50 protein-coding genes (1 of these 50 only partly in view) are annotated in these 56,079 nt (G+C 71.8%); 20 read left to right on the top strand and 30 right to left on the bottom strand.

Annotated features, from left to right (window positions below; genetic code table 11):
• Positions 1-361, bottom strand: the 5' portion of a protein-coding gene (locus tag ACIQMV_RS36235) for a zinc-dependent alcohol dehydrogenase family protein (RefSeq protein WP_402597343.1). It extends 710 nt beyond the left edge of the window; only the first 361 of its 1,071 coding nucleotides appear in the window; its start codon is at positions 359-361; its stop codon lies beyond the left edge, outside the window.
• A gap of 296 nt (positions 362-657) precedes the next feature.
• Between ACIQMV_RS36235 and ACIQMV_RS36230 the strand changes: the two genes are divergently transcribed.
• From ACIQMV_RS36230 to ppk2, 4 genes are all read left to right on the top strand, one after another.
• On the top strand, positions 658-1,059 hold the full coding sequence (locus ACIQMV_RS36230) for an STAS domain-containing protein (protein WP_402597342.1): 402 nt from the start codon (positions 658-660) through the stop codon (positions 1,057-1,059).
• Positions 1,060-1,192: 133 nt separating this feature from the next.
• Positions 1,193-1,780, top strand: a complete 588-nt coding sequence (locus ACIQMV_RS36225) for a hypothetical protein (protein ID WP_402597341.1) — start codon at positions 1,193-1,195, stop codon at positions 1,778-1,780.
• A gap of 114 nt (positions 1,781-1,894) precedes the next feature.
• Positions 1,895-3,241 (top strand): phosphoribosyltransferase, encoded by a 1,347-nt coding sequence (locus tag ACIQMV_RS36220; RefSeq protein WP_402597340.1) that lies wholly within the window; start codon positions 1,895-1,897, stop codon positions 3,239-3,241.
• Between the two features lie 70 nt (positions 3,242-3,311).
• Positions 3,312-4,115: a polyphosphate kinase 2 gene (gene ppk2 / locus ACIQMV_RS36215; RefSeq protein WP_141364285.1), complete on the top strand. Its 804-nt coding sequence runs from the start codon at positions 3,312-3,314 to the stop codon at positions 4,113-4,115.
• A 2-nt stretch (positions 4,116-4,117) separates the two neighbouring features.
• On the opposite strand, the gene ACIQMV_RS36210 is transcribed toward ppk2, so the two are convergent.
• Genes ACIQMV_RS36210 through ACIQMV_RS36200 form a run of 3 tightly spaced genes read right to left on the bottom strand, consistent with a single transcriptional unit; the run spans position 4,118 to position 6,977 of the window.
• Complete coding sequence (locus tag ACIQMV_RS36210; RefSeq protein WP_402597339.1) at positions 4,118-4,984, bottom strand: universal stress protein; 867 nt, start codon at positions 4,982-4,984, stop codon at positions 4,118-4,120.
• Between the two features lie 5 nt (positions 4,985-4,989).
• Positions 4,990-6,012 (bottom strand): alcohol dehydrogenase AdhP, encoded by a 1,023-nt coding sequence (gene adhP, locus ACIQMV_RS36205; protein ID WP_402597338.1) that lies wholly within the window; start codon positions 6,010-6,012, stop codon positions 4,990-4,992.
• 59 nt (positions 6,013-6,071) lie between these two features.
• On the bottom strand, positions 6,072-6,977 hold the full coding sequence (locus ACIQMV_RS36200) for a universal stress protein (RefSeq protein WP_402597337.1): 906 nt from the start codon (positions 6,975-6,977) through the stop codon (positions 6,072-6,074).
• A 254-nt stretch (positions 6,978-7,231) separates the two neighbouring features.
• Between ACIQMV_RS36200 and ACIQMV_RS36195 the strand changes: the two genes are divergently transcribed.
• Entirely contained in the window at positions 7,232-7,684 is a 453-nt protein-coding gene (locus tag ACIQMV_RS36195) for a universal stress protein (protein ID WP_402597336.1), read from the top strand.
• A gap of 337 nt (positions 7,685-8,021) precedes the next feature.
• Here ACIQMV_RS36195 and ACIQMV_RS36190 read toward each other — a convergent pair whose 3' ends face one another.
• A complete protein-coding gene (locus tag ACIQMV_RS36190) occupies positions 8,022-9,743 on the bottom strand; it encodes a GAF domain-containing protein (protein WP_402597335.1) in 1,722 nt (573 codons plus the stop codon).
• A gap of 196 nt (positions 9,744-9,939) precedes the next feature.
• Between ACIQMV_RS36190 and ACIQMV_RS36185 the strand changes: the two genes are divergently transcribed.
• Positions 9,940-10,803 carry a universal stress protein gene (locus tag ACIQMV_RS36185; protein ID WP_402597334.1) on the top strand — a complete coding sequence of 288 codons (864 nt, stop codon included), beginning with the start codon at positions 9,940-9,942 and terminating at the stop codon, positions 10,801-10,803.
• A 19-nt stretch (positions 10,804-10,822) separates the two neighbouring features.
• On the opposite strand, the gene ACIQMV_RS36180 is transcribed toward ACIQMV_RS36185, so the two are convergent.
• Together ACIQMV_RS36180 and ACIQMV_RS36175 are read right to left on the bottom strand one after the other, a co-directional pair.
• The gene (locus tag ACIQMV_RS36180; protein WP_141364271.1) at positions 10,823-11,851 is read right to left on the bottom strand and encodes a 6-phosphofructokinase; all 1,029 of its coding nucleotides are present in this window, start codon (positions 11,849-11,851) and stop codon (positions 10,823-10,825) included.
• Positions 11,852-12,007: 156 nt separating this feature from the next.
• A complete protein-coding gene (locus ACIQMV_RS36175; RefSeq protein ID WP_402597333.1) occupies positions 12,008-12,541 on the bottom strand; it encodes a GNAT family N-acetyltransferase in 534 nt (177 codons plus the stop codon).
• A 241-nt stretch (positions 12,542-12,782) separates the two neighbouring features.
• On the opposite strand from ACIQMV_RS36175, the gene ACIQMV_RS36170 reads away from it, so the two are divergent.
• Positions 12,783-13,925 carry a PP2C family protein-serine/threonine phosphatase gene (locus tag ACIQMV_RS36170; protein ID WP_402597332.1) on the top strand — a complete coding sequence of 381 codons (1,143 nt, stop codon included), beginning with the start codon at positions 12,783-12,785 and terminating at the stop codon, positions 13,923-13,925.
• Between the two features lie 5 nt (positions 13,926-13,930).
• On the opposite strand, the gene ACIQMV_RS36165 is transcribed toward ACIQMV_RS36170, so the two are convergent.
• The gene (locus ACIQMV_RS36165) at positions 13,931-14,287 is read right to left on the bottom strand and encodes a DUF6343 family protein (protein ID WP_402597331.1); all 357 of its coding nucleotides are present in this window, start codon (positions 14,285-14,287) and stop codon (positions 13,931-13,933) included.
• Between the two features lie 236 nt (positions 14,288-14,523).
• On the opposite strand from ACIQMV_RS36165, the gene ACIQMV_RS36160 reads away from it, so the two are divergent.
• Positions 14,524-14,877 carry a sortase-dependent protein gene (locus tag ACIQMV_RS36160; protein ID WP_402597330.1) on the top strand — a complete coding sequence of 118 codons (354 nt, stop codon included), beginning with the start codon at positions 14,524-14,526 and terminating at the stop codon, positions 14,875-14,877.
• A complete protein-coding gene (locus ACIQMV_RS36155) occupies positions 14,874-15,488 on the top strand; it encodes a sortase domain-bontaining protein (RefSeq protein WP_402597329.1) in 615 nt (204 codons plus the stop codon). Before ACIQMV_RS36160 ends, ACIQMV_RS36155 begins: the two co-directional genes overlap by 4 nt.
• An 88-nt stretch (positions 15,489-15,576) precedes the next feature.
• On the opposite strand, the gene ACIQMV_RS36150 is transcribed toward ACIQMV_RS36155, so the two are convergent.
• From ACIQMV_RS36150 to ACIQMV_RS36125, 6 genes are all read right to left on the bottom strand, one after another.
• The gene (locus ACIQMV_RS36150; RefSeq protein ID WP_402597328.1) at positions 15,577-16,932 is read right to left on the bottom strand and encodes a beta-1,3-glucanase family protein; all 1,356 of its coding nucleotides are present in this window, start codon (positions 16,930-16,932) and stop codon (positions 15,577-15,579) included.
• 240 nt (positions 16,933-17,172) lie between these two features.
• The gene (locus tag ACIQMV_RS36145) at positions 17,173-17,898 is read right to left on the bottom strand and encodes a LuxR C-terminal-related transcriptional regulator (protein WP_402597327.1); all 726 of its coding nucleotides are present in this window, start codon (positions 17,896-17,898) and stop codon (positions 17,173-17,175) included.
• A 567-nt stretch (positions 17,899-18,465) separates the two neighbouring features.
• Positions 18,466-21,255 (bottom strand): ATP-binding protein, encoded by a 2,790-nt coding sequence (locus ACIQMV_RS36140; protein WP_402597326.1) that lies wholly within the window; start codon positions 21,253-21,255, stop codon positions 18,466-18,468.
• A 5-nt stretch (positions 21,256-21,260) separates the two neighbouring features.
• Entirely contained in the window at positions 21,261-24,047 is a 2,787-nt protein-coding gene (locus ACIQMV_RS36135; RefSeq protein ID WP_402597325.1) for an AAA family ATPase, read from the bottom strand.
• Between the two features lie 70 nt (positions 24,048-24,117).
• Positions 24,118-26,964: an AAA family ATPase gene (locus ACIQMV_RS36130; RefSeq protein ID WP_402597324.1), complete on the bottom strand. Its 2,847-nt coding sequence runs from the start codon at positions 26,962-26,964 to the stop codon at positions 24,118-24,120.
• Positions 26,961-27,407, bottom strand: a complete 447-nt coding sequence (locus ACIQMV_RS36125; protein WP_401774481.1) for a MarR family winged helix-turn-helix transcriptional regulator — start codon at positions 27,405-27,407, stop codon at positions 26,961-26,963. The genes ACIQMV_RS36130 and ACIQMV_RS36125 overlap by 4 nt, the downstream gene beginning before the upstream one ends.
• 851 nt (positions 27,408-28,258) lie before the next feature.
• Here ACIQMV_RS36125 and ACIQMV_RS36120 point away from each other — a divergent pair.
• Together ACIQMV_RS36120 and ACIQMV_RS36115 are read left to right on the top strand one after the other, a co-directional pair.
• The gene (locus ACIQMV_RS36120; RefSeq protein ID WP_402597323.1) at positions 28,259-30,448 is read left to right on the top strand and encodes a chorismate-binding protein; all 2,190 of its coding nucleotides are present in this window, start codon (positions 28,259-28,261) and stop codon (positions 30,446-30,448) included.
• 223 nt (positions 30,449-30,671) lie between these two features.
• A complete protein-coding gene (locus tag ACIQMV_RS36115) occupies positions 30,672-32,048 on the top strand; it encodes a glycosyltransferase (RefSeq protein ID WP_402597322.1) in 1,377 nt (458 codons plus the stop codon).
• Between the two features lie 648 nt (positions 32,049-32,696).
• Here the strand turns inward: ACIQMV_RS36115 and ACIQMV_RS36110 are convergent.
• On the bottom strand, positions 32,697-33,545 hold the full coding sequence (locus ACIQMV_RS36110; protein WP_402597321.1) for a DUF2249 domain-containing protein: 849 nt from the start codon (positions 33,543-33,545) through the stop codon (positions 32,697-32,699).
• Positions 33,546-34,005: 460 nt separating this feature from the next.
• Here ACIQMV_RS36110 and ACIQMV_RS36105 point away from each other — a divergent pair, with 460 nt between their 5' ends.
• Entirely contained in the window at positions 34,006-34,476 is a 471-nt protein-coding gene (locus ACIQMV_RS36105; protein ID WP_402597320.1) for a hypothetical protein, read from the top strand.
• Positions 34,476-34,619 carry a hypothetical protein gene (locus tag ACIQMV_RS36100; protein ID WP_402597319.1) on the top strand — a complete coding sequence of 48 codons (144 nt, stop codon included), beginning with the start codon at positions 34,476-34,478 and terminating at the stop codon, positions 34,617-34,619. The genes ACIQMV_RS36105 and ACIQMV_RS36100 overlap by 1 nt, the downstream gene beginning before the upstream one ends.
• A gap of 135 nt (positions 34,620-34,754) precedes the next feature.
• On the opposite strand, the gene ACIQMV_RS36095 is transcribed toward ACIQMV_RS36100, so the two are convergent.
• Complete coding sequence (locus ACIQMV_RS36095; protein ID WP_141364247.1) at positions 34,755-35,207, bottom strand: DUF5707 domain-containing protein; 453 nt, start codon at positions 35,205-35,207, stop codon at positions 34,755-34,757.
• Positions 35,208-35,822: 615 nt separating this feature from the next.
• The gene (locus ACIQMV_RS36090; RefSeq protein ID WP_402597318.1) at positions 35,823-36,182 is read right to left on the bottom strand and encodes an ArsR/SmtB family transcription factor; all 360 of its coding nucleotides are present in this window, start codon (positions 36,180-36,182) and stop codon (positions 35,823-35,825) included.
• On the opposite strand from ACIQMV_RS36090, the gene ACIQMV_RS36085 reads away from it, so the two are divergent.
• Positions 36,079-36,474, top strand: a complete 396-nt coding sequence (locus ACIQMV_RS36085; RefSeq protein WP_402597317.1) for an HAD hydrolase family protein — start codon at positions 36,079-36,081, stop codon at positions 36,472-36,474. The genes ACIQMV_RS36090 and ACIQMV_RS36085 overlap by 104 nt on opposite strands.
• Before the next feature lie 396 nt (positions 36,475-36,870).
• Here ACIQMV_RS36085 and ACIQMV_RS36080 read toward each other — a convergent pair whose 3' ends face one another.
• The 10 genes from ACIQMV_RS36080 to ACIQMV_RS36035 form a co-directional block, all read right to left on the bottom strand.
• Positions 36,871-37,752: an alpha/beta fold hydrolase gene (locus tag ACIQMV_RS36080; RefSeq protein ID WP_402597316.1), complete on the bottom strand. Its 882-nt coding sequence runs from the start codon at positions 37,750-37,752 to the stop codon at positions 36,871-36,873.
• An 18-nt stretch (positions 37,753-37,770) separates the two neighbouring features.
• Entirely contained in the window at positions 37,771-38,604 is an 834-nt protein-coding gene (locus tag ACIQMV_RS36075; RefSeq protein WP_402597315.1) for an MBL fold metallo-hydrolase, read from the bottom strand.
• On the bottom strand, positions 38,601-39,770 hold the full coding sequence (locus tag ACIQMV_RS36070) for an aryl-sulfate sulfotransferase (protein ID WP_402597314.1): 1,170 nt from the start codon (positions 39,768-39,770) through the stop codon (positions 38,601-38,603). Before ACIQMV_RS36070 ends, ACIQMV_RS36075 begins: the two co-directional genes overlap by 4 nt.
• Positions 39,767-40,252 (bottom strand): MarR family winged helix-turn-helix transcriptional regulator, encoded by a 486-nt coding sequence (locus tag ACIQMV_RS36065; protein WP_141364236.1) that lies wholly within the window; start codon positions 40,250-40,252, stop codon positions 39,767-39,769. The genes ACIQMV_RS36070 and ACIQMV_RS36065 overlap by 4 nt, the downstream gene beginning before the upstream one ends.
• Entirely contained in the window at positions 40,249-41,112 is an 864-nt protein-coding gene (locus tag ACIQMV_RS36060) for an ABC transporter ATP-binding protein (RefSeq protein ID WP_141364234.1), read from the bottom strand. The genes ACIQMV_RS36065 and ACIQMV_RS36060 overlap by 4 nt, the downstream gene beginning before the upstream one ends.
• A gap of 29 nt (positions 41,113-41,141) precedes the next feature.
• Positions 41,142-41,909, bottom strand: a complete 768-nt coding sequence (locus ACIQMV_RS36055) for an ABC transporter permease (protein ID WP_401774513.1) — start codon at positions 41,907-41,909, stop codon at positions 41,142-41,144.
• The gene (locus ACIQMV_RS36050) at positions 41,906-42,685 is read right to left on the bottom strand and encodes an ABC transporter permease (protein ID WP_402597313.1); all 780 of its coding nucleotides are present in this window, start codon (positions 42,683-42,685) and stop codon (positions 41,906-41,908) included. Before ACIQMV_RS36050 ends, ACIQMV_RS36055 begins: the two co-directional genes overlap by 4 nt.
• Before the next feature lies 1 nt (position 42,686).
• Positions 42,687-43,676, bottom strand: coding sequence for an ABC transporter substrate-binding protein (locus ACIQMV_RS36045; RefSeq protein ID WP_141364228.1), 990 nt, complete (start codon positions 43,674-43,676; stop codon positions 42,687-42,689).
• A 470-nt stretch (positions 43,677-44,146) separates the two neighbouring features.
• Positions 44,147-45,073, bottom strand: coding sequence for an aminoglycoside phosphotransferase family protein (locus ACIQMV_RS36040; RefSeq protein WP_402597312.1), 927 nt, complete (start codon positions 45,071-45,073; stop codon positions 44,147-44,149).
• A gap of 481 nt (positions 45,074-45,554) precedes the next feature.
• Entirely contained in the window at positions 45,555-46,187 is a 633-nt protein-coding gene (locus ACIQMV_RS36035) for a TetR/AcrR family transcriptional regulator (protein WP_402597311.1), read from the bottom strand.
• 46 nt (positions 46,188-46,233) lie between these two features.
• Here ACIQMV_RS36035 and ACIQMV_RS36030 point away from each other — a divergent pair, with 46 nt between their 5' ends.
• Positions 46,234-47,853: an ABC transporter ATP-binding protein/permease gene (locus ACIQMV_RS36030; protein ID WP_402597310.1), complete on the top strand. Its 1,620-nt coding sequence runs from the start codon at positions 46,234-46,236 to the stop codon at positions 47,851-47,853.
• 88 nt (positions 47,854-47,941) lie between these two features.
• Here the strand turns inward: ACIQMV_RS36030 and ACIQMV_RS36025 are convergent, their stop codons facing one another.
• The 3 genes from ACIQMV_RS36025 to ACIQMV_RS36015 form a co-directional block, all read right to left on the bottom strand.
• Positions 47,942-48,193, bottom strand: coding sequence for a hypothetical protein (locus ACIQMV_RS36025; RefSeq protein ID WP_402597309.1), 252 nt, complete (start codon positions 48,191-48,193; stop codon positions 47,942-47,944).
• 347 nt (positions 48,194-48,540) lie between these two features.
• Complete coding sequence (locus tag ACIQMV_RS36020; RefSeq protein ID WP_402597308.1) at positions 48,541-49,332, bottom strand: SAM-dependent methyltransferase; 792 nt, start codon at positions 49,330-49,332, stop codon at positions 48,541-48,543.
• 238 nt (positions 49,333-49,570) lie between these two features.
• The gene (locus ACIQMV_RS36015) at positions 49,571-51,229 is read right to left on the bottom strand and encodes a penicillin-binding transpeptidase domain-containing protein (RefSeq protein ID WP_402597307.1); all 1,659 of its coding nucleotides are present in this window, start codon (positions 51,227-51,229) and stop codon (positions 49,571-49,573) included.
• A 308-nt stretch (positions 51,230-51,537) separates the two neighbouring features.
• Here ACIQMV_RS36015 and ACIQMV_RS36010 point away from each other — a divergent pair, with 308 nt between their 5' ends.
• From ACIQMV_RS36010 to ACIQMV_RS35990, 5 genes are all read left to right on the top strand, one after another.
• Complete coding sequence (locus ACIQMV_RS36010; protein WP_402597306.1) at positions 51,538-52,239, top strand: haloacid dehalogenase type II; 702 nt, start codon at positions 51,538-51,540, stop codon at positions 52,237-52,239.
• 355 nt (positions 52,240-52,594) lie between these two features.
• The gene (locus tag ACIQMV_RS36005) at positions 52,595-53,074 is read left to right on the top strand and encodes an HPP family protein (protein WP_401774542.1); all 480 of its coding nucleotides are present in this window, start codon (positions 52,595-52,597) and stop codon (positions 53,072-53,074) included.
• Between the two features lie 4 nt (positions 53,075-53,078).
• A complete protein-coding gene (locus tag ACIQMV_RS36000) occupies positions 53,079-53,246 on the top strand; it encodes a hypothetical protein (protein ID WP_402597305.1) in 168 nt (55 codons plus the stop codon).
• Positions 53,247-53,360: 114 nt separating this feature from the next.
• On the top strand, positions 53,361-54,485 hold the full coding sequence (locus ACIQMV_RS35995) for a zinc-binding alcohol dehydrogenase family protein (protein ID WP_402597304.1): 1,125 nt from the start codon (positions 53,361-53,363) through the stop codon (positions 54,483-54,485).
• A gap of 119 nt (positions 54,486-54,604) precedes the next feature.
• Positions 54,605-55,990 (top strand): mercuric reductase, encoded by a 1,386-nt coding sequence (locus ACIQMV_RS35990; RefSeq protein ID WP_402597303.1) that lies wholly within the window; start codon positions 54,605-54,607, stop codon positions 55,988-55,990.
• The last annotated feature ends 89 nt before the right edge of the window (positions 55,991-56,079 follow it).

Here is a 56,079-nt window from a genome sequence, read left to right as displayed (position 1 = left end):
CCTGGGTGCCGTCGATCAGGTGGCCGAGGATCCAGCCCCCGCCGCCGCGGCACTGGCCGTACATGGCCTCGCGGCAGAAGCGGCACCGGCCGCAGGCGGTGACGCAGGAGACGAGGACCCGGTCGCCGGGCCGTACGGTGCGCACCTCGGCGCCGACCTCGACGATCTCGCCGACGGCCTCGTGCCCCAGCACCGTGCCGGGGCGGACCTCGGGCACGTCGCCCTTGAGGATGTGCAGGTCGGTCCCGCAGATGGTCACGGCGTCGACGCGCACGACGGCGTCGGTGGCCTCCTCGAGGTCCGGGTCGGGGACCTCCTCCCAGGCGGACTGCCCGGGGCCGTGGAAGACGTAGCCTTTCATGCCGAAACTCACCCTCTTCGCTCCGGGTGGCCTTCGCTGACGGACGGCCTTCATGGCCGGCCGGGTTCCGGCGGTCCGCGGCCGGCGGGCGCGGCCCGCGCTCCGGCGCGACACCGGGACCGCCCACGCCTTCAGCTTCTCCGACGGTCCGGGGTTCCGCATGGGCCGGTCGGCCCCATCGGCCGCCCGCGGGAGCGGGTGCCCGATGGGGCGGTCCGACCGCGGGCTCTTCGGCCGCCGCGAAGGGGACCGAACGGCCCTTCCCCGCGCCGCGCCGGACCGGCTTGGCTGACGGCATGTCCGAACGTCCCACCGGGCCCGCCGTGAACCACGCGGAACGCATGGTCGGCACCACGACCGTCGTGACGCTGAGCGGCGACGTCGACCTCGTCACGAGGCTGTCCCTCGCCGCGCGCCTCGACGCACTGACCGACAAGCCGCGGCCGGACCTGGTGCTCGACCTGCGGCCCGTGCCCTTCATCGACTGCGCCGGGCTGGGTCTGCTGTGCCGGGTCCGCAACCGCGTCGCGGACCGCGGTGGCCGGCTGCGGCTGGTCAGCGGCAGTTCGTCCTTCCGGCGGATCCTGCGCCACACCGGCCTGACCGGTGTCTTCCAGGTGCTGCCGGAGTACGGGGAGGAGACCCCGGCCGCCGGGCCGGTTCCCCGGCAGGGGGTGGTCGCCACTGGCCAGGGATGAACGGCGGACGAACGGCCACCACGGTGGGACGAAAGGTGGGGCCGCGCACGGAAGGACGTTCGACGCACGGGCTGCACGGACTGGTGAGCGGGCTGGTGAGTGGGAGAAGACGGGAGAAAGGGAGGCGCGACCGGTGAGCGGCAGGACGGGCCACGGGCGCACGCGGCGCAGGCTGTGGCGGTGGCGCCGCAATCCGCTGCGCCGCCACGAGGACATCGTCGAGGCCTGGGCGATCCTGGTGATGTGGCTGGTGATCGTGGTCGGCGGCGCGGTCGCCGGAACGGTGGCGGCACGCGCCGCGGGCCAGGAACTCGCCTGGCAGCGCGCCGACCGGCACCCGGTCCGAGCCGTGCTGCTCACGGCCGCCCCGGCGACCACGCCCACGGAGAACGCGAGCTACCGGGCACCGGCGAAGGTCCGCTGGACCGGCCCCGACGGCACCACCCGTACCGGGCAGACCCTGGTGAGCACGGGCCTGCCGGCCGGTGCGGCGGTCACCGTCTGGCAGGACGGCCGGGGCCATCCGGCCGCCGAACCGCCCGGCCCGGCGGAGGCGACCGCGCAGGCCGCCCTGTTCGGCACCTCGGCGGCGCTCGTCCTCGGCGGCCTGGTCCTCGGATCGACGGCCCTGTTCCGCCGGCGGCTGGACCGGCGCCGCTACGCCCTGTGGGGCGCGGAGTGGGATCTCGTCGGACCGCGCTGGGACCAGAAGACGAGCTGACCCGCCCCGCCGGCCCGGACGTCCCGGAGGCGTTCGGATCCCGGAAGCGTTCGAATGGAGTCGAGGCGGTCTGCCGCCGCGCCGCCGGGACCACGTACGAGGAGGTGGCGGCGCATGCGCTACGAGAACCGCGCGGACGCCGGACGGCGCCTGGCCCGATGCCTGGAATTCCTGCGCGACGAGGACGCGGTGGTGCTCGGGGTGCCCCGGGGCGGCGTCCCGGTGGCCTTCGAGGTGGCCCGGCACCTGGGCGCTCCGCTCGACCTGGCCGTGGTGCGCAAACTGCCCGTGCCCTGGCAGCCGGAACTCGGTTTCGGCGCCCTCGGTGAGCACGGGGTACGCGTCATCGACCGGGCCGTCCTGGCGGAGAGCGGGCTGGATCCCGCCGAGCGGGAGACCGTCGAACGCGCCGAGCGGGCCGAACTGGAGCGGCGCCTGGGCCACTTGCGCGAGAGCCGCCCGCCGCTGCCCGTGGCCGGGCGGACCGCGCTCGTCGTCGACGACTCGCTGTCGACCGGCGCCGCCGCGGAGGCCGCCTGCCGGGTGGCGCGGACCCGCGGCGCCGCGCGTGTGGTCCTCGCGGTCCCGGTCGGGCCGGAGGCGGCGCTGCCGCACCTGCGCACAGTGGCCGACCGGGTCGTCTGTCTCCAGCCGCTGCGCCACCTCGGTTCGGTCGGGGGCTGGTACGCGGAGTTCGGGGAGGTCACCGACGCGGAGGTCGCCACCCTGCTGGCCGAGGCCCAGCGGGCCACCGCGACCGCCACCGCGACCGCCACCGGACCGCTCCCCGCATTCCCCTCGGAATCGCCCTCCCCGGACCGGGAGGTGGAGGTGCCGGCCGGTCCGGTGCGCCTGTCCGCACGGCTCGCCCTGCCGCCCACGCCACCGGCGGCGGTGGCCTACGCGCTCGGCAGCGGCCGGAGCTGCCCGGCCCACCAGCGCGTGGCCGCCGCCCTGCGCCAGGCGGGCCTGGGCACGCTGCTGATCGACCTGCTCACCGAGGACGAGGAGCGCACCCCGCACAACGTCTTCGACATCGTGCTGCTGGCCCGGCGCCTGCGGGCCGCCACCGACTGGCTGCGCCGGGAGACCGGCCTGCCCGTGAGCCACTGCGGGGCGGGTACGGGCGCGGGCGCCGCGCTGGAGGCCGCGGCGGAGGACGACATCCGCGCCGTGGTCTGTCTCGGCGGCCGCCCCGATCTGGCCCCGCCCGCGGCGCTGGCCCGGGTGCGCGCCCCCTGCCTGTTCGTCGTCGGTGCCCGGGACACACGTCTCCTCGGCCTCAACCGCCTGGCGGCGGACTGGATGCGCTGCGACCACCGTGTCGTCCCCGTGCCCGGCGCCACCGACCTGTTCACCGAGCCGGGCACGGTGGAGGCGGTGGCGGACCTGGCCCGGGACTGGTTCACCACCCATCTCGCCCGGCCGGAGGGGGCGTCGAGGCCGCTGACGTCGGCGTGAGCGGAGTCCGCCGCCGCCCTCGCGTCCGCCCGGGTGCGCGGACGCCCGTCGGAACGTACGGTGTCCTGCTGTGAGGGCCGACGACGGGGCGGCGCTGCCGCGCAAGACCTACGAGAGCGAACTGCTGCGCCTTCAGACGGAGTTGGTGAGGCTCCAGGAGTGGGTGCGGGTCACCGGGGCCCGGCTGGTCGTGGTGTTCGAGGGCCGGGACGCGGCCGGCAAGGGCGGCACCATCAAGCGGGTGACCGAGCACCTCAACCCCCGCATCGCCCGGATCGTGGCGCTGCCCGCGCCGACCGAGCGCCAGCGCACCCAGTGGTACTTCCAGCGGTACGTCGAGCAACTTCCGGCCGCCGGTGAGATCGTGCTGTTCGACCGGTCCTGGTACAACCGGGCCGGGGTCGAGCACGTGATGGGCTTCTGCACCAAGGAGGAGCACCAGCGGTTCCTGCGCCAGTGCCCCATCTTCGAGCGGATGCTCGTGGAGGACGGGGTTCTGCTGCGCAAGTACTGGTTCTCGGTGAGCGACGCCGTGCAGCAGGAACGCTTCCGGCGCCGTCTGGACGACCCGCTGCGACGCTGGAAGCTGTCGCCGATGGACCTGGAGTCCATCACCCACTGGGAGGCGTACTCGCGGGCCAAGGACGAGATGATGGTGCACACGGACATCTCCGAGGCGCCGTGGTACGTGGTGGAGAGCGACGACAAGCGCCGCGCCCGGCTGAACATGATCGCCCATCTGCTCGGCACCGTGCCGTACCACGAGGTCTCACCGACGGTGCTGCGGTTGCCGGAGCGGCCGCCGCCGACCGGCTACGAGAGGCCGCCGCGCGATCTGCAGACCTACGTCCCCGATCACACGGCGGGCCTGTGATCTCACGCCCGTTCGGGCACCACGGCCACCGGGCAGGCCGAGTGGTGCAGTGCGGTGTGGGCGACCCGGCCGAGCTGGAGCCCGAACCGCCCCGCCCGGCGCCGGACTCCGACCACGAGCAGGTCGGCGCCCGGCGCGGCGGCCAGCAGCACCCGGCGGGCCGGCCCCTCCACGGTGCGCCGGCGCACCTTCACCTCCGGCGGCAGCTCGCGCAGCGCGGCCTCCAGGGCGTCGGCGGCCCGCTCCTCGTACACCCGCTGAGGCTCCCCGCCGATCAGCGGATGGTCGAGGGTCTCGTGCGCGGGGCACCGCCAGGCCCGTACGGCCTCCAGTTCGGCCCCGCGGCGCAGGGCCTCCTCGGCGGCGAAGCGCACCGCGGCCGCGGAACTGTCCCCGACACCGAGGACGATGCGGCCGTGCACCGGGATCCGGGCCTGGTTGTCGTGGCTGCCGCGGACCACGATCACGGGGCAGTCGGCGTGCGCGGCCACGAACAGGCTGACCGAACCGAGCAGCAGGTCGACGACCGCGCTGCGGCCGCGGGCGCCCACGACCAGGGCGGAGGCGTTCTTGCCCTCCCGCACCAGCGCGTACTCGGGCGCCTCGGGCAGCGCGGCCCTGCTGATCGGCAGGTCGGGGTGGCGGGCGCGGGCGCGCCGGGCGGCGGCCGCGACGACCTCCTCGGCCTCCACCTGGTCGTCCGGCTTGCCGAGTTCGCGCGCGAGCGCGGCGCCCTCGTAGCGCGCCCAGAGCGAGGCGTACACCACCCGCAGCGGCACCGCGCGCAGAGCGGCCTCGTCGGCGGCCCAGTCGGCGGCCCGCAGGCTGGATTCGGAACCGTCGACTCCGACGACCAGCGGCAGATCCATGGTCCTCATCCTCCCTCTCCGAGGTCGAACACGATGCGGGCCTTGACCTGACCGCGCAGTACCTCGTCGATGGACTCGTTGACGGCGCTGAGCGGACGGCTCTCCCGGATGACCCGGGTGCGGCCCTCCGCGTGCAGTTGGAAGACCTCGGCGAGGTCCTGCCGGGTGCCGACGATCGAGCCGATCACCGAGGTTCCGCCGAGCACGGTGTCGAAGATCGGGACCCGGACCGTGCCCTGCGCGGGCAGGGCGACCATGACGAGCCTGCCGCCGCGCCGCAGCCCGGAGGCGACCGCCTCGAAGGCGGCCTCGTTCACCGCGAGGGCGATCGCCGCGTGCGCGCCGCCGTGCCGTTTGAGTTCCCGGCCGACGTCCTGGGTACGGGCGTCGATCAGGATGTCCGCGCCGAGTTCGGCGGCGAGTTCGAGCTTGTCGTCGGTGACGTCGATCGCGGCGACCCTGGCCCCGGCGATCTTCGCGTACTGGACGGCCAGATGGCCGAGTCCGCCGACCCCGGAGACGGCGACGAGCTGGGCCGGCCGGACGCCGGCGACCTTGAGGGCCTTGTACGTGGTGACGCCCGCGCAGGTCAGCGGGGCCGCGTCGAGGGCACTGACACCGTCGGGCACCGGCTGCGCGAAGTCGGCCCAGGCCAGCATCTTCTCGGCGTACCCGCCGTCGCAGCCGTATCCGGTGTTGACCTGCTGCTCGCAGAGCGTCTCCCAGCCGGACAGGCAGTGCTCGCAGCGGCCGCAGGCATGACCGAGCCACGGCATGGCCACCCGCTGCCCCACGGACAGGTGGGTGACACCCGCGCCGAGCTTCTCCACGAGGCCGACGCCCTCGTGGCCGGGCACGAACGGCGGGTTCGGCTTGACCGGCCAGTCGCCGTGCGCGGCGTGGATGTCGGTGTGGCACAGCCCGCACGCCTCGACGCGGACGCGGACCTGGCCGGGTCCGGGCTCGGGGTCCGGGCGCTCCTCGACGACCAGCGGTTCGCCGAAGGTCCGTACGACCGCAGCCTTCATGATCCTCACTCCTCGGGTGGGGTCCTGTGGTGTTCGGTGGGCCGTGCTCGTGGTGCCGGTCAGGTGTGTGGGACGACCGCGACGGGGGCGGCGGCGTGGTGCAGGACGGCGTGGGTGACGTGCCCGATACGGGTACCCAGGGGGTTGCGGCGCTCGCGCCGGCCCACGACGACGAGGGATGCCTCGTGGGAGGCGTCGACGAGCAGGTCGGCGGCCCCGCCGGGGCGGGAGACCTCGGCGACCTCGACGTCCGGGTACTTCCGCCGCCAGGGGCACAGCACCTCGGTCAGTCCGGCGGCCTCGGCCACCGCGGGCGACGTGAGCAGTTCGGCGTCGGCGGGTACGCCGTAGCCGTAGTACAGCGGCGGGTACCAGCCGTGCACGACGCGCAGCGAGGTACCGCGGCGGGCGGCCGCCTCGAAGGCGAACCGGATCAGGTCCTCGTCCGGGTGCGCGGTGTCCAGGCCCAGGACGACGGGCCGGAAGGCGGCCGCGGCGGAGGGAATGCCCGCGGGGTCCATCTCGTGCTCGTCGGCGGCCTGTTCCCTGGCCCGCACCAGGACGACGGGCCGCTCGGCGTGCGCCACGACGGACAGCCCGACCGAGCCGGCCAGGAAGCCGCCGACCCCGCCGAGGGCGCGCGAGCCCAGTACGAGCAGTTCGGCGTCGGCCGCCTCGTCGGTGAGGATCTCGGCGGGACGGCCGGGAAGGTGCCCGGTGCGCACCTCGACACCCGGATGGCGCAACCGCAGCCCCTCGGCGGCCTCGCGGGGCACCCGCTCGGTCCAGTGCCGATACGTCTCCGCGCCGAGCAGTGGCGCCTGCGCCAGGGGACCGGGCAGCGGCTCCCACACATGGACGAGCCGCACCGGCAGCCCGAGCAGCTTCGCCTCCCGCGCCGCCCATTCGGCGGCGGCCCTGCTCTCGGGAGAACCGTCGAGACCGACGGTTACGGTGCGGGGCATGGTCTCCCACCTCCTGCGACGCTGCCGCGACGGGCACTTCGGTGATCCGTTGATCCGCTTCCGAGAATCGCCGCCATCCGGCGTGGTGGCCATGGGCCGCTGGTCCCGCACCAGGGCCGACCGGCCCCCTGACCGACCCGCACCGGGGGCCTCGCGCGGTGCCCGGCCGCCGGGCGGAACGGTCCCTGGCTGGCACGGTCGCGTCGGGCCGGGCAGCGTGGACGTAGGGACAACGACTGCTCAGTGAGGTGGCCATGCAACCCTCCGAACCGCGACGCCGGGTGGTCGTGGGCGTGGACGGTTCACCGTCCTCCTGCGCGGCGCTGCGCTGGGCGGCGGAGTACGCCCGACTCGTCGGTGGCGTCGTGGAGGCGATCCACGCCTGGGACACCCCGTCGGCCGTCGGCTGGACCGGACCCGCGATCGATCCCGAGTTCGACCTGGAGCAGGCCCGGGAGCGCTTCGCGGAGGGACTGCGCAGCGTCTTCGCGGACGATCGCCCGGCGGACCTGGTGGAGTACCTGGTCGAGGGCGATCCGTCCGAGGTGCTGATCCGCGCCTCGGAGGGGGCGGACGTCCTCGTCGTGGGCAGCCGGGGCCGCGGCGGCTTCGCCCGCGCGATGCTGGGCTCGGTCAGCCAGCGCTGCGCCCAGCACGCGGCCTGTCCGGTGGTCGTGGTGCGCGCGGAGCACGAACGGCACGGCTGACCCGCCGCACGCAGCCCTGCCCGGGTCACAGGCCTGGTGGAGGCCCGGTAAAGGCCCGGTCACGGCTCCGGTGGAGCCCCCCCGTCACCTTCGCCGCGAAGCCCCGGCCGCCACCCCGGTGAAGCCCCCGTCACCCTCGCCGCGAAGCCCGCCGCCACCCCCACCGTGAAGACCCGGCCACCACCCCGCTGAAGCCGCCGCCACCCCCACCGCAAAGCCCCGGCCACCACCCCGCTGAAGCCCCCGCCACCCCCACCGCGAAGACCCGTCACTCCCCAGCTGAAACCCTCGCCACCCCCACGGCGAAGACCCGGCCACCACCCCGCTGAAGCCCCCGTCACTCCCCCGGCGAAGGCCGCGGGGGCTCCTCCGTGCTCACCGGCGCGTGCCAGACCAGCCTGGTGCCTCCGCCCTCGGGTGTGGTCCACTCCAGGCCGCCGCCCAGTCTGCGGGCCCGCTCGGCCATGTTGGCCAGCCCGCTGCGGCGCCCGTCGGCGGGAATCCCCACGCCGTTGTCGGTGACCGTCAGCCGCACGCTCCTGCCGTCGGTCTCCAGCGCCACCTCCGCACGGTCGGCGTGCGCGTGCCGGGCGACGTTCGTCAGCGCCTCCGACAGGACCGCCACCACCTCGTCCGCGGTCTCCCGGGACACATGGGTGTCCAGCAGCCCCTCCATCCGCACACCGGGCGCGAACCCCAGCACCGGCGCGGCCTCCCCGACCACCTGCACCGCCCGCGTCCGCAGTCCGGCGCCCGCCTCCTCGTCGTGCGCCCGCAGACCGAAGATCGTCGACCTGATGATCTTGATGGTCTCGTCCAGGTCGTCGACGGCCCGCAGCACCCGCTCCTTGGCGCCCGAATGGTCGATGAACCGGCCCGCGCTCTGCAACGTCATACCCGTCGCGAACAGCCGCTGTATCGCCAGGTCGTGCAGGTCCCTGGCGATCCGGTCACGGTCCTCGAGCAGCGTGATCTGCTCCGCGTCCCGCCGCCGTCCCGCGAGTTCCATCGCCACGGCGGCCTGCGCCGCGAATCCCTTCAGCAGCTCCAGCTCCTTGCCGGAGAAGTCGGTCCCGCCGGCCTCCCGCACGAGCAGGACCACGCCGCGCACATGATCGCCCGGATCGCCGACCGGCACCGCCACCGCGGGACCCAGGCCGGAAAAGCGCGGCGGCCCCGCCGTCACCCGCGGGTCCCGCGTGATGTCCGGGCTGCTCACCGGTACGCCGCCGGCGAACGCCTCCCCGGTCAGCGTGCCCTGCACCGGCAGCACCAGTCCCCGGTGCGCATCCGCCTCCTGGCCGATCGCCAGCTCCACACTCAGCGTGCCGGTCCCCTTCACCGGCGTCGACATCGCCGCCAGCGCCGCCCCCGTGATCTCCCGCGCACGCTCGGCGATCAGCCCGAGGACCTCCGCCTGGTCGGCACCCGACATCAGGCTCTGCGTGATCTCCGCCATCGCCCGCAGCCAGCGCTCCCGCAGCCGCGACTCCTCGTAGAGCCGCGCGTTGTCGATCGCCACGCCCGCCGCCACGGCCAGCGTGGCCAGCACCGACTCGTCGTCCTCGTCGAACTCCAGCCCGCCGCGCTTCTCGGTCAGGTACAGGTTGCCGAAGACCTGTTCCCGCACCCGGATCGGTACGCCGAGGAACGTGTTCATCGGCGGATGGTGCTCCGGGAAGCCGTACGACGCCGGATGCTCCGACAGCTTCGCCAGCCGCAGCGGTTCCGGATGCCGGATCAGCTCCCCCAGGATCCCGTGCCCTTCGGGGTACGCGCCGATCCGCCCGATCTGCTCCTCGCCCACACCGATCGTGTGGAACGCCGACAACCGTCTGCCGTCGGGACCGATCACGCCCAGCGCCGCGTACTCGGCGTCCACCAGCGTCGCCGCGGCGTCCACGATGCTGTACAGCACCTGCTCCAGGTCGAGCTCCCGGCCGACGGCGAGGACAGCCTCCAGCAGACTGTGCACCCGGTCGCGGGTACCCCGCGCCGCGTCCAGACGCGCCTGCAGCTCCCCCAGCAACTCGTCCAACCGCAACTGCGGCAGCCGCACACGGGCCTCCCCTGACTCCCCGGAACCACCCACCGGCGACCCTCCAAACCCCCGCGCACCACCGAAAGCCGTCTCACCCACCTGCCAGCCACATTAACGGCCCCGGCAGGGGAGGGCACCGGGAGCCCGGCCGGTTCGGCTGGTGGCGCCGTCACAGCCCGTCCACAATGGTGCTTCGGCCGGCAGGGAGGACCGGATGACCCGATTCCTCGTGGCCGGGATCGACGCGTCCCGGGAGAGCCTCGTCGCGGGCGAGTGGGCGGCCGAGGAGGCGGCCCGCCGCGGTCTGGAGCTGCGTCTGGTGCACGCCGTGCCCGCTCCCGCCGATGACATCGTCGATCCGCCGGTCGCCCTCTCCTGGCAGCGGTCCGGCGAGGAGGTGCTGGGGCGCGCAGAGGCCGGTCTCGCCGCCGTGAGCCCCGGGGTGGCGATGAGCGGCGTGCAGGTGGCCGGCTCCGCTCCGGCCGCCTTGCTCTCCGCCGCCCGGACGGCCGAACTCCTCGTCGTCGGGGCCCGGGGGGACGGCGGATTCGACGGCCTCTCGGTGGGCTCGACGGCGCTGGCGGTGGCGAGTGGCGCGCCCTGTCCCGTGGCGGTCGTGCCCCGGCCTCCCGCCGCCGCCCTGCACGAGGCGGAGGTGGCCGTGGGTGTCGGCGACGTCCGCACGGCGGCCGGGCCCCCTCTGGACTTCGCCTTCGGCGCCGCTCGACTCGGTGAGGCCCGGTTGCGGGCCGTGCACGCGTGGTCCCTCGGCGGCGCCCCGATCTGGACCGCGCTCGCGGTGCCCGAGGAGGACCGGGCGACGTGGGAGGACGAGGAGGTCCAGCGGCTGTCCGACGTGCTCCGGGAGCCGCGCGAGAGGTATCCGGACGTCTCCGTGCTGCCCGACGTCGTCCTGCTCCACCCGGCCTACGCGCTGGTGCACGCCTCGCGGCGGGCCGGCCTGCTCGTCGTCGGCCGGCGTGCGAGCCCGCGGGCGGCCGAGCAGCGGCTGGGTCCCGTGGCCCATGCCGTCCTGCACCACGCCCACTGCCCGGTGGTCGTCGTGCCCCACGGGTGACCGCACGTCAGACCGCAGGTCAGGTGCCGAAGAAGACGTCGAACTCCTCGTACAGCTCCATCGGGACCAGCTTGTTCGTGCCCGCCACGTCCGCGAGCGGGACGCGTACGACGTCCGTGCCGCGCAGGGCCACCATCGTGCCGAAGGCGCCGTCCCTGAGGGCCTCCACGGCGTGCAGACCGAAGCGGGTGGCGAGCCACCGGTCGTAGGCGGACGGCGTGCCGCCCCGCTGGACGTGGCCGAGCACCGTCGTACGCGCCTCCTTCTCGGTACGGCTCTCCAGCTCCCGGGCCAGCCAGTCGCCGATGCCGGACAGGCGCACGTGCCCGAACTCGTCGCGCGACTCGTCCTTGACCACCATCTGCCCGGCCCGTGGGACCGCCCCCTCCGCCACGACGACGATCGGCGCGTAGTTGATCTCGAAACGCCTCTCCACCCAGGCGCACACCCTGTCGAGATCGAACTCCACCTCCGGGATGAGGATGGCGTTCGCGCCGCCCGCGACGCCCGCGTGCAGCGCGATCCAGCCCGAGTGGCGCCCCATCACCTCGACGACCAGGGTGCGCTTGTGCGACTCCGCGGTGGTGTGCAGGCGGTCGATGGCCTCGGTCGCGATGCCGACCGCGGTGTCGAAGCCGAAGGTGTAGTCGGTGCCGCCCACGTCGTTGTCGATGGTCTTGGGCACGCCGACCAGGTCGACCCCCGCGTCGGACAGCGCGCTCGCGACGCTGAGCGTGTCCTCGCCGCCGATGACGACGAGGGCGTCGATCTCGTGCGCGCGGAGAGTCTCGCGGATGCGGTCGATGCCCCTGTCGAGCCGGAGCGGATTGGTGCGGGAGGAGCCGAGGATCGTGCCGCCGAGCGGAAGGATCCCGCGCACGGCCGCCACGTCCAGGGGACGGGTGACGTCCTTGACGGCGCCGCCCCAGCCGTCCGCGATCCCGACGAACTCCCAGGCGTACTCCTGCGCGCCCTTGCGTACGACACTGCGGATCACCGCATTCAGACCGGGGCAGTCGCCGCCTCCGGTCAGCACTCCCACCCGCATGGTCTCTCCCTCGCAGCTCTCTCTCCCAGCTTGGACCCGCCGTCCGCGGGCCGCACGGCACGGCCCGCCGCGCCGCGGCCTGCTGTTCCGCTTCCGGATCCGGTGCGGACGGTATGCGGTCGTCGACGAGCTGCACGGCTGTGACGGGGCGCCCTGTCACATGGGGAAGCACAGCAGGCGTACGGCTCCGTCCGGCCAGCCTGCCCGGTCGCGCAGGAGCGTGACCATGGTCCGCAGCGGCATCAGCACGGGCCCGTCGGGTTGCTCGACATGCACGTCCTGCTCCAGCGCTCGCCAGCCGAGCCGTTCGTAGAGGGGGACGAGGGGCCGTCGGCAGAAGAGAAGTCCGTGCTGCGGTCCCATCGTCCGTGCCTGGTCCAGGGCCGCCGCGACGACTTGGCGCGCCAGTCCGCGCCCCCGCACGTCCGGTGCGACGGCGACGCCGCCGACGCCTACCACCTCGGTGCTCTCACCGCCGATGGACACGGGCAACCTGAGCAGGCCCGCATGCGCCACGAGACGGCCTCCCAGCCTGACGCCGAAGTGGTGTTCCTTCGGCAGCCAGGTGAGTCCTGTGTACGCGACGCCGAAGGGATCGGAGCCGTCGCCGAGGATTTCCGTCTTCTCGGCCTCCGTGTAGTGCGTGAGCCGTACTACCGCCGGTGGCGGCGGATGGAGGTGATCAGCCATGGCGACATGATCCTGTTCATGCCGGCTCACGGCCAAGTGGGGCGTCCTCTTCAGCGTCTTCCGCTCACACCTTGCGCCAGTCCACCTTTCCCGCCACCCACCGTCCGGCCCACCATCCGGCATGTAGATTTTGTCACTACATGGTCCGATATGGGCCTTTTATGGATTCGAATGGTGACCGGACCCATGACCCGGCGGCACCGGGCTGGCGCGGCGGCGTATGCCACAGAGTGAGGGCCCTATGACGGACGTGGGAGCCAGCGGCGTCTTCGAGGGGGTGCGGGGGCATCCGAGGCGTGCCCTCGTGGCCTTGCCGTTCGTGCTGATCGCGGTGGTCTCCCTCACGGACGCGCTGACTCCGCCGTACGTGGAGCTCGGACCGCTGCTGATGGCGGCGCCCGCCGTCAGCGCCGCGTTCGCCGGCCCCCGGCTCACGGCGCTGGTCAGCGTCCTGGCCGTGGGCTCCCGGCTCGCGGTGGCCTCGCTTCAGCACACGGTGGGGGAGGCGAGCCGAAACGGGGGAATCGCCGCGCTGGCCGCCGGCGCGATCGTGGTGGTCACCTTCACGGCCGTACGCGACCGGCACAGGCGCGTGCTGAGTCAGGTACGCTCCGTGTCCGAAACCGCGCAGAAGATCCTGCTGCGGCCGCTGCCGGACCGTATCGGGCCGCTGACGGTCGCCTCGGTCTACCTCGCCGCCGAAGCCGAGGCACAGATCGGCGGTGACCTGTACGCCGCGGCGCGCACCCGCACCAGCACCCGGCTGCTCATCGGCGATGTCCGGGGCAAGGGGCTGGCGGCGGTCGGGGACGCCGCGATGCTGCTCGGGTCCTTCTACGGATTCGCCTACCGTCAGGCGTCCCTCCCCGCCCTCGCGGCCCACCTGGACAGCAGCGTCGGATGGGATCCGCACGGCGGCGCAGACAACGGCGAGGAGCGCTTCATCACGGCGGTGCTCCTCGACTTCCCCGACCACGGCGGCTGCGTCCACGTGGTCAACTGCGGGCACCCTCCGCCGCTCAAACTGCATCGCGGCACGGTGGTGCCGCTCGACCGCAGCCCGTCGGCGCCGCCGCTCGGACTCGGCGAGTTCAACGGCGGCGACTACGTCCTCGACAAGTTCCCCTTCGGGGAGGACGACCTGCTGCTGCTCTACACCGACGGCGTTGTCGAGGCCCGCGACGAATCCGGCACCTTCTACCGGCTCACCGAACGTCTCGCCACCTGGGGCGAGCGCACGCCCGACGACCTGCTCCGGCGGCTGCGCCGCGACCTCCTCGCATACGTCGGGGGCCGGCTCACCGATGACGCGGCGGCCGTCGCGGTCATGTGCACGCCGCCATACCCGCACCCGTCCGTCGCGCCGGGCGCACAACGGGGGTAGCGGGGTCACCCGGCCTCTCGACGTGTGGTCGAGGCCGCGCCTCGTTCACGCCTCAGCCGTCGCACGACGACCACCGGATCGATCACCGCGATGAGGGCGAGCGCCCCGCACACCGCGGCGACGGTGGTCAGCGGGCCGGGCCCGGGGCTCTTCCCCGGCCCCGATTCGGCCGCCCACACCGCGAAGTACGCGGTCGCCGCGGCGAAGACCGAGACGAACACGCCGGACAGAAGCAGGCGCAGTCCGAGCGGGCTCCGCGCGGTAACCGGTTCCGTGCCGGTCCGAGGGGAGCGGCGGCCGATCGTTCCGGAGTCCCTTCGGGTCGTCCGTTCCTCACGTCGACCCGGATTCGTTCCGCTCATGACGTCGTCCTCACGGTCTCGACAGCGTCGCCTGCCCGCATCCAGTGGCCCCGAGCGGTCGGAGTTTCCTGCTGCCAGGCACTGAAACGGCAGCCCCGGCCCCGGCGGCCGCCTGCCGGACGGCCCGCCACACGACTTTGCCATCCCTTTACAACCCGCTCCCGCCCTGCCTCGTCTCTCCGCTCGATCCACAACCGCCCGCCGACCGGCGGGCGCCGACGAAAGAAAGCGATCCGATGCGCCGAACCATCCTCACCGCCGCGGCAGTTGCCTGCACCGCCGTGCTGGCGGGAACCGCACCCGCCTTCGCCGACGGGGCCGCTCCCTCCCCGGTCCCCACCACGGCCGCGACCCCCTCCCCGGTCCCGACCAGGGCGGCCACCCCCGCTCCGGTCCCCGAACCGACCCGTGCCCCGGTCCATGACCAGGTCCGCGCGGTGCCGGCGGGCGCGCCCGACACCGGTGTCACCACCCCCGCCCAGGAATCCGGCTCCCGGGACAGCCTGATCGGCGGCGGCGCCGGCGTGGCGCTCGTCATGGCCGGCGGGGCCGTCCTCGTCGTCCGCCGCCGCCGGGCGACCGGGGCATGACGCCGCTCTCCAGGCGCGCGTTCGGCACCGCGGCACTGACCGCGCTGCTCGCGGGCTGCGGTGGTACCGGGAACGGCCGGTCCGCGACCGTCCACCCCACCGGCGCCCGCGGCGGCACTCCGGACACCGGAGACGCCACGCCGGTCGTCGGCTCCCCGCGCCCCCTGCGGCGTTCGGTCCCGGTCCGGCTCCGGATCCCGGCCATCGGGGTCGACACCCCGCTGCTGAGTCTCGGTCTGGAACCGGACGGCACCGTGCAGGTCCCCCCGGTCACCGCACACGACCAGGCGGGCTGGTACCGGTACTCGCCCACACCGGGCCAGGTCGGACCGTCGGTCGTCCTCGGCCATGTCACGGTCGGTTCCTACGGCGACGGAGTCTTCCGCCACCTGGACCGGCTGCGGACCGGCGAGACGATCGACGCCCGCCTGGACTTCGCCACCCCCCGCCCCCGCCAGGACACCGCCACCAGGAGGGCCCCCAGCGCACCGAGCCGCACCGCGGCGGCCGGCACCCGCGGAACGGCCGGGCCCGAACCGGTCCGCACAGTTCCGGCCGCCCCGGAACGGTCCCGGGCCGTGCCCACACCTGAGGCATCAACTCCTCGCTGACGCCTGCCCGTTCACAGGACGAGAGGCACGGAGAGAGGGTGTCCGCGGCCGTCTGTCGCGACGACCCCGGACACCCTCTCGTGGTCGGCTACCAGCCGACGGCCACCAGCAGCCACTGCGGGTTGCCGTGGGAGACGAAGGAGGACTGGCCCGCCACGTCGTCGTACGGGAAGCCGTAGGCGAGCCGGTTGATGGCGTTGTCGTGCCAGAACTGGGCGTAGTAGTTCGCGGGTGCCGCCTTGTAGTACTGGGCCGGGTCGGACTGCTGGGAGGCCGGCAGCGTGGCGACGTGCCGGTTGAGGGCGGCGCACATGTCGGGGTTGCCGGCCAGGGAGGCGGCGCAGCCGAAGATGTCGGAGGTGGCGGCGTTGACGCCGACGGACTGGGCGTACGAGGTGAAGTAGTTGGCGTTCGCGCCGCCCGCGCGGAAGCTGGGGTCGCTGCCGGGGGCGATGATCCGGTACGGGGCCTGGGTCTGGGCCAGTACCTTGAACTGGTTCGGAACGGCGTTGGTGAAGCGCTGGAAGGTGGTGGCGCGGTCCTCGGCGAACGTCTGCCGGTTCTCGCCCACCTCGACGTCGTAGCCGTCCTTGGTGTGCAGGCGCATGGCGAGCTTCAGGCCGAAGGCGTCGACGCGGGTCGTGTTGCCGTTGAAGACGTTGTTGCCGACGGTGAACTCGATGAAGTCGTAGTAGGGACCGCCCGGCGAGCCGAGGTAGAAGTACATGCGGCCCGCCGAGTTCGCCGGCATGTCCAGGTAGGGCTGCTCGGCGATGGAGTGGACCTGCCCGTTGAAGCTCCAGTACACCTGGCTGTCCGGGTACTTGCCGTTGGTACGGTTGAGGATCTTCACCTCGACGGCGTTCTTCGCGGCGGGTATGTCACTGGTGCCGCCCCAGAAGTCGTCCGGCGGGGTGGTGCCGCCGGGCCCGTAGACCTGGAACTCCCAGAGGGAGTAGCCGTACGGGGTGGCTCGCTCGGTTCCGTTCACGCGCACATAGCGGCCGCTGCCCGTGACGGCGAGGTTCTGGATGCCGCCGGTGGCGGTGGTGGTGGAGTGGACCGTGGTCCAGGTGTTCGCGTCGGTGGAGGTCTGGATCTGGAAGGACTTGGCGTACGCGGCCTCCCAGTTGAGGGTGACGCGGGTGAGCTGCTGGACGGATCCGAGGTCCACCCGGAGCCACTGCGGGTCGGAGAAGGCGGAGGACCAGCGGGTGCCGGTGTTGCCGTCGACCGCGGCCGCGGCCGGGAAGGTGTCGTTCTCGACCGAGGACGCCACGGCGGGGCGCCCCTGGGACAGCAGTTGGTCCGCGGCGTGTGCGGACGACGGGGTCAGAGCGGCGAAGCAGGCGGCGAGCAGGACGACGACCAGGCCCAGCGCCGTACGGGAACGCGCGGCGGTGGTTGCCGGTCTGCGGGTGAGTGCGCCGGAGAAGGTCTGCATACGGGTCTCCTCAAGCCGGTTCGGCGTGCGTGGGGGTGGAGCGGCAGCAGGCGTGAGAGCGCTCTCTCCGGGTTGTATCCCCACCGGCGGCCGGCGTCAACAACTGAAGCCGAAATCCCGGGAGTTGACGATGCGTGCCTTCATTACTTGATGTGAGCCGCCGCGTGCGGGCCGAGGCATCCCCCGACCCGCACGAGCGGCCGACATGATCCGGCCCGGGGCAGGAACTCCCCCGTGCCGTCAGTCCTTGATGAAGTCCGGGACCACCTTCGGCGGCCAGACACCGACTTTGAGCACGCCCATGGAGTACGCGCGGGAGACCAGCGCCGCCCGGTTCGGCACCCGGAGTTTCCGCAGCAGACAGGTCACGTGGTACTCGATGCCCTGCCGGCTCAGGTGCAGTCGTGAGGCGAGCGGGATCGTGGAGAGTCCGGAGGCTATGCCTTCGAGTATCCGGGCGTCGATCGGGCTCAGGAGCTTCTTGTTGCGTCCGCCGACGACCTCCGAGTCGGCCGATTCGTTCTGTGCGCTGGGCATCATGACCAGGATCGAGGATTCGTCCGGGAGACCGCCCCGCACCATGAGGGCCGTCAGGGGGACGGTGAACGTGGCGTCGTCCCGCCCCACCGCGATGACGTCGGTGGCGAAGCGATCACGCCGGCCCTCGATGAGACCGGTGAACTGCCGCATCAGCGGCTGCTGGACACTGGGGTGGACGAGATCGCTGAAGGTCCGGCCGCACAACTCCGCGGACGAGCCTCCGAACTGCCAGAAGAACCCCTCGCTGGCCTGCTGGATGGTCAACGCCCGGTCGAGACGTGCCATGTTGAGGCGGCCCTCGTCGAGCAACGCGGTCTGCGGCGACCGGCCGCCCTCGTGGAGGTCGCGGACTTGCCCCTTCCCCGAGACAGCGCGGGTGGACGTGAACGAACTCGTCTCACGTCGTGAGTTGGTGACCTGCGGCATAATCGCCCTTCGTACGGTGGGGGGTGTACTCCGCGCGCGGTGGACCCGATCGGTTCGGGCCACGACAGGACGGCTCGGCACGAGGGGCGCCCGGGCGCCCCTGCCTGGAGGGCGCACACCAGCGAATGTGGCGGCGGGCAGTGCCTCACGCATCTGACAACGTTGCCGGTCTGCGACCTCTCGTCGCGGTCACCGGACCGTCGGTCTGCGCAGCGGTTGGTACTCATGAGATGGGTGAACAGGTATCAGGTTCCAATGGCCTTCACGGTCAGGAAACTCGCCGGCCCCTCCAGAACTTTCCCTTCTCCTCTCTCACGGAAGAGGAAAGCCGAGAGGGACGCGGTTTCCCTGACCGTTCAATTCGCCATTTACCACTGGAACCACACCTGGAACTCTAGAGAGCCAACGGCGACCGGGTCAACGTGAACCAGCCTGATCCCGCCGATTCTGTGGAGTTGCGGGGGAAGGTTCGGTCGGTCGCCCGGACACCGCACCCAAGGTTCGGTACGGTTACGAAGCAGCAGGTCAGAGGGTATTTTGACAGAAACGGGCGAACCGAATGCCCGTTCAGCCGGGAGCGTGCACGCCGGTTTCCTGGAGAACTGCGGCCAGCTCGCGCCTGCCCGTAATGCCGAGTTTACGATAGGAGTTTGTCAGATGCTTTTCCACAGCCCGGGCACTCACTTGGAGTTCAGCTGCAATTTCCTGATTGGTGAGCCCATTGACAACTAGTGATGCCACACGGCTCTCGGTACGGGTGAGTGCCGACCGTACGACCGGGACGGAGGGCCGGCCTTCCGCGCTGACCGGCCCGGCCAGCCAGGGAACGCCGCAGGACTCCGCCAGCCCACCGGCCTCACGCAGCGCCTCCCGGGCCTCGGCACCGTCCCCCAGCACCCGCCCCAAGTCCCGTACGGCCATGAAGAGTTCCAGTTCGTTGGCGGAGTCGCGGAGTGTCGCCACGGCCTCCCGCAGCAGATCGACCCGGTCGTCCGCCCCGTCGGCGCGGGCGCGCAGCCGCAGTGCCCGGCCGATGGCCACCGGCGCTCCCCACTCCCTCGCCCGCGCGCACTCCTCCGCCGCCAGCGTCCGGGCCAGGTGATGGTCGCCGAGCTGCTGGGAGAGGGAGATCGCCCAAGGGCGCCAGGGGAACAGAACGGGATTGCGCCACCCCGCGCACTCCAGCTGCCGACCGCATTCCATGGCCGTCTCCAGAGCCGTGTCGGCCTCGCCCGCCTGGGCCTGTTCCGCCATCCGCAGCAGGCTCAGCAGTGCGGCCGGTATCGGCGCGAGGGACCGGCCGGCCGCCTCGGCCACGATGCGTGAACCCAGTTGCACATCACGCGCCGACAGGGCCAGCGCGCCCAGCACACCGTAGACGAAGCAACGGCTCTCCTCCCCGATCGTGCCCGCCAGTTCGGCGATTCGTTCCGCCTGCTCCCGGGCCTGGGGCAGCCGGCCGCGCGCGATGTGGAACAGCGCGCGCCGCGCATGCCCCATGGCGTCGCCCCCGCCGTCGTCCCCGTACCCGCTCCGCGCCGCGGCGTTCAGCCAGGACTCGGCCGTCTGCAGGGCGTCGGCTCCCACCAGGGAGAACATCACCAACTGCATCACCGAGCCGCCGCCGGTGGCGGTCGCCGGTTCCCAGTCGAGGATGCCGAGGGCCTGCCGTACGATCTCCGACGCGTCTCCGTCGGCACTGAGCGTCGCCGCGTGCAGCAGCACGGCCAGCAGTTCCCGGCCGCCGCGCGAGCGGACCGTGGGCTCCAGGACGCGCAGCCTGGCGACGGCGTCGGCGAGTTGGGCGTAGTCGTCGAGACCCGTGTACCGCAGCCTGGCTTCCAGGGACAGCGCCTCTTCGCCACCGGGGTCGTCGCGCCTGTACGGGTCCACGAGGTCCTCGGCGGCGCGCCTGAGCAGGGCGGCCCCCGACGGGGTCACGGGGCTGGTCACACAGGGCGAGAGACGCAGCACCGCGGCAGCGCGGTCACGGGCCGTGGGGAGCAGGGGCAGCGCCTGCGCGATGTGGGATTCGGCGGCCGGCGGATCGAAGGACAGCTCGACGGCCGCGAGTTCGACCAGCAGTTGGGCCCTCGTCCGGTCCTGCTCGACCGCTTCCAGCAGAGCCCGCCGCAGATACCGGGCCGCCAGTTCCGGACTCCCTTTGCCCCGCGCGGTGTCCGCCGCGCTGCGCAGCACCGGAACGGCCCAGGGGTACCGGGGCGTCGGAATCGCCATCAGCTGGGCGGCGACCTGCTCCGCCGGGAGCCCGGCGTCGTACAGGACCCCGGCGGCGGACTCCTGCCAGCGCTGCCGTTCGGCGGCGCTCATCGAGCATTCGACGGCCTCCCGTACGGACGGGTGAGCGAAGCACGCCTCGTCCTCCCCTGCTGTCAGCCCGAGTTGGTGCAGGACGCGCAGCGCCGTCGTGAAGCCGACGTCGTCGAGGCCCGCGAGGCGGCCGAGGAGTGCGGGCTCCTCGAGCCCGGCCAGCGTGGCGATCGCGGCCGCCGCGTCCCGGACCGGTTGCGGCTGGAGCAGCAGGCAGTTCATTAAGCGGTCGCGGAGTTGCGCGGGACGCCTCGCCTGCACGAGCCCCGTGCTCGCGGCGCTGGGCGGGCAGCCCGTGAGGGCGGCTTCGGACAGCACGGACAGAAGGAACAGCGGACGCCCCTGGGACATGTCGTGGCAGGCATGGACGAAGTCATCGTCGGCGGGTTCCCCCAGGCGCGCGCGCACGAGTTCCCCGGTGGCGGCCGGAGACAGGGGCACGGGACGCAGAATCCGGGCCGAGGCGCCCACCACCTCGTGCACCAGGGGGTCGCGTGAGCCCGGATCGCCGTCCCGCAGGGTGCACACGAGCAGCAGCCGCAACCCGTCCAGCCGCGGGGCGAGATGGGCGAGCCAGCGCAGCGACCACGAGTCCGCCCACTGAAGGTCGTCGATGAGGATCAGCAGGGGCGCCGTGGCGCTCAACTTGGCCAGCAGCGAGCGCAGATCGCGCAGAACCGTTCCATCCAAGGCGTCGGGGTCGGGCACCACGTCGTCGCCGAGCACCCGTCGGGCGGCCCCCGCGTCGGCGAGCAGCCGTTCCCGGCCCGGCCCGGGTGCCGTGGTGAGCAGGCTGTCGAACAGCTGACGCACCACACCGCAGGCGAGGCCTTGTTCCGTCGGCGCGGCGTTGGCCCGCAGCACGTGCACCGCGCCCTCGTCGGCGCAGCGGGGCAGTTCGTTCAGCAGTGCCGAACGACCGATGCCCAGGGGGCCGGCCAGCACCATGTGGGAGGAGCGTCCCTCGGCGGCGGCGCGCAGCGCCTGTCGCACCGCGGCCAGCTCGGCACCTCTTTCGAGCAGCATCGCGTTCAGTGTCCTTCCATCGCGCGGACCAGTTCCCGCAGTTCCTGGCGCCCGTTGATGCGCAGCTTGCGGTAGACGCGGGCGAGCCGGAGTTCGACCGCACGGCTCGAGATCTCCAGCAGCGCGGCGATGTCCCGGTTGCTGCGCCCGCGGCCGGCGAGGAGCGCGGACTGCCGCTCGGCCTCCGAGAGGTCGCCCCAGCCCGGAACCGACACCGTGCCGGTGGCCGCTCCGGCCAGCGCACGGGCCCTGACCGCCATGGGGGCGGACGGATGGGCGGCGGTCAGCGCGCACAGTTCGGCGAGCGACAGGGCGGCCATCCGCCGGTCGCCGCCGCTCTCCGTCATCTCCAGGGCCGTGTACTCCGCCAGGACCCGGGCGTACTCGGGACCGGTCGGCGCCGAGCGCACCGCTCCCATGGCCGAGCGGATGCCCGCCAGGCGGTCCTCCCGCCCGGCCACCAGCACCCCGGTCAGCTTGGCCCAGGCGAGGGTGCTGCCCGCGCCCCAGCGCCGGGCGAGCGCCAGTTCCTGTTCACTCAGTCGCCGGGCCTCGGCCGACTCACCCAGGGTGTGACAGGTCAGTGCCGTCAGCGAACGCCACGGCACCAGCGCGGGATTGAGGTGATGACGGCTCAGCAGCCGGCGGCCGCACTCCCGGAACTGGTCGCGCGCCTCCACGGGGTTGCCGCCGCGCAGCGCGACCACTCCCCGCGCGAACAGCAGGCGGGGCCAGTGCTCGCTGTCCTCCGCGGCGGGCGGCAGGGGCATGGCGGCACGCTCACGTGCCGCGTCCCCGCGGCCGCTCTCCACGTCCACGACGATGCGGATGCCGTACAGATGGGGCAGGAGGGCGGCCGATCTGCCGAGCAGGCGCGCCCCTCGCTCGGCGGCCTCCAGGTCCCGCTCCGCCTGGGCGTGCCGGCCTCTGCGTACGTTGAGTTCGCCGCGCAGGGCGAGGATCTGGGGGGCGGCGAGCCGGAGCCGGCTGCCGTCGAGTGCGCCGAGCAGCCGGTTCAGGCCTGACTCCGCGTCGTCCAGCGCGTCCGTGAGGCACAGGGCCTTGCACGCCGCCAGGGCGGGCTGGACGAGCGGCCCGTCCGGCCGTTGCTCCTCGGTGAGGGCGGCCTGGGCCAGGCTCCTGACCTCGTGCAGGCTCTCGCCGTACAGCGCGAGTTGCCAGGCGCGCACTGCGGCCTGCGCGCGTGTGGCCGGGCGCTGCGGCAGGGGTGGCACCGTGGGCACGGACGGTACGCCGTTTCCCTGGCCGGTCGGGTCGGCTGCCCAGAGAAGCGCGAGCAGATCGTCCCGTTCGGCGCCGGCCGCGACCGTCAGCGCGTCCGCGAGCGACCGGCGCACCACCTCGGTACCGCCCCCGGTGAGGCCGAGATCGGCGGCGTGCAGGCGCACGGCGGCGGGGTTCTCGGGCGTACGGATCAGCCGCTCGATCCGCAGGTCCCCGGCCTCGGGCTCGGTGACCAGGTGAACGGCGGCCAGTTCGAGGCCGAGGCGGGCGCGCTCGGCGGGATCCCTTTCCTCCTCCGCCGCCCGCGCGAGGAGTACGGCGGCGCGGTCGTGCTCGCCCTCCCGCACGGCGTGGTCCGCGTCGCGGCGCAGTGTGTGGATCGCCCAGGCGGCCCCGGTCGGGCGCGCGGCGAGCAGCAGGTCGGCCACGGCCCGGTCCTCGGCCCCGGCGCGGTGGGCGAGTTCGGCGGCCCGAACATGCAGATCGGTCCGGTCGTCGGCCGTCATGTCCTCCAACACGCGGACCCGCAAAGCCGGTTCGACCGTGAGACGGCCGTTGGGCAGGGCACGGATGCCGGCCGTCCGGGCGAGGGCCGCCCGCAGCCGGTGTTCGTTGAGGGAGCCCGCGCGAGCGAGCGTGCGGACGAGGGGGAAGTCGAGCAGGTGCCCGCAGACCGCCAGCACCCGCACCACCTCGCCCGCTTCGGCGCCGAGTCCCCGTACGGCGCTCATCAGGTGGTCGCCGAGCACGGCGGTGCCGGCCCCCCGGAGGGCCGGCACCCGGGCCGCGGCCGGCCGGTGTCCGAGCGCGGCGAACCGCTGCAGCAGGTCGTGCAGCACCGCGGGATGCCCGCCGCTGATCCGGCCGGCCTCGGCCGTGAACGCCTCGTCCGCGGGTCCGCAGACCCGGGCCACCTCGGCGGCGACCTCGTCCGGGGGCAGCGGTGCCAGGGTCAGGTGATGGGCGACCGGGCCGGGTGCCGAGCCGAGTTCGCCCGGCCAGCCGGGGTCGGCCGCCGCCGCGTCGTCACCGCCGCACACCACCGCGAGCGGTGCCCCGGCGGATCTGCGCAGCAGCGCCTGGAGCCAGTGCAGCGACTCCCGGTCGAGCCAGTGCGCGTCCTCGACGGCCAGGACGGTCGGACGCTCGCGCGCCGCGCGCAGCAGCCCGGCCAGCCCCGGAAAGGGCTCGCGCCGCGTCGGCCCCGGTGATGTCGCCCGTGTGCCGATCGGTGGGGCGTCGAGCGGTTCGAGCAGCTGCGTGACCACTCCGTACGGCAGTTCGGACTCCGACAGCGCCGCTCGGGCGCGCAGCACCCGGTGGCCCGACCCGCGGGCCCGGTCGGCGGCCCGGCGCACCAGAGCGGACTGGCCCAGCCCGCTTCTGCCCGACAGCGTGACGAGCACCGGTCCCGAGGTGTCGAGCCCGTCGACGACCGCTGCCACCACGGCCCGCTCCCGTGCCCGGACGCGGGACGGCGGGTCCTCGGCGGCCGCCGCCGACCGCGCCTGATACTGCGGCTGGTGAGAGGGGGTTGACCCCGTCATCCGTCACTCACCCTGTCTTCCTGCCCCCGTTCGTGTTGTGCGGCGTGTGAGTCCCCGACAGGTCGGACCCTCACGCCCCTTCCAGCACCGACCAGCCCGGCACAGGCCACGAGCGGCCGTGCACGGCGCGCAGGGCGTCCGTGAGCTGGTCCCGTCGGCGCACCCCGAGCTTCCGGTAGACATTGGTCAGATGTGACTCGACGGTGCGCACCGTGACGAACAGCCGTTGTGCGATCTGGCGGTTGCTGGCCCCGGACACCGCCAGTCCCGCCACCTTCAGCTCCGTGGTGGTGAGCAGACCCCCGGTCGGCACGCCGGCGGCATGGCCCATGCGCCCGCCGGCGGAGACCAGCAGGCTGCGGGCCGACTCCGCCAGCGCGAGCGCCCCGCAGCCACCCGCGATGCCGGCCGCCTTGCGCAGCCGCTCCCGGGCACCGGCCTCGTCGCCGTGCAGCAGGAGGGCCCGGCCCAGCGCGTATTCGGCACGGGCGTACGCGGAGACCGCGGGCGACCGGGACAGCTGGTGGGCCGACTCGGCGAGCAGGTCGAGCCCGGCCCGGCCCGGAGTGAGGACGCCCGACGCGAGCGCGGCGAGCCCGAGGGCGCGCGGCGTTCCCCAGCGCCGCGCGCGTTCGGCTCCTTGTTCAGCCAGTTCCCTGCCCTCCGCCGGCCGGATGGCCGCGAGGATCAGGCAGGTGTCCACCCACCAGGAGGTGAGCACCGGGCTCAGCACACCCGCGGTCTCCTGCACCGCGCCGCACTCGCGCAGCAGCCGCAGCGCCTGCCGGGGGCTGCCGGTCGCCCAGCGGGTGCGGGCGCGGGTGTGCAGATACAGGAGGTAGGCGAGGGCCGAACCGCTCGGCTCGGAGCGGCCGATCCGGTCGAGCAGCCGCTCGGCCTGCTGCGGCTCGCCGCGGTCGACGAGCACCGACGCGAGCACCGCTCGTGCCGTGACCAGCCGTGCCTCGCAGTTGGTGCGGCCCGCCGCGCTGATCGTCGAGCGGGCCTCCGCGGCGGCGTCGAGGACGGCACCGTCACGGTGCAGCAGGTGGGACCTCAGGGACCCGGCGAGCACCCGCACCCAGGCCGTCGGTTCGTCGCCCTCGCGCCGCAGCATGGTGTCCAGCGCGGTGTGCGCCTCCGTCGTCTCGTCCGCGAGGCCGAGTGTGGCGGCGGCGGTGAACAGCAGCCACGGCGGCGGCTGGAGGGAGGGCGTGGCCAGCGCGCGCCGGGCGCCTTTCACGGCCGCCTCCCGGGAGTGGCCGGCCAGCGCGGTACGCAGGGCGGCGAGCGCCTCCGTCTCGTGCCGGTCGGTGCGCAGCCGGTACGACGCCGTCACCGTGCCGCGGTGCTCCCGCGCCGCCACACCGGTCCCGCGCCGTCCCATGAGCAGCAGCACGGTCGCCACCTGGTCGCGCAGTTGCGGGGCACGCTCGGGGCCGGACGCCAGGGCGTCCCAGGCGGTCTCCAGTGCTCCCAGGATCTCCGCCCGGCAGGCGGCCGGGAGCGGTACGGACAGGCATGCCATGGCGTACTGGACCGCGATGGCGGCCCGCCCGCGCGTGTCGGCCGTGCCGGCGAGCGCCGCGCGGAACAGCGGAACGGCGCTCAGGGGGTCGTCGGGTGCCACGGCGAGCGCCAGCCGCAGCCGTGCCTCGACGTCGTCGGGCTCGGCCTCCAGCACCCGGCGCAGACAGCCGGCGGCCTCGGCCAGGGCGCCGCGTTGCTCGGCCCGGGCGGCGGCGTCCCGCAGGACCGCGGTCATCCAGGGCTCCCGGGCGCGAGGCATCCGCATCAGATGCCGGGCCACCTCTTCGACGGGCCGGCCTGCGTCGCTGAGCAGCAGCGCGGCGCGGGCGTGCAGGTCGGCCGCCCGCGCGGTGCCGAGCGGTTCGAGCAGTGCGGAACGTACGGCTTCGTGCACCAGAGCGGTGCCGTCGGGAGTGAGGGCTCCCGCGTGGCGCAGCACGGCGATCGCCTCCTCGGCCTGCGCGCGGTCCACCTCCGCCAGCACCGCGACGCCCTCCGGGAACTGCGTTCTCCCGAGCAGTGCGATCGCCGTGGCGACACTGCGGACCGTGGCGGACTCGCGGTCGACCACACGGCGCACCGACCGTGCGGCCATGCCGCCGCCGAGTTCCCACGCCTGTTGCGCTCCGGCCTTGTCCGGAGCCGCACCGCGTCTTCTCAGCTCGCGCAGCAGCCGGACGGCGGTGCGCGGGTTGCCGCCGGTGACCTCGGCGACGCGCTCGGCGAGCCGGGGGTGCGCCGGCGTGCCGAAGACCTCTTCGGCGAGGCCGCCGACGGCGTCGGTGCCGAGGGGCCCGAGGGGCAGCACGGACACCGAGGGGTGGGCGAGGAGGTCCGCCCAGGCCCGGGGAGCGCGCGGGTCGGTGCCGGAGCTCCGGGCGAGGACCACCAGCAGCGGCTGCCCGGCCGCCCGCCGCAGCAGGAACTCCAGCCAGCGCAGGGAGTGTTCGTCGCAGTGGTGGGCGTCGTCGAGTACGAGCAGCAGCGGCCGGTCCGCCGTGAGCCGCAGCACGTGCCCGAGAAGCCGGCGGAACACCGGGTAGGCGGAGGTGAGGGTGAACCGCTGGGCATCCCCGGGGCCGGGCAGGAACACGGCCGGACTGTCCTCGCCCGGCTCCGGCTCCGGGCGGTCCGGAGCCGGAGCGCCCGCCGGCGCGAACAGCGCCCTCAGCCCCGCGTAGGCGCCGGCGCCTCCGGCCGCCTCGCCGCAGTGCGCCCGCAGCACCGTCATGTCCCGGCACGCGGAAGCGCGCAGCAGGGCGTCGAGGAGCACGCTCTTGCCGTAGCCGGGCGGTGCGGTCAGCACCACGCACCCCGTCTCACCACGGCATGCGGCGGCCGCCCGGGCGCCGAGTGCGGTCGACTCGTTGTCGCGGCCGTGTATCACGTCGTACTCCGGAGGCGGTCGAGCAGGTTGTCCAGGGTGGCCAGGTCGTCCTCGCTGAACTGGGCGAAGGTGTCCCGCAGATTGCGTACGTGTCCGACCGCGGCCCGGTGGAGGACGTCGTGCCCGGCGTCGGTGATGGCGGCGTAGGCGATCCTCCGGTCCCTGACGCAGGGGCAGCGTTCGACGTAGCCGGCCGCCTGTATCCGGTCGATCAGCCTGGTGACCCCGCTGGTGGTCAGGGCGATCTGGTCGGCCAGCGCACTCATGGTCAACTGCCCTTCCTCCGCGCGGGCGAGCCGGATCAGGACCTCGAACCAGACGTGCGGCAGGCCGACTTCCGACTGCATGGCCGTGCCCAGGCGCCGCTCGAGGTGACTGTGGGTCTCCACCAGGCGGCCGAACGTCGTGATGAGGGGGTGATCGATCGGGTTCGAGGAAGGCACATGGGGATTCTAAGCCAGAACACTTGTCCAGTCAGCTATTGTCGAGTCAGAGGCATGCGGTTCAACGTGCGACTGGCCGGCCGAATACGATTGCGCTCCGAGGGCTGCGTTCGTGCGACTCGAAACCATGCGCTCGGCACCCAACTTTGCGATGGCTAACGAATATGCGCGCGATCGGCGACTGGTCGTCACGCGGTACGCACGGACTTCGGGCGGCAATCGGACCGGCGCGGCACCCAAGCGGGCAAGCCGGAGTCCACCCAACCCCCGGACGCGCCATCCACACCTCCCGCCGGTCGCCCCGGACCACGCGACGCCACGCGGCCCCACCGCCCACGGACATCGGCAATCAGGGCCCGCCACCTGGCCGCCCACCGCCCATACGTTCGACACTAGGGAATTTCCGGTGTCGCGCATGAGATCACTTAGGAAGGTGATACCTACCCCGACCGGAAGGAGCGGGAGTCCGACGAGAACCACGGAACGGTCGACCCACCCCCACCGCACTCACCCTTCCGTACACATCCACGTCCGGGAAGCACGAACCCGGCCGAACCCTCGCGTTCCCGCTAGCAAATAACCTCGGGCGAAATCCGGCAATGTGCTAATTCGGTTCCTCTTCAGACATTGGAAGCGCCTTGTCGTGACGTCGAGAATAGGGATCCGGCGCGCGATGCCCGCTTCATGACCGAAATACACTTGGCCGGAATCAACACACTTCTCCCGCCTTTCGGAAACCGAGCCACCCAATCCGCAGCACGGGGACCGACGCATGCCCCGATTCCGGCTGACGACGCTCCTCCTCCGACGCCCTGGTTCCGGTCCCCGCGCCCGCGGAGCGAGGACCCGCGATGCGCACTCTGCTCGTCGACAACGACGAATCCTTCACCCACAACCTGTTCCATCGCCTCGCCGAGGTGAACAACCGGGAGCCCGAGGTCGTCCGCCACGACGACCCCTCCTGGCGCCCGGGCCTGCTGCGGGGCTTCGACAACGTGGTGCTCTGCCCAGGGCCGGGCACCCCGCACGACCGCGCCGTCACGGCGATCGGTGCCGAGGTCTGCCGTCAGGACCGGCTGCCCGTGCTCGGCGTGGGTCTCGGCCACCAGACGATCGCGCTGGTGCACGGCGGCACTGTGGGCCGTGCACCCTGGCCGTGCCACGGACGCGTCTCGCCCGTGCGGCACACCGGTAGCGGGCTCCTTCGGCAACTGCCCAACCCGCTCGAGGCCGTCCGGTACCACGCGCTCGCGGTCACCGGCCTCTCCCCCGCGCTGGAGCCCACCGCCTGGGCGACGGACGACGGCGTGGTCATGGCGCTGCGCCACCGGAGTCTGCCGCTGTGGGGAGTGCAGTTCCACCCCGAGTCCGCCGGCACGGACACGGGCCGTCAACTGCTCGTCAGCTTCCGCGAACTGACGGAGGAACACCGGAGATCCCGCCCCGGCCCGCCCCTGTTCGCCGGTGCCCCGCCACGGCGGGCACCGGCGGTCACCACCACCGGTACGGAGAAGGCGCCGAAGCGGCTGCCGGGCGCCGGTGACCGTGCGCGGCACCCGCGCCGCCGGCTGCGGGTGCTGGCCGAACCGCTGGAGACACGCTGGGAGGCGGAGACGGTCTTCGACCGCCTGTTCCGCCCCGGTGACCATCCCTTCTGGCTGGACAGCGGCCGGGCGGACGGCGGTCCGGGCCGGGTGTCCGTCCTCGGCAACGCGGACGGGCCGCTCGCCCGGGTCGCCACCGCGCACGTGGTCCGGGGCAGCGTGTCCGTCCGGGGGACGGGGCCCGCCGAGCTGGTCCGCAGTCCGTTCCTGCGCTGGCTCGACGAGGACCTGCGGTCCCTGACGGTGGAGGTCCCGGAGCTGCCGTTCGACTTCGCGCTCGGCTGGGTCGGCTGTCTGGGCTACGAGTTGAAGGCCGAGTGCGGCGGCGGGAGGGCGCACCGGTCACCGGCTGCCGACGCCGTCATGGTCTTCGCCGACCGTGCCGTCGTCCTGGACCACGGCACGGGCACCGCGTATCTGCTCGCCCTGGCCGAGGAGGGGGACGAGGGTCCGGCCCGGTCCTGGCTCACCGCCGTCTCAGCGCGGCTCGTCACGGTGCCGCCGCTGCCCGTTCCGGCCGCCCGTATCCCGTCACCGGCGCGGCCGGCCCGGCTGCGGCTGCGTCATGAGCGCGAGCGGTACCTCAAGCTCGTCGACGCCTGCCAGGACGAGTTGACCGCCGGCCGCACCCATGGGCTGTATCTCGCCAACATGATCGAGACCAGGACGGACCTCGACCCCTGGCAGGCGTACCGCACCCTGCGGCGGCTCGCCCCGGCGCCGTTCGGGGCGTTCCTGGGATTCGGCGCGCTGTCCGTGCTCAGCTCCGCCTCCGGGCGTTTCCTGCGCGTCGACCGGCAGGGGTGGGTGGAAACGACGGTCACCGAGGGCTCCCGCCCCCGCGGGAGCACGCCGGAGGAGGACGCCCAGCTGATCGCGGACCTCGCCACCAGTGAACGGGAGCGGGCCGCCCATCTGACCCTCGTCGACCTGGCGCGGCACGATCTGGGTTCCCGCGCCGAGGCCGCCGCCGTCACGGCCGATCCGCTGTTCGACGTGATGACGTGTCCCGCCGGGCACCGGCTGGTGACCACGGTCGGAGCGCGGCTGCGCCAAGGCACCACAGCCGTGGCGGCGTTGTGTTCGGCCTTCCCGGGCGGCTCCGTGACCGGCGCTCCGAAGCCGCGGACGATGCGGACCCTGGACCGGCTGGAGAGCGGGCCGCGCGGCGTCCACACCGGGGCGATCGGTTACTTCTCCCTCTCGGGATCGGCCGACTTCGGCCTCGCCACCCGCACGGCGGTGCTGAGCGGCCGGCGTCTGCGGTACGGCGTCGGCGGCGCCGTCACCGCGCCGTGCGACCCGGACACCGTGTTCGAGGAGACGGCACGCGAGGCCGAGCCACTGCTGTCCCTGTTGGGCGCGCGGCTCCCGGGACACGGCACGCCGCAGGCCCCGGGTGTCGCCCTGCAGGGCTCGCGGGGGCGTCGGCTCTAGGCCTGCTCCGGATACCGCTCTGTGAGCGTGGGGCGACGGGCTCCATCCGACGGGCTCCATCGGCAGCCCCCGTCCCGCGTCCGGGATGGGGCGCACCCGCTCCAACAGGAGGTCTAAGGATCTTCCGGCATCCGGCGTGAGATCACAGTGCCGGGCGATGCGGATCGCCCGGGGAGGTGCTCCCCCGTCCTGCCGGCCACCGATGAAAGGCACAAGGCACTTCATGGATTCCGCCCGACAGCCGATCCTGTTCGTCAGTCTCCCGGAGAGCGGCCTGCTGAACCCGCTGCTGGTGCTGGCCGGTGAACTCTCCCGCCAGGGCGTGGCGGACCTGTGGTTCGCCACCGACGAACACCGCAGGGAGGACGTGCGCAGAACGGCGGAACGCGCACCGGTGCGGTTCGCCTCCCTCGGCGAGGTGATTCCCGAGCTGTCGGCCGTGACCTGGCCCGACGACGTCTACCGGGAGGTCACGCAGTGCTCCCGCTTCCGGGCCCATCGCGCCGTCATCAAGCAGTCCTACAGGCCCGCCCTCCAGGCCGAGAAGTTCCACCGGCTCCAGAAGATCGTCGACAGGGTCCGGCCGACGCTCATGGTCGTCGACTGCCTGAGCGGTTTCGCCGTGGACCTGGCGGTCTCCCGGGGCATCCCCTTCGTGCTGAGTGTGCCGTTCCTGCCCAGCAACGTGCTGACCTCGCACAGTCCCTTCGTCAAGGGGCTCACCCCGCGTGACTTCCCCGTCCCGCACTCGGGGCTGCCGCGCCGGATGAACCTGGCGCAGCGGGTGGCCAACGAGCTGTTCAAGTTCCGTACCCTGGCCATGTTCTTCAACCCGGTCATGGGCAAGGTGCTGTCGAAGGACGCCCGTCTCCGCAAGGAGCAGGGACTTCCACCACCCAACCCGATGACGCGGATCGACAAGGCCGAGCTGGTGCTGTGCAACTCGGTCGCGGAGCTGGACTATCCGTTCGACATCCCGGAGAAGATGCGCCTCGTCGGCGCGGTGCTGCCGCCACTGCCGGAGACCACCGGAGACGATCCGGTGCGCAAGTGGCTCGACGACCAGTCGTCCGTCGTCTACATGGGCTTCGGCACCATCACCCGGCTGACCCGGGAGCAGGTGGGTTCCCTGGTGGAGGTGGCGCGCCGGCTGGCGGGTGAGCACCAGGTGCTGTGGAAACTGCCCGCCGAACAGCAGCACTTGCTGCCGGCGTCCGATGAACTGCCGGGCAACCTGCGTATCGAGAGCTGGGTGCCCTCCCAGCTCGATGTCCTCGCCCACCCGGGCGTCAAGGTGTTCTTCACCCACGGCGGCGGCAACGGCTTCCACGAGGGCCTCTACTTCGGCAAGCCGCTGGTCGTGCGCCCCCTGTGGGCGCACTGCTACGACCAGGCGGTACGCGGCCGGGACTCCAGGGTGAGCCTGACCCTCGACCACCCGGAGACCATCGTCGTCGACGACGTCGTGGACAAACTCACCCGCGTTCTGCGCGAGCCGTCCTTCCACGAGAACGCCGAACGCATCGGCGCCCTCCAGCGCGCCGCGGGCGGCCGGACGGCCGCCGCCGACCTCATCCTCGGCCTTCCGGCCCTGGTCTGACGGTGAGCGGCCTTCAGCTATCCCGGTCCGCCGACTGCAACGGCCACGCGCGCGGCGTCGCCTGCCGGAGTCGGCGATGGACTCGGCCGCCGCCTGCGGCGGGGCGGGCCGTCCGGACGCGGCGACCTGACGGAGCAGGTCCTTGGCGGCGGCGGTGTCCAGTTCGCGCGGGTCGCGGTCGGGCACGGCCCCGCCGCGGCAGTGCAGGCGGGCCAGGGGGCAGGCGCGGGTGGACTCCCGGATGGCGATGAACGGCTTGTCCGCGACGTTCTGGTGCTGCCGGCGGATCGCTTGCACACCGCTCACCGCGGTCTCCGTACAGGATGGGTCCGCATCGTGCGTCCGGCCGCCCGCGAGTCAGGGCAGACGTGGCGGGCGGTCGGACGGTGACCGGTCCGGCCCGTGCGCGGCGCCCGCCACGGGGGACGGCGGTGGAGACGGCCGCGCGGGCGCCTTGTTCGGTCGTGCACGGGATACCTCCGGATCGGTCGGGAGCCAGCATCCGGCGTCGGGCGGTCCTGAGGCAGTGGCCGAAGAGCCCACGGACATGGGCCGACCGTCCCTGGTTCCAGTGATCACGACGCAACGGGCGGCCGCCGCCCTGATCGGCGATGGCGGCGGCCGCCTGCCCGGAGACGGGTGAGTCCGTCAAGGACGGTGCGGCTGCGCGCCCAAGGCGTCCGCCGTGGCCACCAGTGCCGCGCCGAGGCCGGTCAGCACTCCGCCCAGGCCCATGACCAGCGTGGTGAGGTGCCAGGCCTGGTAGGCGGACAACAGCGAGCCGCGCAGCGTCTCCCCCATGAAGGCGGTCTGACGCAACTGGGCGAGTTTCTCGTCGTCGTCCCCCGTGGCGTGCAGCTCTTCGGTGATCTCGGCATACGTACGGCCGCCCGTCGCCTGGGCGACATGCTCCTTGATCAGCTCGGCGTAGGCGTGGGCTTGGGCTCCGGTCTCCACGCTCCGGCCGGCGAGCGCGGCGAGGTGGGCGGGCAGCCCGTGGTCCGGGAACGTGATCCGCTGCGCGGCCAGTTCGGTACGGATCTCCTTGCGGCCCATACGGCCGCGCAGAACCATGACGGGTCCGGCGGCCATCAGGGCCGCGCCGGACATCCTGACCAGTACGCCGGTCCGGCGGTGCGCACCATCCATGACATGCCCTCCTGGTTTTTCTTCCTTGGCCTGGTTTTCCTGGTGATGGACGCGGCGCGTACGAGGACGCTGGGCGTCTCGGCGTCCGCGGACCGCGCGAGCGGCCGTGGCGGCGCCGGGTGGGCGACAGCTGAGGCGCAGCCGCCGGACTTCGGGCCCCCGTTGCGGGTACTCCGCCGCGAAGACACCGCGGTCGCGCTGCTCGACCCGCGCGAGCAGCGGCAGCGGCAGCGGGTCGTGCGGCACGACGAGCACCATGGCGCCGCCGGCCGGAACCGCGTCCGGCGCGCCGAAGACCGTGGCATGACGCAGGGCACGAGGTGCGAACCGCACACCCCGTTCGGACACGGCCTCCTCCTCCGCACCACCGCAGCCGCACACACCGCCACAGCCACCGCCCTCTTCCGCCTCGCCACCCGATATGTCCTCCACCATCTCAGGACGCGGCGGTCTGGAAGCGCCGTGCGCGGGCGTGTCCGCGGACGGCCGGGAAGGAGGCCGTCCGCCACGTCCCCCGACGCAGCGCACCAGGCGGCCGGGCACAGGTACCGGGACGGGAGCACCGCCCGGCCGATGGCACCGGGCCGGACGGCGACCGGACCAGGAGCGCGCCGCGGCTGCCTCGGCCCGTGGACACGAGGAGACGTGGCCGGACAGCCGGACCTGACGGCCCGTGGCCGCTCCCGGCCGGTAACGGGCCAGGATCGCCGTGCCGCGGCGGTCGGCGCCTGAGCCGACCGGCCCTCGGGTACTCCCCATGGCCCCTGGTCACGGCTCCGAACGGCCCCTCGGTGGAAGGGCGGCTCAGATGTTCCGCGCGACACGCACGGCACTGGTCGTGCGGGGGTTTGTCGGCAGGTTCGTCTACTCCGCCGTGGCAGCCGAGGGCCCCGACGGCGCCCGCAGCTTCCGTCTGCTCTCCGACATCCTGCTCGGCGTGGTGGCCGGGGCGGTGGACGACCCGGTGGCCGCCGCCACCGAGGCCGGCCGCTCCTGGGGTGCCTATCTGACGGACGCCCCCGCCCCCACCGAGCGGATCGGGGCGGAGGAGGGGCAGCGGCGTCTGAGGGCGACCCTGGAAGGCATGGGCTTCGTCACGGAGGCGGAGGCGCCGGCCGAGGAACCGGCCGGTGAACCGGCAGTGGGAGCTTCGCGGGACGGGGCGGGGGCGGGGGCGAGGACGCCGAGGGGGTCCGGCGGCTGCGGCTGCACCACTGCCCGTTCCGCGAGGTCGCCCAGCGCCGCCCGGACGTCATCTGCGCCGTCCACCTCGGGCTGATGCGGGGCACCGTCGACACCCTGCGCGCCCCGCTGGCCGCCGAGTCCCTGGAGCCCTTCGTCACCCCGCACCTGCGCGTGGCGACCCTGCGACGCACCGACCTGCCGACCGACCGGGAGGTTCGCGACACGCTCTCAGGCTGACGCGGTCAACTCCAGGGCGAGGACGGCCTCGACCAGGTCGGTGACGCGGGTGGCACTGCACCGGAACGTGCGCGGCAGTCGCCGGGTCGGGCGCGCGTCGTGGTCCGCGCTCTCTCGGTCAGGCGGGTGTGCCGGTCATCGGACGGTGAAGTCGGCCGCCTTGGTGTCCAGGGTCGTGGTGCCGTCCTTCGCGGTGGCCAGGACGGCGACGTGCCAGACACCGCGCGGGGACGACTCGGCGTCGGCACCGGTGACCTTGACGGTGTAGGTGCAGCGCACGGTGTTCTGCCCGGAGGGCTTGCAGACGGCCGACTCCGCGGCGGCCATGTCCTTGGCGGTCAGCCCCTTCTCGGCGAAGGACGAGTTCTGCGGCCAGGCGAGCACCTTCACGCTCTTGACACCGGAGGACGCTGTGACGTCGGTGACGAAGGCCAGCGATCCGTCGCGGTCCCCGTCGGGAGCGGTGTAGCGGGCACTGCTGTGCGCCGGCGCCGGCGCCTGCTCCCCGGCGTGGGCGAGGGCGAGGGCACCGGCACCACCGAGGATGACGACACCGGCGGCCACGGACAGAGCGACACGTCGGGACATGGGATTCTCCGTAACTGTCTCAGTACTGCATCGGATCGGCGCCAGTGGACTGCGCCGCTGCACCGATACTCGCCGCGCGAGGGTGCGCCGGACATGAGCGCGCGTACTCAACCCGGCCTGAGTAAGCCGCCCGGACGTCAGCCGTCGAGGGCCGGCATGTCGGGGCCGATGGTCAGGGTGACCGCTGCGGGGGCTGATTGCTCGGACAGCGTGGGTGTCACGCCGGGCAGGTGGCCGACGAGCGCCTGAGACTGCTCCGACTGGCGTCGGCTTCGGCCCCTCTCACGCGGGCGGGCGTCCCTGCGCCGCCTGTGGTGCGGGTTTCACTCTCCGGCGGGCCGACGCCGTAGGACGGTGAGCACCGGACCGAGCGCGAGAACGACGCCGAGAACGGCGAAGCCGTGGGTGAGGGTGGTGAGCGAGGCGACCGCCGCGACGAACAACGGGCCGCCCGCGTCGCCGATGCCGGGCGGTGACGTCGGCGAACGCCTTGACGAGAACGACCTGTTGCCGCATCAGGCGGTGTTCGCCCTGTCGTCGGCCGGCGGAGTCAGCCCATGGCGAGTGGCGCGCTTCGAGGTGCTCCGCCGAACCTCCCCGGTCGTCGGTCCGCTCTCAGTCGACAGCGGCGGGCTCGGAGCGCTCGGCCGGGATGTCATGGACCCCCAGGCGCAGGTGCTCGACGTGATAGAGGGCCTGGTCGAGGAGTTCAGCGACGTGGTTGTCGTAGAGGGCGTAGATGATCGACCGTCCTCGCCGCTCACCGGTCACCAGACCGAGGTTGCGCAGCAGGCGAAGCTGGTGGGAGCAGGCGGAGGCTTCCATGCCGACGGCCTCCGCGAGCTCGCCGACCGAGCACAAGGCGGCCGCGGTGAAGGAGTGGGAGGCCGAGGGGAAGCGGGTGCTCGTCGTCGGTGACGGAGTCAACGACGCCCCCGCGCTGGCCGCAGCGCACTCCGGGATCGCGATGGGCAAGGCCGGCTCCGACCTCGCCCTGGAGACCGCCGACGCCGTCGTCGTCCGCGACGAACTGGCCACCATCCCGTCCGTCGTGCAGCTGTCCCGCACCGCGCGCCGCCTCGTCATCCAGAACCTGGTCGTCGCCGGGGCGTTCATTACCGTCCTGGTCGCATGGGACCTGATCGGCACACTCCCCCTGTCTCTGGGCGTCGCCGGGCACGAGGGCTCCACCGTCCTCGTCGGCCTCAACGGCCTGCGCCTGCTGCGCGAGGCCGCCTGGCCCCGACTCACCAGGGACACCGCGTGAGCAGAGGCGCCCGGTGCTCCGCCCCCGCCCCGGGGGCGGAGCGGCCCACCGTCACCGTCTGCCGCGGCTGCTGCTGCTGCTGCGGCACCCCAAGACTTCGCAGGTCGCGGACACCCCAGCGGATCCGCGGGCAGCGGAACCAGTGCGGGTGAGCGAACGCACTTTCCACGACCCGGCGTTGGGCGCCGAGGCCGGAGCCGTGCCCGGTGCCGCGGCGGGCGATCAGTGGCTTCGCTCCGAGGTCCCGGACCGGACGCGGTACTTGTCGTGGCCGTGGCCGCGGTCGCCCAGCACCACGTCCGGGCGACGCCGGGCCGGTCGGTGATTCTCGCCCCGCACCGCGAGCACACCGGCCGCCGCACCGCACGGAGCGGCGCGGTGGCCATCACAGCCGGATCAGGCTCCCTCACCGCCCGGTTCCGGTCCGTCATGCTGCTGGAGCAGAGTCAGAAGCTGCGGCACGAAGTCGCGGACATGGGTCGCGTACGGAACATGCCCGCCGGACATGGAGGTGAAGTCGGCACCGATGCGCCGGGCGAGGTTCTCGAGCGCGGAGCGGTAGCGGCCCAGCAGTTCCTGGTGCAGTTCCGTCCCGCCCTCGGAGCCGACGGCCACCGTGACGGGAATCCGGTGGTCGGCCACGACGTCGACCGGAGGGTCCCAGCGATCGACGACGCCGAGTTCACGGGTCACCCACACCTCACCGTTGTCGAGGGTCCGCTCCGCGAGGTCCTCATTGCGCTCCCGTGTGGTGCCGGTGAGCCAGCCGCTGAAGTCGGCCATCGACTCGCGGTACCCGCCCCGCTTCCTGGCCTCCTCGGCACGGTCGCGCATCGCGGCGAGCAGGTCGTCGCGCTCGGGCATCGTCCCGATCTTGGGTGGTTCATGGGCGACCGCGTTGCGGACGACTTCCGGGTGGCGAAGGGAGAGGTTCAACGTGATGGTGGCGCCGCTGCTGTTGCCGAAGACGTGGGCCGGCGCCAGGTCGAGGGCGCGCAGCAGCGCCGCCGCGTCGTCGGCCTGTTCGTCGGGTGAGGTCGCGGTCCATCCTTCTGGGTGTGAACTGCGGGAATTGCCGCGACGGTCGTAGGTGATCACGGTGAAGTGCTCGGCCAAGAGCCTGGCGGCGTCCTCGTAGGTGCCGGCGTCGCCACCGGCTCCGGGGATCATCAGCAGTGGCGTTCCGGTGCCGCGCAGCTCGTAGTACAACTCGACGCCGTTCGCGAGCACGGTGCCGGCCTTCGCCGGGGCTCCGCCGCGGCGGGGCGTGTGGGTCATGCGCTTTCTCCCTGGGTTTCAGATGTCGAGCAGATCGCGGCCGACGATGATCTCGCCGTCGAACTGTGAGGCGGCGGCGTCGCGCCACATCTCTTCGGTGACCGTGGGGTGGTGCGGTACGAGGTGGGAGAGCACGAGGGTGCGTACGCCGGCCTCCTTGGCGAGGCGGCCCGCGTCCTGTGCGGTGGTGTGGCAACTGACGAGGTGCTCCCGGAGTGTGGCGGCCCGGGCGCCGCGAAGCTGTTCGGCCAGCGCCTCCTCGTAGATCGCCTCGTGGACGAGGACGTCGGCTCCGGTGGCGAGTTCGGCGAGCTTCGGCGAGTAACGGGTGTCGCCGGAGATGACCACTGATCGGCCGTCGCCGTCGAAGCGGTAGGCGAGGGCGTGCTCGAACGGCGGGTGGTCCACCAGGGTCGCCGTGACGCGCAGCCCGTCGCTCTCGTGGACCACGCCGGGGCCGGTGAGGTCGTGGCAGTGGAGCAGCGACGGGAAGGCGGCGCGGCCCGTCGTGCTGGTGCGGGACTCCAGCTCGATCCGCATCATTTCCACGAAGTGACCGACGCTGGCGGTGATGCCGGCCGGGCCGTGGATGCCGACCGGCTCCGTCATGCCGTCGGTCCAGGCGAGAAGGGGAAGCGCGCCCACGTCGACCATGTGGTCGGCGTGGTGGTGGGTGATGTAGATCCCGGCCAGCTTGTCCAGGCGCAGTCCGGCCGCGGCCATCTGACGGGCGACGCCGTTGCCGCAGTCGACGACGTGCACCTGGTCACGGTGGACGATGGCCTGGGCGGGGGCGGCGCGGTGGACGGACGGCCTGGGACCGCCGGCGGTGCCGAGCAGAACTAGCTTCACTGGCCTTCCTCAGAGGTGGTTCGGGCCCCCAGCAGGGGTGCGATCAGTTCGGGTGAGTAGCGCAAGGCGCGGAACATCCGGTTGGCGGGCTGGAGGGCCGGGTTGCCCAGCGGGCTGTCGACGAAGTACGGATTGACGTACTCCCAGACCGTGGCGCCACCCGGTGTCACCTCGAAGACCCGGCCGGTCAGTCCCTCACAGACGAGTGTGTTGCCGCCGGGGAGCCTCTGGGCGCTCGACTGCAGTGCGCTGAAGAAGTCGAAGGGGACGGGGTCGGTGTAGGTCCAGCCCGGCTCTCCGGTGGAGAGGTCGAATTCGACCAGCCGGGAGAAGGGCGGGCCGGGGTGCTGCCGTTGGAATCCGTTGTCGAAGACGAGGACCTTGTCGTCGCCGATCAGCGAGGGCGCGTGCTGGCCCGCGAGGACTCCGGCGCCGATGCGCTGCCGGATGCGGCCCGTGGCCCGGTCGATGACCAGCAGGGTGGAGATCTGGCGTGCGCTCACGAGGAGGTCGCCGCACGGCAGTTCCACGACTCCGTTGGCGTGGGTCCACTCGCTGCGGTCCATGGGTCCGGGGCCGATGACGTCGGTCTCCGGGTCGAGGTGGCGGGCACCGGACCACTCCCGGACGACCGTGCCGCTCGTGGTCATCTCCACCAGGGTGTCGACGTACATCGTCTCGGGGTCGTCGACGCCGCCGCGCACACGCAGTTGGAGCTCGGGCGGGACCTCCTCCAGGCCGAGCAGCAGGACGTTGCCGTTGCGCAGCAGGATGGCGTCGTGGTGATGGGTGGGGTGCTCGACGGACCACAGCACCGTGCTGTCCCACGCCACCTCGGCCACCACGCCGCCCTTGAAGGGCAGGGTTCCGAGGAACGGCAGGTCACGGTCGACGATGCGCCCCGAGTACAGAAGGGTGCCGCGCTCGGTCAGCCGGGAGCCCAGGCCGGGCGGCCAGGGCAGCTCCCACCGGTGGACCTCCTGCCCGTCCATGTCGATCAGGTAGGTCGTGCGGCCGCCGAAGCTGGGGGTGATGAGGGTGTAGCCGCGGTACGCCCGGGCGGGGTCGTGAGCACGCAGGCCGAGCCCCGTACGGCGTCGTGTGACCTGGTCGAGCGGGGCCGCCCCTGTCATGGCCGACTGCGCGGTGGCGGCAACGGGGGTCACGGAGTGTCCTCCAACCGGGTTTCGAGTTCGATGACGAGGCGGTCGATCACGCCGATGAACGCTTCCTGTTCGGTGGGAGCCAGGGAGGCGAACACCTCACGGCGCAGCCGGTCCACTCGAGGGGCGATCCGCTGCACGGTCTCACGGCCGGCTTCGGTCAGAATGAGTACCTTGCGCCGCGAGTCGTGGGGGTCGCGCAGGACCTGGATCAGACCGCGCTGCGTCATCCGCTTGACGACGTCGGCGGCGGTGGCCTTGTCCATGGACAGGCGTGCGGCCAGGGTCTTCTGATCCTGGCCGGGGTCGCGGTGCAGTCCGGCAAGGGCCCCGAACTGGACGGCTGTGACCTCGCTGGACACCTCGGCGGACCACGCGGCGCCGTACACCTGGACGAGTCGGCGGATCTTCGCGAGGAAGCCCCAGGTGGGATCGGCGGCGTCCGCCGAAGGCACCGGGCTTCCCTTGAGTTCTGGTGCCGTCATGCCATCTTTTCCTCTCGGCTTTTCGCGGCCCTCGCAGAGGACTGGTTCCGGATCTCGCTCAGGACGTTCCCCCGTACCTCGGCGAACCTCGGCAGCGCCTTGGTCTCGATCTGGTCGCGGGATTCGCCGAGACCGGTGACCTCGACGCGCCGGACGGAAGCGGGGCTGCCGCCCAGTACCACGACACGATCTCCCAGATAGACGGCCTCGTCGACGTCGTGGGTGACCAGGACGACGCTGGAGGAGTACTTCTGCCGCAGCCCGAGCGTGAGGTCCTCGAGTTCGGCGCGCGTCTGGGCGTCCACACTCGCGAAGGGCTCGTCCATGATCATCACGTCGGGGCGGTAGGCGAGGGCGCGCGCGATGGCCACACGTTGCTGCATGCCGCCGGACAGTTCGTGAGGCAGTTTGCCGGCATGGGCGCTGAGGCCCACGGCGTCGAGTACTTCCTCGGCGATGGCCTGCTGCTCGCTCGCCGGGACGCCCTTGCCCTTCAGCGGCAGGACGATGTTGGAGCGCACGGACATCCAGGGCAGCAGGGAACGGCTGTAGTCCTGGAAGACCACCGCCATTCCCGGGGGCGGCTCGGTGACGGGTGTGCCCTCGAAGCGGACCTCACCGGTCGTGGGCCGCATCAGGCCCGACAGGCATCGCAGGAGGGTGGTCTTACCCGTGCCCGAGTGCCCCACGATGCAGACGAACTCCCGTGCGGCGACGGTGAAGTCCACCCCGTCCAGGACCGTCTTGGCCGTCTCACCGCGGCCGTAGGACTTCCCCAGGCCGATGGCCTCGAGTACGGGCGTCCGGTCGTCGCGCGAGCGGGCGCCCGGCGCGGTGCGCGTGGTCGTCGATACAGGCATGGCCGGCTCTTCCTTTCCGCAGGGGCGGGTCATGTGGAGATCCACGTGGAGGGGTGCCACCGCAGAAGGCGTCGCTGCACCACGGTGTAGAGCGAGTTGAGCGTGTATCCGAGGATTCCGAAGACGATGGTCCCCAGCCACACACCGGCAATGTCGAAATGGCGCTGCGAGTCGATGATGAAGTGCCCCACGCCTTCGGTGGCGCCGAACATCTCGCTGATCACGACCACGACGATCGACACCGAGAGCGCGGTCTTCATGCCGGCCAGGATGTGCGGGGCCGCCGCGGGCAGCGTCACCTTCGCAAACCGGGTGAGGGGTGGGACACGGTAGGCGTCCGCCACATCGCGCAGCCGGGCGTCCGTGGACAGCACACCGTCCATGGCACCCAGCAGAATGGGCCAGACGGCGCTGAGGAAGACCACGAGCACCCGGGTGCTCGCCGAGAAGCCGATGATCAGCAGCAGACATGGCACCAGAGCGGCGTTCGGCACGGCCCGGAGGAAGTCCAGCGTCGGGGTGACCAGGTCGCGCAAGGTCCGGGACGCCCCCATCGCCATGCCGATGACCACGCCGCCCACGGCGGACAGGGTGAAGCCGAGCAGGATGTTGCGGACGCTCGGAAGCAGGTCCTGCTGCCATCCGTCGGGCCACCAAGTCACGGCGCGGGCCCAGATCTCCTGCGGCGTGGAGACGTAGAGGTTGTCGGCGGCGTTGGTGACCAGGACCCAGGCGATGACCAGCAGCGTGGGCAGGGCCAGGGCCCGGAGGAGACGCCGAGGCGTACTGACTGTCATGCCTTCCTCCCGTTGCCGGTGGCCGCGTGGTGCCAGGCCATCACCTTGTTCTCGGCGCTGCGGAAGGCGACGTTGACGGCGACGCCGAGGACGCCGGTCCAGACGCTGAGGGCGAAGAGCGACAGCCCGTCGCCTGCCGCGTTGGCCACCGCCATCTGCTGTCCCAGACCGGGAGCGCTGACGATCAGCTCGCTGCCGACCACCACCAGCAGGGTGACCACCGTGGTGATCTGCAGCCCGGTGACGATGAACGGTCCGGCGGCTGGGACGACGACCTGGAGCAGGGTGCGGGTACGGCTGAGCCGGAAGCTGCGCGCCATGTCGAGTGAGACCGGCTCGACCGACCTCGCTCCCTCGATCGTGGAGATCAGCAGCGGCCATCCGGCGACGAAGACGGTGAGGAGGACGACCATCGACGGCTGGGCGCCGAGGAAGAGGACGAACAGGGGGATCAGGGCGAGTCCGGGAATCGAGCGCAGGAAGTTGATCGTCGACCGGGTGTAGGCCTCGAGGGCCGGTATGCGTCCGATCAGCATGCCCAGCGGGATGTTGATGGCCACGCACAACAGGAGGGCGAGGGCGGCCTGGGCGAGCGTTCTGCCGGTCTGTGCCCAGGTCCGGGCCTGGACGAGTTCGGTGGCGAGGTGGCCGAGGGCCGCCGACGCGGAGGGGAGCGATGTCTCGGGCACCAGGCCGGTACGCGAGGTCAGTTCCCAGGCCGCCAGTGTGCCGGCGGCCCCGAGCGCGCCGAGCGCGGTACGGCGTATCGACGGCATGTCAGGACCCGGGGGTGTAGGAGTAGAAGTCGTTGGGGCTGGTCCGCTTCTCCAGACCCGCATAGCGGGTCAGCACGTCCTGCAGGGAGTCGAGTGCCTTCTTGTCGACGTCGGTGCTGTAGCGCTGCATGACCGTCTTGGCCGCGATCTGCTCACTGACGTTCTCCCACAGCTTCTGGGTGATCGCCCGCACCTCGTCGGGGTGCTCGTTGGCGTAGGCGACGGCCCTGGCGAGTGCGGCCCTGAACTTCTCGAGCGTCGCGGGGTTCTTGCGGATGAAGTCGTTCTTGGCGAAATAGACGTCGAGCGGTGCGCCCTGGGGCAGGTAGTCGGTGTAGCCGAAGAGGACCCTGACCTTCGGGTTCGCGCGGGCGACCGCGGCGTTCGGCTCGTTGAAGTTGGCCGACGCCACGCGTCCCGACAGCAGGGCGCCCAACTGCTGGGCCCCGGGCATCTCCACGAGCTTGAGGGACTTCGGGTCCCCGCCGTCCTTCATGACCGCGGCGCGCAGTCCGACGGCGCCGAGGTCGTTGAGCGAGGTCACGGCCAGCGTCTTGCCCTCAAGGTCACGGGGCCGTTTGATGGACGGGTCGATGACGTCCACGTCCGCGCCGCTCTTGCCCGGCCCCTGGGGCGTTTCGATCGAGGCGGTCTGGGCCACGACCTTCACCGGTGCCGCCTTGGAGAGGGCGCTGAGCAGCGGCGGAGCGGCGCCGAAGCCGATGTCGTACTGGCCGTTGAGGACGCCGGCCAGGGTGGCGTCGAAAGCGGTGGAGGTCTGCGGCTTCACGGTGAGCCCCTGCTCCTTGAAGAAGCCGTGCTTCTCCGCGATCAGAAGCGGCACCTGGGGTCCGATCGGGATGGTTCCCACCGTGAGGGTCTTGGTGTTCTGGGCGCCCGCGTCGGCGGCGCCGCCCGAACCGCAGGCGGCGAGTCCGGCCATGGCCAGGACCGTGGCTGTCGCCGCGAATGCTCGTTGACGGCTCTTCATGGTGGCCTCTCAGAGGGTCTGCGCGAGGAATCTGGGCCCGCGGATCCGGACTTCGCCGCGGACGGTGCCGGGCCCAACTGTGGTAAGGCGGCGCCGGGTTCGAATGCCCGAGCTTCCGCAACGTGAGACGACACGTCCCTCTCGGTGGAAGGGGCGGATCGAAGCCCGAGCACATAGGTCGTATGCGAACTATCTTTAGCTAAGCCAGGCCGGCAGCAAGAGTCAATAGCAGTGACCACAGGATCGGTGGCGACTCGACCAATCGCTCTGTGTACGACCTAATGCGCGCTCGGAGGGTTCCCCTGGCGGGACTTTCGCCGTACGGTCGCCTTGGCTGGACGGACGTCGATCAGGTCCGGCGGATTGTTCTTCACGACACGACGTGCCCGGTCTTGGCCTGCTCGTCCTCCACCCCGGTGCGGAAGGCCCCGAACAGCGCGGTCGCCGACCGCCTTCAACTGGCTCGACAGCTAGGCCAAATGAAACGGAGAAGCAAGATCCAAACGCTCCCTCAGAACACGGTCGAGCGCTGCCCGGCCTGCGGGTCCCCATGTCGGCTTGCCGCCAGGAAGGCCCTGATCTCCGTTCTGGCCCATAAGCATGAGGAACAGGCCTTTCAGAGCAGCCAGCCCGCGGGCGCGTCGGACCGTCGCCTCGTCCGCATGCGCGTACACGTCGAAGAACCGTGAGGCGGCACCCGCGGGAAGGATCACCCATGCGGCCGCGAGGTCCCACGCCGGATCGCCGGCGAACATGTCACCGAAGTCGATCACACCCGAGAGCGTCCCATCCGCAACGACGACGTTTGCGGGATGAAGGTCACCGTGCACCCACACCGGCGGGCCCTCCCACTCGGGGGCCGCGACGGCATCATCCCAGACGGCCCGGACGACGTCGGCAACGCCGCCGGGTGCAACGGCTTGCATGAAGTAGTCGAAGCCGTCTGTGCACTTCTTGGGGTGAGCGCCGCGGTCCGAACTGGTCGGCGCCTCGGCGGGAGCCTCCACATGGAGCGCCCTGAGGAAGCCCGCCAGGGTGTCGGCCGCGTGGTCGCCGCGGCTGATCGAGGTGTGGTCCAGTGGCTCGCCGGGAACCCACGTCATGATGGTCCAGGGCTTCGGGAAGCGTGCGGACGGTTCACCGATCCGCACCGGGTTCGGGACCGGGAGTGGCAGGCGCGGGGCCAGGACGGGCAGCCATCGGCACTCCTTGCGCTGGAGATCCGGGGCACGTTCCGTACGCGGCATGCGCACCGCCAACTCGTCCCCGAGGCGCCACTGCCGGTTGTCCCATCCGCCCGCTACCTCGCGGATCGCCAGCCCTGCCAGGTCCGGATGCTGCTCCTGCAGCAGGTCGTGGACCAGGTCCGCGGTGATCTCGATCTCGGAGTTGGTCATGCGAAGCCACAGTACTGGGACAGGCGGAGCGGCCCTCGCTCTCCGGAAGACCTAGTGCTGTGACCGGAAAGGTTCACCGGCTCGCGACGGCCGGCACGGCACTCCCCCAGCCTTCGGCCGGGGGTACCCCCACGCCGCGTTGACGCATCACCCGAGTACATCCCGTACGCGGGCAATGCTCCGCCTTGCGAGGCTCCCCCACTGCCTGCACGGCGTGGGAGGTGCCCCCAGCACCGGACGCCGCGAGCTTCCCGGCAAACCGTTCCGGCCACAGCACTAGCCACTCAACCTTCGCCGTGAGAGATCAGCAGGCGCCCCTCCTCGGCCATACCCGCATTCATCACTCGTTCGTTTTCCGGCGCCTGCCGGCCATAGGGTCTGTGACTCGTAGCGATATGACTCGTAGCGATAGTTGGCCATTCGCAGCGTTACTTGGCCACGATCACCTTCCGGGGAGCGTTTGCACCTGAAGGCGGCGCAGTCACTCCTGTTGCCGTGCGGCCGCCTCGACCAGTCGCCGGATGTCGTCCAGGTCGGCCTCGAACTCGGCGGTGAGGTCGACGGGCAGGTCCAGCCAGGGCCCGAGTCTGCTGTGGCCGGGGAGTTCACTTTCTGGGAGTCGACCGCGGCGGCTGCGCGGGTCGAGGGCGCCGGGAGCGAAGCGGCCCGAGGCTTCGGAGGCGGCGAACCCGATCACGAAGGTGCTGATCAGGCGCTCCAGCCTGGGCACTTCGGGCTCGGGAACTCCGGCTTCGATGAGGGCGGTGTAGATGATGTCCACCGCGCGCACGGCGTCCGGTGTGACAGCAGGCCGCGAAAAGAGCAGGTGCGCGGCCCAGGGGTGCCGCTGGGTCACCTTGCGGCAAGCGTGCGCGAGGTCGCCCAGCCGTTCGTCCCAGGATTGATCCGTGGCGGTGTCCGACGGCAGGAGCGCGGCGAGCAGGCGTCCGACCATGCCATCCAGGAGCGCGGCCTTGTCTTTGACATGCCGGTACAACGCCATCGGTGTGACGCCGACACGGTCGGCCAGCGTGCGCATCGAAACCGCTTCCAGGCCGTGCTCGTCGGCAATGGCCAGTGCCGCGTCCAGTATCTCTTCACGCCTGCCACCCATGGGTCTACAGTGTAGACGTATACGGTGTAGACCCCATGGAGGCAGGATGCTCACCGCAGAGGGATTGGTGAAGTGCTACGGTCGGCGTCGCGCGCTCGACGGCTTCGACCTGACGGTCGCGCCCGGCGAGATCGTTGGCCTGATCGGGCACAACGGTGCCGGCAAGACCACTTTCGTCGAGATCGTCACTGGTCTCGTGCCGCCCGACGCGGGCCGGATGCGCATCGGCCCGCATGACGCGCTGCGTGCCGGCCGGGCCGCCCGCCGGCTCCTCGGCGTGGCCCCGCAGGAGTTGGCTTTGTACGGCAGCGTCACCGTGCGGGAGAACCTGCGGCTGCTCGCCGGACTTGCCGGGCTGCGTGGGCGGCGACGAGACGCCGAGATCGCCCGGGTCCTGGACGAGCTCCACCTGGCAGCCGTCGCGGACCGGCCCGTTGGGATCCTGTCCGGTGGTCAGCGCCGCCGCGTCCAGGCGGCGACCGCCATGGTCGGCTCTCCACCGTTACTGCTGCTGGACGAGCCGACCGCCGGGGCCGACCCGGAAACCCGCTCGGCCCTGCTGGCCGCCGTCAAGGCCCGCGCCGAAGCCGGCGCCGCCGTCGTCTACACGACTCATTACCTACCGGAACTCGTTGATCTCGACGCCACGTTGGCGCTCGCCCGGGACGGGCGCGTCATCGCGCGAGGGACCCAGGAAGAGCTCACCCGCCACCTGCCGGGCGAACTCCGGGTCACCTTCGCCGACCCGGCCGAACCCGAACTGCGTCTGCCGACCTGGCAGCCCTGCTTGCCGCCGGCCGCACGCCCGTCTCCGTCGACATACGTCGCCCCAGCCTGGACGACCTCTACCACTCCCTGGAAGCCGCAGCGATCGAGAAGAAGAAGAAGAAGACGGAGCCCCGAGATGTCGCTGCGTGAATCCGCCACCCGCCTGAGCGTCCTGATGCGCCACAACGCGCTGCTGATGCTGCGCGAACCCGGCCCAATCCTGAGCCGGATGATCCTTCCGCTCGTCTTCATCACCCTGCTGCGCCCGCTCTACCTGGCCGCACAAGGCCGCACGGCCGGCACCGAACAGGCGGTCGTCGGCACGCTGGTCACCTTCTCGCTCCTCGCACTCAGCATCTCCGGCAACGCGATCCTCACCGAACGACTCGGCCGTACGTGGGATCGCCTGCGGGGCACACCGCTGCATCCCGCGGAGATGCTCGTCGGCAAGGCGATCCCCGTCTTCGCGGCCCTGCTCGCTCAGCAACTCCTGATCGTCGGCTTCAGCACGTGTGTCTTCGGGCTGAGCGTTCCGCATCCGTTTCTGCTGGTGGGCGTCCTGCTGAGTTGGAGTTGCACCTTGCTCGGCCTCGGTACGCTGCTCGGTGTGCTGGCCCGCAGCATGGGCGAGCTCTCGGCCGCCTTCGACATCGGTGGCATGCTGCTCAGCAGCGTCGGCGGCGCGCTCGTCCCGCTCAGCGTCCTGCCGGCCTGGGTCGCGGACGTGGCCCCGGCCTCCCCCGGCTACTGGGCTGCCCGGGGCCTGCACGCCGCCCTCGACGGCGACGCGCACACCGCGGCGGCGGCCTGCGGCACACTCCTCGGCGTGGCACTGATGTGCGGCACCCTCGCCTCGGTCCGGCTACAAGGGCGCGGCGGGCGGCTGGTGGCTCTCTAGGCCATCCTCACAAACCACTGGACCCGCGCAGGAAACACATGAGCCGCCCACACGATCACCAACTCGCCGTGGAACACAACCAGTTGCGTCACCGTGGACGAGCCCCATAGCCGAGACCGATCTGGCCGAAGGTCGGCAGACCGAGGTTGACCCATTGGATCGGCGTGCCGCCTCGGCGTCGAGCTGCGCGAGCTTGTCCTGGGCGCCGGCGAGGCCTCACCGGCAAGCCCTCCACCTCGCCGAGCCAGCCTTCACGCTCGGCCTCGGCGACGCGGGCGATGAGATCGTCGCGGATGTCGGCGAGCCGTGCCCGTTGGGCCGGATCGCGCAGCTTGATCAATATTCATGGGGCATGGATACCACCCCGCTGTGACAACGCCTCGCGCGTTGCGGCACCACCACCTCGCATCCAGGCTGTGGCGGACGGGCAGGTTCAGCGGGCTCCCGGATCACGGATTCTCATGGGCGTCATCCGAGGGTTGACCAAGGTCGTCGAGAAGTCCGGAGATGCGGTCGGCGATGCGCTGGTGGCGTTCGCCCTCGCGTGCCCAGCCGCGGGGCGTGGGCGTGGGCGTCCGCGATCAATTCCCGATCCGCGGTGTCGAGGCTGACGCTGTGTGGGGCGCCGTACGGGGACACGGACTCGGTCCGCTGCCGGGCCGCACGGGGCCCCTGCCCGGCGTCCGGTCAGGGAATGCGGGCCACGCCCGCGTAGATGCCGCTCTCCTCCGGTGAGGACAGGTCCTGGTCCGCGCCGTACCACTCGGTGGCGGTGACCAGGCCCGGCGGCACCAGCTCCAGTCCGTCGAAGAAGCGGGCCACCTCCTCCCGGGTGCGGAAGCTGAGGCGGATGCCGCCTTTGGCGTACTGGGCGATCACCTGCTCCGCCAGTTCGGGGAAGAGGTCGATCGCGGCGTGCGAGAGGACCAGGTGGCTGCCGGACGGGAGTGTGTCGACCAGGCCCTTGACGATGCCGTGGGCATTCTGGTCGTCGCGGATGAAGTGCATCAGGGCGATCAGCGACAGGGCGACAGGCCGGTCGAAGTCCAGCACTTGCCGGGCGTGCCGCACTATCTCGTCCGGCTCGCGCACATCGGCCTGGATGTAGTCCGTGGCACCCTCAGGGCAGCTGACCAGCAGGGCCTCCGCGTGCCGCAGCACGATCGGGTCGTTGTCCGCGTAGACGATCCGGGCGGTGGGCACAGTCCGTTGCACGATCTGGTGAAGGTTCGGCTCGGTCGGGATGCCGGTGCCGATGTCCAGGAACTGGTCGACGCCCTGGGCGGCGAGGTAGGCCGCCGCGCGGTGCATGAACGCGCGGTTCTGCCGCGCCGCGTCCCGCGCTTCGGGCGGCAGCGTCTGGCCGACCGCCTCGTCGACGGGGTAGTTGTCCTTACCGCCCAGCAGCCAGTCGTAGACCCGCGCGGGGTGAGCCCGGCTGGTGTCGATGCGATGAGACTGCGAATGGTCCGTCGTCATGGCAGACTCCGTCGTCCGGGAGGTGGGGCTCCGCCGCCTTTTGATCATCGTACTCGGTCGCGTTCCGGGCCATATGCCGAACGGAACGGCGAGGGCTTGCCGTTCAAGGCCGGGACCACACTGCGCGCATGAGCCAGAGCTTCTTCCCAGCAGCTGAGCGTCGTTGACGTCCCCGAGACGACAACTCCCCTGTGTCAACCGTGACTTCCAGGCTGTCGGCCCAGGTCCTGAGGTTGAGTCAGTTCGCGGTCAGCAGCGGACGGACGACGTAGCCGGCGGAGTCGACGCCGGAGCGGCCGCCTACGACCAACGCGGCCACGGCGATACGGGAGTTGTACGCGGTCAGCCAGCCGTTGGTGCTGTCGCCCTCCTCAGCGGTGCCCGTCTTGGCGCCGACGCCGGCCAGCCCGCCCAGGCGCGGCGCCGCGGTACCGCTGGTGGCCACGCTGCGCATCATGGATTGCAGGTATCCGGCCGTACGGGCGGAGATGGGCCGCGGCGCGGTGTCCTGGTGCTGGCCTGGCAGGATGATCGGCTGCTTGAAGCCGGCGTTGCGCACAGTGGCCGCCACGGACGCCATGAAGAGCGGCGTGGCCGCGACCTTGCCCTGGCCGATGAACTGGGCTGCCTGGTCTCCGTCCTGAACGTCCGGCGGAATGCTCGGGTCGGTGGTGGCGACCCCGCCGCCGATCGACCAGCTGCCCATGCCGAACACGTTCACAGCCTCGTCGTGCAGAGCGGAGGCATCCCCGTCGTGCACCAGGTAGCGGAAGCCGTCCTTGATGAAGGAGGTGTTGCACGACACGGTGAACGCCTGGGCGATGGTGGCGTTGGCGTTGGCCCTCACGCCCGAGTCGTTGTGGAAGGACTGGCTGTTGGCGATCAGAGAATCCGTGCACGGGGCAGGACTGCTCGGGGTGAGGCCCACCTGGTCGAACAGGGCGGCAGAGGTGATGATCTTCATGGTGGAGCCCGGCGACTTGATGCCGTTGACAGCGATGTCACCGTCCGCGCCCGTGTGGGCGATCGCGAGGATGTGGCCGTTCCTCCAGTCGAGCGCCACCGCGCCGGCCGCCCTCTCCCTCAGGTGATCGTCCTTCACGGCCCCCTCGGCCACGGCCTGGAGGCGCGCATCGATGGTCGTCCTGATCACCGGGGCCTTCCCCTTGGAGAAGACCTGCAGCGTCTCGACACCCGCACCACCGGCGTCGACCACGGCCACACCAGTGCCGGTGCTTCCACCGGTGGGCGTGGCGTTCTCGCGGATGGTCGCCGTGATGCCCTGTAGCGAGCGGAACGTGGCCAGGTCCGTCTTCCCATCGCTGGCGACGACCCTGGCGGTGGTCGCGTCGGCGGGAAGCGCGCCTGCGGTCAGCGACTGGTCCTCGCCCAGTCCGGGGTAGAGCACCGAGTTGTTCCAGTGCACGGCCATCTGGCCGCCCGTGCTCTGCACCACCGCCACAGCGCTCGGGTAGATCCAGGTTCCGCCCGCCACCTGGGCCGTGACGAGGAAGGTGACCTTGGTGGCGCCTGGCGTGACCGTCGACCGGCCCACCGCAGTGACCTGACCGAAGGTCAGCTTCTTCAGGTCCAGTCCGTCGGTGTACATCTGCAACGCCCGCGCGGCCGTGTCCGGCGCGTCGGTGTCGCTCGCCGCGCCGTCGAGGTGCTGCTCGGACCAGCTGTCCAGGAACGCCCGGGTCAGCTTCACGGCCTTGGCGTCCGACGGCGGTGAGGCTGATACGGCCGCTGGGTCGACGGACTGCCCGGCCTCGGCCCGACCGCCGCCCGCAGCTCCGGAGGTCAGCCCATGCACGATGTTGTACGCGCCGATTCCCCCCGTGACGAGCAGCGCCGTGCACGTACCGGCAATGCCGATCTTCACAGCTCTGTTCATGCGATGGATCATATGTTTGCTTCGCGCTGTGCAGGCACCGGCTTTCGACAGATCGTTATCGGACCGTCAAGCCGCGGCCAACGTGATCGCCCGGACAGGTCCTGGTACAGGTGAGTGACAAGGCACAGAGATGCGTGGCGCCCTCATGTACGGTCGCCCACCGCATCGCTCGCACCACATACAGTCGATGGCGTCTTTGCGGGGAGTTCTGGTAAGCTCGCGCGGCTCTCAGGCGCCCGGATTGGCCACCCCAAAAGCTATGGCGGCGGTCCACCTCTTCTGCCCCATGTATGAAGGAAGACCCAGTTGTGCCTGAGCGACCGATGGTAGTTTTCGACGTCAACGAGACCCTGCTCGATCTGGAGTCGCTCCACCCCACCTTCAACAGGATTTTCAACGACCCCGCCGCCCTGCGCCTGTGGTTCGCCAACCTGATCACCTACTCTGAGGCGCTCACGCTCAGCGGAGCGTACGTTCCGTTCACCGACATCGGCGGTGCCGTGCTCCGGATGCTCGCCGCCACACGCAACATCACGATCAGTGGCGCCGACAGTGCCGAGCTGACAGACCGGTTCGCCACCATGCCGCCCCACCCCGAAGTCCCAGCGGCCCTGCGCCGACTCCACGACCACGGCTTCCGGCTGTTCACGCTCACCGACAACACGCTGGAGATCTCCAAGCGGCAGCTGGAGCGGGCGGGCGTGATCGACCTGTTCGAGCGGCGCTTCAGCGTCGACGCGACCGTGCGACGTCACAAGCCGGCTCCAGAGGCCTACCACACAGTGGCCGGTGCACTCGAAGTCGAGCCTGGCGACATCTGCCTGATCGCGTGCCACGTCTGGGACACGATCGGCGCTGTGGCGGCCGGCTGGCAGGCCGCGCTCATCCTTCGGGAGGGCAACGCGCCACTCGACGTCGGCCCGCAGCCCAACTACGTCGGGCAGGACCTTGATGCGATCGCCGACCAGCTGATCGAGCGGTATGGCGCTCACGGCCCGGATCACGTGTGACCGCCATGGGCGGGCGTTGACCTCGATTCGTCAGCAGGGTCGGGGAGCTGACCGGGTCGGCGGTTGGCCCTCATGTCTTCTGCCGTCTGAGGGCGGGCTGTCGCGTGACGCTGCACACTGCCCCCTGCCCACTGCCCACCGGCAGGCCGTTGACGGGAAGAAATGCAGAAGTCCGGCTGGATTGCCAGTACCGCAACGACACTCCGTGACGTGCAAGACGCCCCGTCGTTGATCACTCCGTGGTGAGACAGGTAGCCGGCCGGCCCTCGAGTGGGGTGGATGACTTCGTCATCGGGAAGCGCTTGGGCGGTGAGGACCGCTGAGGACCAGGCTGCTGGCGGGGGGACGGCTGTTCGTGCTGGCCGCCGCGCTGCTCACCGCGACCGGCGTCATCGGTCATCTGATCGGGCTGATGGTGCTCACCACGACGGTCGGTCCCACCGCGTATCTTCTGCTGGCCCACCCGGATACCGAGGCCGCTCAGGTGCGCAGCGCCCTGCTGGGCCACGCGGCGGCGACCGTCAGCGGACTGGCCTGCCTCGCAGCCTTCGGACTGTGGCGGCGCCCCTCGATCGTCGAGCAGCACGCCGACACACTGCCGCAGATCGGCGCCCAGGCTCTGGGGGTTGGCCTGACGCTGCTCGCCCTGGTCGTGCTCGACGCCCACCACCCGCCGGCCGCCGCGACCGCCCTGATGATCACGTCCGGCATCGCCCGACCCGGCTTGCCGCTGTTCGGCATGCTCACCGGCCTCGCCATCGTGATCACGTCTGCGGTCGCACTTGCCAAGATCCCGTGGCTCCGCGAGCGCACCCGCCGGGCCTTCCACGACTGAGGTTGTGGTGGATGTGGCGTCGCCGGAGGCGCGGGCCGCTGCCTGCTTCTGCCGCGAGCGGTTCGCCGACGCGGTGAAGCGGATCGGCCTGTGCTCGAACGCCGGCCGGATGACGGTCGGCGCCGCCCTGGCCGCGTTCGGCACCTCGCTTCCTGAATCCAAGGTCACCTGACCGCCGTCCCACTGGCGGCACCACGCAGGCCCGTGACAATCGGAAACAGGGATTCGGGGACAGCTTCGGGTGGCGGGTCTTCCCTTCCCTGAGCGGCTGCGAGGAGGCGATGCCATGAAGCAGGCTGAGACGATTCCGGAGACGTTTCTCGGCGTCGGTTACACAAGAGACCGAGCTGGGCTGCCGCTCGAGGCGGTGCGTGTTCCTGTCCGGCAACCGGCAAACGACCAGGTTCTGATCCGCGTCGCCGCCTCGTCGCTCAACCCACTGGAGTACAAGCTGGCCGACCTCAATTTCATGGGACGGACGCCCCCGGTCGCTCTCGGTCTCGACCTGGCCGGCGTGGTGGTCGCCGTGGGCCCTGCTGTGAGTGGCGTGGCCGTCGGCGACGCGGTGGCCGCCATGGCCGACTTGAACGGCGATGGCGGCTGGGTCGCAACCGGCGCGGGCGGAGGCGACGTCGGCTATGCCCTCACACAGCGGTTCCTCACGGCTCGCAAGCCACCGTCGCTGGGCTTCCGCGATGCGGCGGCGCTGCCGATGGCCTTCCTGTCCGCTTTCGCGGGTCTTTACCGGGCGGTCCAGGCCGGTGACTCGATCTATGTCCCGGGCGGCGGGGGCGGTGTCGGCCATCTGGCCGTGCAGATGGCGGCGCGTGCTCTGGGGGCCGGACTGGTCATCAGCAGCGGCAGCACGCCGCAATCAATCGCGCTGGCCCGGCAGTCCGGCGCCCACCATGTCTTCGACTACAAGCGCGACGACATCCCCGCCGAAATCGCCCAGCTCACTGATGATCAGGGCGTTGACCTCGTCTTCGACGCCACCTACAGCGAGCACGGCTTTGTCGAGACCGCGAGGACCGTCCGGCGAGGCGGCAGCTGGATCGTGCTCGGCGTCGGCCCCGGCAGGACGACGCGCTTGGTCGAAACACAGAGCCCGGTGGATGCCATGTTGGCCGAGCGCGGCGCCAAGCGGGTCGACGTCAATCTGCTGCGCTACTTCTCCGAACCCGCCACGCTCGACAGCGAGGCGCGCGCCTTTCTCCGACGCGGGATGGCTCTGGCCATGGAGTGGGCGACGCAGGGACTTGTGGTCCCGCACATCGGCCGGACCATCGACAGCACCGTCGAGGCAATCAGTGCGGGGCTGCAGTCGCTGAAAGCGGGCCATGGCGTCGTGGGCAAGGTGGCGGTGATCGTGGATCGCGACCTGGTCCCGGGCACTTCTTCCGACCGCTGACAACACCGGCCGAACAGCCACCCACGATCGCGCCCGCGCTCCGTGCAATGCGAAGCCATGGAACAGACCCGCCAAGCACTCTGAGTGCACACATGTAAGCATAGAGTTACGATCTCGCTGTGGCAGACGAGAGCTATGACGTGATTGTGATCGGGACCAGCCAGGGCGGCCGGTTCCTCCCCGTCGATCTGGCGAAGGCGGGCAAGAAGGTGGCGCTTGTCGAGCGCGACCACCTCGGCGGCGTCTGCGTGAACACCGGGTGCACCCCGACGAAGACGATGGTCGCCAGCGCACACCTCGCCCACCTGGCACGACGCGGCACGGAGTTCGGTGTGCGGACCGGTCCGGTGTCGGTCGACCTCGCCGCCGTGCGGGAGCGCAAGCGGGCGATGGTCGCGGGTGCGCGGGAGAACTACGCCAGCCGCCTGGCGCAGGACGGGCTCCACCTCATCGAAGGCGAGGCCCGTTTCACGGGGCCCAAGACGATCGAGATCGCCATGAGGGACGGCCGGACGCACGAGATCAGCGCACCGGTGATCGTCATCGACACGGGCACCAGGCCCAAGCCCCTGGCGATCGGCGGCGCCCAGAACGTCCCTGTCCTGGACTCAACGTCGATCATGGAGCTGGGCACACTCCCCGAGCACCTGATCATCCTCGGCGGCGGCTACATCGGGCTGGAGTTCGGGCAGATGTTCCGCAGGTTCGGCAGCGAGGTCACGATCGTCCAGACCCGCCCGCGCCTGATGATGAGAGAGGACGATGACGTCTCCGACGGGGTCGCCGCCATCTTGCGCGATGACGGGATCACGGTCCTGACTTCGACGACGCCGGACCGGATCGAGGAGGCCGACGGCGGAGTGCGGCTGACCGTTCGCACGCCGGACGGCGAACAGCAGGTCGAGGGCTCCCACCTGCTGTCGGCTACCGGCCGCGTCCCCAACACGGAAGCGCTCGCGTCGGCGGCGGCCGGCATCCGGCTGCGCGACAACGGCTTCATCGAGGTCGATGAGCATCTGGAAACCTCCGTCCCCGGCGTCTACGCCATGGGCGACGTCAAGGGCGGCCCGGCCTTCACCCACCTTTCCTACGACGATTACCGGATCCTCCACGCCAACTTGCTGGGCCACGAGAAGGCCAGCACCCGGGACAGGATCGTCCCGTACACCGTGTTCATCGATCCGCAGCTCGGCCGCGTCGGCATGACCGAACGGCAGGCCAGGGAGCAGAACCGCGAGGTCCGCGTCGCGAAGCTGCCGATGAACGCCGTCATCCGTGCCCTGGAGACCGGGGAGACACGCGGGTTCATGAAGGCCGTCGTCGACGCGCGCACACAGCAGATCCTCGGCGCCGCCGTGCTCGGCACGGAAGGCGGCGAGATCATGACGATCATCCAGGTCGCCATGCTGGGCAAGCTCCCGTACACCGCGATGGCCAACGCCGTCTTCACGCACCCGTTGCTGGCGGAGGGCCTCAACAGCCTCTTCATGACGCTCGACGCCTAGGGCCTCTCGTTTGGATCATGCCGGGCTCGCGGGCCCTGGTGCCGCGCCTCGCCGCGTTGTCGTCGGTTGGCAGGGCTCCGCCCTGCCGC

The organism is Streptomyces sp. NPDC091412, assembly GCF_044756885.1.
Taxonomy (GTDB): domain Bacteria; phylum Actinomycetota; class Actinomycetes; order Streptomycetales; family Streptomycetaceae; genus Streptomyces.
This window is presented reverse-complemented; position numbering and strand designations above follow the sequence as displayed.

What these genes read in the sequence shown, in the direction of transcription:
- ACIQMV_RS36230 (WP_402597342.1), top strand. Translation starts at nt 658, where the DNA reads ATGTCCGAACGTCCCACCGGGCCCGCCGTGAACCACGCGGAACGCATG.
- ACIQMV_RS36220 (WP_402597340.1), top strand. Translation starts at nt 1,895, where the DNA reads ATGCGCTACGAGAACCGCGCGGACGCCGGACGGCGCCTGGCCCGATGC.
- ACIQMV_RS36210 (WP_402597339.1), bottom strand. Translation starts at nt 4,984, where the DNA reads ATGGATCTGCCGCTGGTCGTCGGAGTCGACGGTTCCGAATCCAGCCTG.
- adhP (WP_402597338.1), bottom strand. Translation starts at nt 6,012, where the DNA reads ATGAAGGCTGCGGTCGTACGGACCTTCGGCGAACCGCTGGTCGTCGAG.
- ACIQMV_RS36200 (WP_402597337.1), bottom strand. Translation starts at nt 6,977, where the DNA reads ATGCCCCGCACCGTAACCGTCGGTCTCGACGGTTCTCCCGAGAGCAGG.
- ACIQMV_RS36195 (WP_402597336.1), top strand. Translation starts at nt 7,232, where the DNA reads ATGCAACCCTCCGAACCGCGACGCCGGGTGGTCGTGGGCGTGGACGGT.
- ACIQMV_RS36185 (WP_402597334.1), top strand. Translation starts at nt 9,940, where the DNA reads ATGACCCGATTCCTCGTGGCCGGGATCGACGCGTCCCGGGAGAGCCTC.
- ACIQMV_RS36180 (WP_141364271.1), bottom strand. Translation starts at nt 11,851, where the DNA reads ATGCGGGTGGGAGTGCTGACCGGAGGCGGCGACTGCCCCGGTCTGAAT.
- ACIQMV_RS36175 (WP_402597333.1), bottom strand. Translation starts at nt 12,541, where the DNA reads ATGGCTGATCACCTCCATCCGCCGCCACCGGCGGTAGTACGGCTCACG.
- ACIQMV_RS36170 (WP_402597332.1), top strand. Translation starts at nt 12,783, where the DNA reads ATGACGGACGTGGGAGCCAGCGGCGTCTTCGAGGGGGTGCGGGGGCAT.
- ACIQMV_RS36165 (WP_402597331.1), bottom strand. Translation starts at nt 14,287, where the DNA reads ATGAGCGGAACGAATCCGGGTCGACGTGAGGAACGGACGACCCGAAGG.
- ACIQMV_RS36160 (WP_402597330.1), top strand. Translation starts at nt 14,524, where the DNA reads ATGCGCCGAACCATCCTCACCGCCGCGGCAGTTGCCTGCACCGCCGTG.
- ACIQMV_RS36155 (WP_402597329.1), top strand. Translation starts at nt 14,874, where the DNA reads ATGACGCCGCTCTCCAGGCGCGCGTTCGGCACCGCGGCACTGACCGCG.
- ACIQMV_RS36150 (WP_402597328.1), bottom strand. Translation starts at nt 16,932, where the DNA reads ATGCAGACCTTCTCCGGCGCACTCACCCGCAGACCGGCAACCACCGCC.
- ACIQMV_RS36145 (WP_402597327.1), bottom strand. Translation starts at nt 17,898, where the DNA reads ATGCCGCAGGTCACCAACTCACGACGTGAGACGAGTTCGTTCACGTCC.
- ACIQMV_RS36140 (WP_402597326.1), bottom strand. Translation starts at nt 21,255, where the DNA reads ATGCTGCTCGAAAGAGGTGCCGAGCTGGCCGCGGTGCGACAGGCGCTG.
- ACIQMV_RS36135 (WP_402597325.1), bottom strand. Translation starts at nt 24,047, where the DNA reads ATGACGGGGTCAACCCCCTCTCACCAGCCGCAGTATCAGGCGCGGTCG.
- ACIQMV_RS36120 (WP_402597323.1), top strand. Translation starts at nt 28,259, where the DNA reads ATGCGCACTCTGCTCGTCGACAACGACGAATCCTTCACCCACAACCTG.
- ACIQMV_RS36115 (WP_402597322.1), top strand. Translation starts at nt 30,672, where the DNA reads ATGGATTCCGCCCGACAGCCGATCCTGTTCGTCAGTCTCCCGGAGAGC.
- ACIQMV_RS36105 (WP_402597320.1), top strand. Translation starts at nt 34,006, where the DNA reads ATGTTCCGCGCGACACGCACGGCACTGGTCGTGCGGGGGTTTGTCGGC.
- ACIQMV_RS36100 (WP_402597319.1), top strand. Translation starts at nt 34,476, where the DNA reads ATGCGGGGCACCGTCGACACCCTGCGCGCCCCGCTGGCCGCCGAGTCC.
- ACIQMV_RS36095 (WP_141364247.1), bottom strand. Translation starts at nt 35,207, where the DNA reads ATGTCCCGACGTGTCGCTCTGTCCGTGGCCGCCGGTGTCGTCATCCTC.
- ACIQMV_RS36080 (WP_402597316.1), bottom strand. Translation starts at nt 37,752, where the DNA reads ATGACCCACACGCCCCGCCGCGGCGGAGCCCCGGCGAAGGCCGGCACC.
- ACIQMV_RS36065 (WP_141364236.1), bottom strand. Translation starts at nt 40,252, where the DNA reads ATGACGGCACCAGAACTCAAGGGAAGCCCGGTGCCTTCGGCGGACGCC.
- ACIQMV_RS36060 (WP_141364234.1), bottom strand. Translation starts at nt 41,112, where the DNA reads ATGCCTGTATCGACGACCACGCGCACCGCGCCGGGCGCCCGCTCGCGC.
- ACIQMV_RS36055 (WP_401774513.1), bottom strand. Translation starts at nt 41,909, where the DNA reads ATGACAGTCAGTACGCCTCGGCGTCTCCTCCGGGCCCTGGCCCTGCCC.
- ACIQMV_RS36050 (WP_402597313.1), bottom strand. Translation starts at nt 42,685, where the DNA reads ATGCCGTCGATACGCCGTACCGCGCTCGGCGCGCTCGGGGCCGCCGGC.
- ACIQMV_RS36045 (WP_141364228.1), bottom strand. Translation starts at nt 43,676, where the DNA reads ATGAAGAGCCGTCAACGAGCATTCGCGGCGACAGCCACGGTCCTGGCC.
- ACIQMV_RS36040 (WP_402597312.1), bottom strand. Translation starts at nt 45,073, where the DNA reads ATGACCAACTCCGAGATCGAGATCACCGCGGACCTGGTCCACGACCTG.
- ACIQMV_RS36035 (WP_402597311.1), bottom strand. Translation starts at nt 46,187, where the DNA reads ATGGGTGGCAGGCGTGAAGAGATACTGGACGCGGCACTGGCCATTGCC.
- ACIQMV_RS36030 (WP_402597310.1), top strand. Translation starts at nt 46,234, where the DNA reads ATGCTCACCGCAGAGGGATTGGTGAAGTGCTACGGTCGGCGTCGCGCG.
- ACIQMV_RS36020 (WP_402597308.1), bottom strand. Translation starts at nt 49,332, where the DNA reads ATGACGACGGACCATTCGCAGTCTCATCGCATCGACACCAGCCGGGCT.
- ACIQMV_RS36015 (WP_402597307.1), bottom strand. Translation starts at nt 51,229, where the DNA reads ATGAACAGAGCTGTGAAGATCGGCATTGCCGGTACGTGCACGGCGCTG.
- ACIQMV_RS35995 (WP_402597304.1), top strand. Translation starts at nt 53,361, where the DNA reads ATGAAGCAGGCTGAGACGATTCCGGAGACGTTTCTCGGCGTCGGTTAC.